Annotated in this window: 74 protein-coding genes and 7 pseudogenes (3 of these 81 only partly in view); 46 read left to right on the forward strand and 35 right to left on the reverse strand. The window is 37.8% G+C overall.

Annotated elements, in window-relative coordinates; translation table 11 throughout:
• Positions 1-10: the 3' end of a 1-deoxy-D-xylulose-5-phosphate synthase gene (gene dxs / locus ACWYN3_RS08910; protein ID WP_456220834.1), read on the forward strand. Its footprint begins 1,937 nt before the window's first position; the window shows 10 of its 1,947 coding nt (coding positions 1,938-1,947); its start codon lies off the left edge, out of view; the stop codon is at positions 8-10.
• Positions 1-296: the 3' portion of a hypothetical protein gene (locus ACWYN3_RS08915; RefSeq protein WP_456220835.1), read on the forward strand. It extends 4 nt beyond the left edge of the window; 296 of the gene's 300 nt are visible here — the last part of the coding sequence; its start codon lies off the left edge, out of view; it ends in the stop codon at positions 294-296. Before dxs ends, ACWYN3_RS08915 begins: the two co-directional genes overlap by 14 nt.
• Complete coding sequence (locus tag ACWYN3_RS08920) at positions 293-808, forward strand: hypothetical protein (protein ID WP_456220836.1); 516 nt, start codon at positions 293-295, stop codon at positions 806-808. Before ACWYN3_RS08915 ends, ACWYN3_RS08920 begins: the two co-directional genes overlap by 4 nt.
• A gap of 31 nt (positions 809-839) precedes the next feature.
• Entirely contained in the window at positions 840-1,235 is a 396-nt protein-coding gene (locus ACWYN3_RS08925; RefSeq protein ID WP_456220837.1) for a hypothetical protein, read from the forward strand.
• Between the two features lie 29 nt (positions 1,236-1,264).
• Complete coding sequence (locus ACWYN3_RS08930; protein WP_456220838.1) at positions 1,265-1,759, forward strand: hypothetical protein; 495 nt, start codon at positions 1,265-1,267, stop codon at positions 1,757-1,759.
• Between the two features lie 4 nt (positions 1,760-1,763).
• A pseudogene (locus ACWYN3_RS08935) lies at positions 1,764-2,446 on the forward strand (hypothetical protein).
• Positions 2,447-2,463: 17 nt separating this feature from the next.
• A complete protein-coding gene (locus tag ACWYN3_RS08940) occupies positions 2,464-3,456 on the forward strand; it encodes a terpene synthase family protein (RefSeq protein WP_456220839.1) in 993 nt (330 codons plus the stop codon).
• Between the two features lie 18 nt (positions 3,457-3,474).
• A complete protein-coding gene (locus tag ACWYN3_RS08945) occupies positions 3,475-4,503 on the forward strand; it encodes a terpene synthase family protein (RefSeq protein WP_456220840.1) in 1,029 nt (342 codons plus the stop codon).
• A gap of 72 nt (positions 4,504-4,575) precedes the next feature.
• Positions 4,576-4,764 carry a hypothetical protein gene (locus ACWYN3_RS08950; protein WP_456220841.1) on the forward strand — a complete coding sequence of 63 codons (189 nt, stop codon included), beginning with the start codon at positions 4,576-4,578 and terminating at the stop codon, positions 4,762-4,764.
• The gene (gene bla / locus ACWYN3_RS08955; protein ID WP_456220842.1) at positions 4,748-5,494 is read left to right on the forward strand and encodes a class A beta-lactamase; all 747 of its coding nucleotides are present in this window, start codon (positions 4,748-4,750) and stop codon (positions 5,492-5,494) included. Before ACWYN3_RS08950 ends, bla begins: the two co-directional genes overlap by 17 nt.
• An 18-nt stretch (positions 5,495-5,512) precedes the next feature.
• Positions 5,513-6,520, forward strand: coding sequence for a hypothetical protein (locus ACWYN3_RS08960; protein ID WP_456220843.1), 1,008 nt, complete (start codon positions 5,513-5,515; stop codon positions 6,518-6,520).
• 53 nt (positions 6,521-6,573) lie between these two features.
• On the opposite strand, the gene ACWYN3_RS08965 is transcribed toward ACWYN3_RS08960, so the two are convergent.
• Together ACWYN3_RS08965 and ACWYN3_RS08970 are read right to left on the reverse strand one after the other, a co-directional pair.
• Positions 6,574-6,711, reverse strand: coding sequence for a hypothetical protein (locus ACWYN3_RS08965; protein ID WP_456220844.1), 138 nt, complete (start codon positions 6,709-6,711; stop codon positions 6,574-6,576).
• Positions 6,712-6,713: 2 nt separating this feature from the next.
• Entirely contained in the window at positions 6,714-7,145 is a 432-nt protein-coding gene (locus ACWYN3_RS08970) for a hypothetical protein (RefSeq protein WP_456220845.1), read from the reverse strand.
• Positions 7,146-7,490: 345 nt separating this feature from the next.
• On the opposite strand from ACWYN3_RS08970, the gene ACWYN3_RS08975 reads away from it, so the two are divergent.
• Both ACWYN3_RS08975 and ACWYN3_RS08980 read left to right on the forward strand, forming a co-directional pair.
• Positions 7,491-8,276: a DUF418 domain-containing protein gene (locus tag ACWYN3_RS08975; protein ID WP_456220846.1), complete on the forward strand. Its 786-nt coding sequence runs from the start codon at positions 7,491-7,493 to the stop codon at positions 8,274-8,276.
• 38 nt (positions 8,277-8,314) lie between these two features.
• Complete coding sequence (locus ACWYN3_RS08980; RefSeq protein ID WP_456222937.1) at positions 8,315-8,668, forward strand: DUF418 domain-containing protein; 354 nt, start codon at positions 8,315-8,317, stop codon at positions 8,666-8,668.
• Between the two features lie 119 nt (positions 8,669-8,787).
• On the opposite strand, the pseudogene ACWYN3_RS08985 reads toward ACWYN3_RS08980, so the two are convergent.
• Positions 8,788-9,198 (reverse strand): annotated as a pseudogene (locus ACWYN3_RS08985) (MBL fold metallo-hydrolase); the annotation flags it as partial.
• A 416-nt stretch (positions 9,199-9,614) separates the two neighbouring features.
• Between ACWYN3_RS08985 and ACWYN3_RS08990 the strand changes: the two are divergent.
• A pseudogene (locus ACWYN3_RS08990) lies at positions 9,615-9,954 on the forward strand (nuclear transport factor 2 family protein).
• A 99-nt stretch (positions 9,955-10,053) separates the two neighbouring features.
• Here the strand turns inward: ACWYN3_RS08990 and ACWYN3_RS08995 are convergent.
• From ACWYN3_RS08995 to ACWYN3_RS09035, 9 genes are all read right to left on the reverse strand, one after another.
• The gene (locus tag ACWYN3_RS08995; protein WP_456220847.1) at positions 10,054-10,710 is read right to left on the reverse strand and encodes an outer membrane beta-barrel family protein; all 657 of its coding nucleotides are present in this window, start codon (positions 10,708-10,710) and stop codon (positions 10,054-10,056) included.
• 35 nt (positions 10,711-10,745) lie between these two features.
• On the reverse strand, positions 10,746-12,224 hold the full coding sequence (locus ACWYN3_RS09000; RefSeq protein WP_456220848.1) for an outer membrane beta-barrel protein: 1,479 nt from the start codon (positions 12,222-12,224) through the stop codon (positions 10,746-10,748).
• Between the two features lie 41 nt (positions 12,225-12,265).
• Positions 12,266-12,427 carry a hypothetical protein gene (locus tag ACWYN3_RS09005; protein ID WP_456220849.1) on the reverse strand — a complete coding sequence of 54 codons (162 nt, stop codon included), beginning with the start codon at positions 12,425-12,427 and terminating at the stop codon, positions 12,266-12,268.
• A 119-nt stretch (positions 12,428-12,546) separates the two neighbouring features.
• The gene (locus ACWYN3_RS09010) at positions 12,547-13,275 is read right to left on the reverse strand and encodes a sensor histidine kinase (protein ID WP_456220850.1); all 729 of its coding nucleotides are present in this window, start codon (positions 13,273-13,275) and stop codon (positions 12,547-12,549) included.
• Positions 13,253-13,828 (reverse strand): hypothetical protein, encoded by a 576-nt coding sequence (locus ACWYN3_RS09015; RefSeq protein WP_456220851.1) that lies wholly within the window; start codon positions 13,826-13,828, stop codon positions 13,253-13,255. The genes ACWYN3_RS09010 and ACWYN3_RS09015 overlap by 23 nt, the downstream gene beginning before the upstream one ends.
• Positions 13,825-14,502, reverse strand: coding sequence for a response regulator transcription factor (locus ACWYN3_RS09020; RefSeq protein WP_456220852.1), 678 nt, complete (start codon positions 14,500-14,502; stop codon positions 13,825-13,827). Before ACWYN3_RS09020 ends, ACWYN3_RS09015 begins: the two co-directional genes overlap by 4 nt.
• Positions 14,503-14,915: 413 nt before the next feature.
• Positions 14,916-15,368, reverse strand: coding sequence for a hypothetical protein (locus tag ACWYN3_RS09025; RefSeq protein WP_456220853.1), 453 nt, complete (start codon positions 15,366-15,368; stop codon positions 14,916-14,918).
• A gap of 19 nt (positions 15,369-15,387) precedes the next feature.
• Positions 15,388-15,594 (reverse strand): CatA-like O-acetyltransferase, encoded by a 207-nt coding sequence (locus ACWYN3_RS09030; protein ID WP_456222938.1) that lies wholly within the window; start codon positions 15,592-15,594, stop codon positions 15,388-15,390.
• Between the two features lie 29 nt (positions 15,595-15,623).
• Complete coding sequence (locus ACWYN3_RS09035; RefSeq protein ID WP_456220854.1) at positions 15,624-16,541, reverse strand: cation diffusion facilitator family transporter; 918 nt, start codon at positions 16,539-16,541, stop codon at positions 15,624-15,626.
• Between the two features lie 75 nt (positions 16,542-16,616).
• Here ACWYN3_RS09035 and ACWYN3_RS09040 point away from each other — a divergent pair, with 75 nt between their 5' ends.
• Positions 16,617-16,835 carry a hypothetical protein gene (locus ACWYN3_RS09040; protein WP_456220855.1) on the forward strand — a complete coding sequence of 73 codons (219 nt, stop codon included), beginning with the start codon at positions 16,617-16,619 and terminating at the stop codon, positions 16,833-16,835.
• Positions 16,836-16,851: 16 nt separating this feature from the next.
• On the opposite strand, the gene ACWYN3_RS09045 is transcribed toward ACWYN3_RS09040, so the two are convergent.
• The 4 genes from ACWYN3_RS09045 to ACWYN3_RS09060 are packed head-to-tail and all read right to left on the reverse strand — an operon-like array spanning position 16,852 to position 19,265.
• A complete protein-coding gene (locus ACWYN3_RS09045; RefSeq protein ID WP_456220856.1) occupies positions 16,852-18,219 on the reverse strand; it encodes an MATE family efflux transporter in 1,368 nt (455 codons plus the stop codon).
• Positions 18,173-18,607 (reverse strand): hypothetical protein, encoded by a 435-nt coding sequence (locus ACWYN3_RS09050; RefSeq protein WP_456220857.1) that lies wholly within the window; start codon positions 18,605-18,607, stop codon positions 18,173-18,175. The genes ACWYN3_RS09045 and ACWYN3_RS09050 overlap by 47 nt, the downstream gene beginning before the upstream one ends.
• The gene (locus ACWYN3_RS09055) at positions 18,600-18,887 is read right to left on the reverse strand and encodes an AlbA family DNA-binding domain-containing protein (protein ID WP_456220858.1); all 288 of its coding nucleotides are present in this window, start codon (positions 18,885-18,887) and stop codon (positions 18,600-18,602) included. Before ACWYN3_RS09055 ends, ACWYN3_RS09050 begins: the two co-directional genes overlap by 8 nt.
• A 45-nt stretch (positions 18,888-18,932) precedes the next feature.
• Positions 18,933-19,265 carry a hypothetical protein gene (locus tag ACWYN3_RS09060; protein ID WP_456222939.1) on the reverse strand — a complete coding sequence of 111 codons (333 nt, stop codon included), beginning with the start codon at positions 19,263-19,265 and terminating at the stop codon, positions 18,933-18,935.
• A gap of 261 nt (positions 19,266-19,526) precedes the next feature.
• Between ACWYN3_RS09060 and ACWYN3_RS09065 the strand changes: the two genes are divergently transcribed.
• The 9 genes and pseudogenes from ACWYN3_RS09065 to ACWYN3_RS09105 all read left to right on the forward strand — a co-directional run bounded on the left by ACWYN3_RS09065 (position 19,527) and on the right by ACWYN3_RS09105 (position 27,341).
• Positions 19,527-20,141 carry a fasciclin domain-containing protein gene (locus ACWYN3_RS09065; protein WP_456220859.1) on the forward strand — a complete coding sequence of 205 codons (615 nt, stop codon included), beginning with the start codon at positions 19,527-19,529 and terminating at the stop codon, positions 20,139-20,141.
• A 161-nt stretch (positions 20,142-20,302) separates the two neighbouring features.
• Positions 20,303-21,199, forward strand: coding sequence for an oxygen-dependent coproporphyrinogen oxidase (gene hemF, locus ACWYN3_RS09070; RefSeq protein WP_456220860.1), 897 nt, complete (start codon positions 20,303-20,305; stop codon positions 21,197-21,199).
• A gap of 98 nt (positions 21,200-21,297) precedes the next feature.
• Positions 21,298-23,906 (forward strand): annotated as a pseudogene (gyrA, locus tag ACWYN3_RS09075) (DNA gyrase subunit A).
• Between the two features lie 90 nt (positions 23,907-23,996).
• Positions 23,997-24,848, forward strand: a complete 852-nt coding sequence (locus ACWYN3_RS09080) for a tetratricopeptide repeat protein (RefSeq protein WP_456220861.1) — start codon at positions 23,997-23,999, stop codon at positions 24,846-24,848.
• Entirely contained in the window at positions 24,818-25,105 is a 288-nt protein-coding gene (locus ACWYN3_RS09085) for a hypothetical protein (protein WP_456220862.1), read from the forward strand. The genes ACWYN3_RS09080 and ACWYN3_RS09085 overlap by 31 nt, the downstream gene beginning before the upstream one ends.
• Positions 25,106-25,561: 456 nt before the next feature.
• Positions 25,562-25,837 (forward strand): hypothetical protein, encoded by a 276-nt coding sequence (locus ACWYN3_RS09090; RefSeq protein ID WP_456220863.1) that lies wholly within the window; start codon positions 25,562-25,564, stop codon positions 25,835-25,837.
• Entirely contained in the window at positions 25,815-26,345 is a 531-nt protein-coding gene (locus ACWYN3_RS09095) for a hypothetical protein (RefSeq protein WP_456220864.1), read from the forward strand. Before ACWYN3_RS09090 ends, ACWYN3_RS09095 begins: the two co-directional genes overlap by 23 nt.
• A gap of 284 nt (positions 26,346-26,629) precedes the next feature.
• Positions 26,630-26,902 carry a hypothetical protein gene (locus ACWYN3_RS09100; protein WP_456220865.1) on the forward strand — a complete coding sequence of 91 codons (273 nt, stop codon included), beginning with the start codon at positions 26,630-26,632 and terminating at the stop codon, positions 26,900-26,902.
• Between the two features lie 82 nt (positions 26,903-26,984).
• Positions 26,985-27,341: a glycosyltransferase gene (locus ACWYN3_RS09105; protein WP_456222940.1), complete on the forward strand. Its 357-nt coding sequence runs from the start codon at positions 26,985-26,987 to the stop codon at positions 27,339-27,341.
• Positions 27,342-27,519: 178 nt separating this feature from the next.
• Here the strand turns inward: ACWYN3_RS09105 and ACWYN3_RS09110 are convergent, their stop codons facing one another.
• From ACWYN3_RS09110 to ACWYN3_RS09160, 11 genes are all read right to left on the reverse strand, one after another.
• The gene (locus ACWYN3_RS09110) at positions 27,520-27,792 is read right to left on the reverse strand and encodes a prolyl oligopeptidase family serine peptidase (protein WP_456220866.1); all 273 of its coding nucleotides are present in this window, start codon (positions 27,790-27,792) and stop codon (positions 27,520-27,522) included.
• Between the two features lie 91 nt (positions 27,793-27,883).
• Entirely contained in the window at positions 27,884-28,312 is a 429-nt protein-coding gene (locus ACWYN3_RS09115) for a DPP IV N-terminal domain-containing protein (RefSeq protein ID WP_456222941.1), read from the reverse strand.
• A complete protein-coding gene (locus tag ACWYN3_RS09120) occupies positions 28,305-28,439 on the reverse strand; it encodes a DPP IV N-terminal domain-containing protein (RefSeq protein WP_456220867.1) in 135 nt (44 codons plus the stop codon). The genes ACWYN3_RS09115 and ACWYN3_RS09120 overlap by 8 nt, the downstream gene beginning before the upstream one ends.
• A 134-nt stretch (positions 28,440-28,573) precedes the next feature.
• A complete protein-coding gene (locus ACWYN3_RS09125) occupies positions 28,574-29,128 on the reverse strand; it encodes a TonB-dependent receptor domain-containing protein (protein ID WP_456220868.1) in 555 nt (184 codons plus the stop codon).
• 71 nt (positions 29,129-29,199) lie between these two features.
• Positions 29,200-30,819, reverse strand: a complete 1,620-nt coding sequence (locus ACWYN3_RS09130) for a TonB-dependent receptor domain-containing protein (protein ID WP_456220869.1) — start codon at positions 30,817-30,819, stop codon at positions 29,200-29,202.
• Positions 30,765-31,472 carry a carboxypeptidase-like regulatory domain-containing protein gene (locus ACWYN3_RS09135; protein ID WP_456220870.1) on the reverse strand — a complete coding sequence of 236 codons (708 nt, stop codon included), beginning with the start codon at positions 31,470-31,472 and terminating at the stop codon, positions 30,765-30,767. Before ACWYN3_RS09135 ends, ACWYN3_RS09130 begins: the two co-directional genes overlap by 55 nt.
• 278 nt (positions 31,473-31,750) lie before the next feature.
• The gene (locus tag ACWYN3_RS09140) at positions 31,751-32,842 is read right to left on the reverse strand and encodes an MFS transporter (RefSeq protein WP_456220871.1); all 1,092 of its coding nucleotides are present in this window, start codon (positions 32,840-32,842) and stop codon (positions 31,751-31,753) included.
• A gap of 109 nt (positions 32,843-32,951) precedes the next feature.
• Positions 32,952-33,617, reverse strand: coding sequence for an HAD family hydrolase (locus ACWYN3_RS09145; RefSeq protein WP_456220872.1), 666 nt, complete (start codon positions 33,615-33,617; stop codon positions 32,952-32,954).
• 203 nt (positions 33,618-33,820) lie between these two features.
• Positions 33,821-34,243, reverse strand: coding sequence for a zinc-binding dehydrogenase (locus ACWYN3_RS09150; RefSeq protein ID WP_456220873.1), 423 nt, complete (start codon positions 34,241-34,243; stop codon positions 33,821-33,823).
• Positions 34,240-34,695: an alcohol dehydrogenase catalytic domain-containing protein gene (locus ACWYN3_RS09155; protein ID WP_456220874.1), complete on the reverse strand. Its 456-nt coding sequence runs from the start codon at positions 34,693-34,695 to the stop codon at positions 34,240-34,242. The genes ACWYN3_RS09150 and ACWYN3_RS09155 overlap by 4 nt, the downstream gene beginning before the upstream one ends.
• Position 34,696: 1 nt before the next feature.
• Positions 34,697-35,929 carry an aspartate aminotransferase family protein gene (locus tag ACWYN3_RS09160; RefSeq protein ID WP_456220875.1) on the reverse strand — a complete coding sequence of 411 codons (1,233 nt, stop codon included), beginning with the start codon at positions 35,927-35,929 and terminating at the stop codon, positions 34,697-34,699.
• A gap of 631 nt (positions 35,930-36,560) precedes the next feature.
• Between ACWYN3_RS09160 and ACWYN3_RS09165 the strand changes: the two genes are divergently transcribed.
• The 8 genes and pseudogenes from ACWYN3_RS09165 (at position 36,561) to ACWYN3_RS09200 (ending at position 42,368) form a co-directional block, all read left to right on the forward strand.
• Positions 36,561-37,361, forward strand: a complete 801-nt coding sequence (locus ACWYN3_RS09165) for an amino acid permease (RefSeq protein WP_456220876.1) — start codon at positions 36,561-36,563, stop codon at positions 37,359-37,361.
• 32 nt (positions 37,362-37,393) lie between these two features.
• A complete protein-coding gene (locus tag ACWYN3_RS09170; protein ID WP_456220877.1) occupies positions 37,394-37,876 on the forward strand; it encodes an amino acid permease in 483 nt (160 codons plus the stop codon).
• The gene (locus tag ACWYN3_RS09175) at positions 37,873-39,231 is read left to right on the forward strand and encodes a glutamine synthetase family protein (RefSeq protein WP_456220878.1); all 1,359 of its coding nucleotides are present in this window, start codon (positions 37,873-37,875) and stop codon (positions 39,229-39,231) included. The genes ACWYN3_RS09170 and ACWYN3_RS09175 overlap by 4 nt, the downstream gene beginning before the upstream one ends.
• Before the next feature lie 12 nt (positions 39,232-39,243).
• The gene (locus ACWYN3_RS09180) at positions 39,244-39,444 is read left to right on the forward strand and encodes an iron-containing alcohol dehydrogenase (protein WP_456220879.1); all 201 of its coding nucleotides are present in this window, start codon (positions 39,244-39,246) and stop codon (positions 39,442-39,444) included.
• Positions 39,445-39,458: 14 nt separating this feature from the next.
• Positions 39,459-39,740: pseudogene (locus ACWYN3_RS09185) on the forward strand (iron-containing alcohol dehydrogenase); the annotation flags it as partial.
• Positions 39,741-39,773: 33 nt separating this feature from the next.
• The gene (locus tag ACWYN3_RS09190) at positions 39,774-40,397 is read left to right on the forward strand and encodes a hypothetical protein (protein WP_456220880.1); all 624 of its coding nucleotides are present in this window, start codon (positions 39,774-39,776) and stop codon (positions 40,395-40,397) included.
• Positions 40,398-40,401: 4 nt separating this feature from the next.
• Positions 40,402-41,118, forward strand: coding sequence for a gamma-glutamyl-gamma-aminobutyrate hydrolase family protein (locus ACWYN3_RS09195; RefSeq protein ID WP_456220881.1), 717 nt, complete (start codon positions 40,402-40,404; stop codon positions 41,116-41,118).
• Positions 41,115-42,368, forward strand: a complete 1,254-nt coding sequence (locus tag ACWYN3_RS09200) for an aldehyde dehydrogenase family protein (RefSeq protein ID WP_456220882.1) — start codon at positions 41,115-41,117, stop codon at positions 42,366-42,368. Before ACWYN3_RS09195 ends, ACWYN3_RS09200 begins: the two co-directional genes overlap by 4 nt.
• A 189-nt stretch (positions 42,369-42,557) precedes the next feature.
• Here the strand turns inward: ACWYN3_RS09200 and ACWYN3_RS09205 are convergent.
• Positions 42,558-43,579, reverse strand: a pseudogene (locus ACWYN3_RS09205) (glycoside hydrolase family 18).
• A 282-nt stretch (positions 43,580-43,861) separates the two neighbouring features.
• Here ACWYN3_RS09205 and ACWYN3_RS09210 point away from each other — a divergent pair.
• The 11 genes from ACWYN3_RS09210 (at position 43,862) to ACWYN3_RS09260 (ending at position 50,298) form a co-directional block, all read left to right on the forward strand.
• Positions 43,862-44,545, forward strand: coding sequence for a ThuA domain-containing protein (locus ACWYN3_RS09210; RefSeq protein WP_456220883.1), 684 nt, complete (start codon positions 43,862-43,864; stop codon positions 44,543-44,545).
• Positions 44,546-44,580: 35 nt separating this feature from the next.
• Entirely contained in the window at positions 44,581-44,859 is a 279-nt protein-coding gene (locus ACWYN3_RS09215) for an MFS transporter (RefSeq protein ID WP_456220884.1), read from the forward strand.
• 47 nt (positions 44,860-44,906) lie between these two features.
• Complete coding sequence (locus tag ACWYN3_RS09220) at positions 44,907-45,374, forward strand: MFS transporter (RefSeq protein ID WP_456220885.1); 468 nt, start codon at positions 44,907-44,909, stop codon at positions 45,372-45,374.
• A 29-nt stretch (positions 45,375-45,403) separates the two neighbouring features.
• Positions 45,404-45,808, forward strand: a complete 405-nt coding sequence (locus tag ACWYN3_RS09225; RefSeq protein WP_456220886.1) for an MFS transporter — start codon at positions 45,404-45,406, stop codon at positions 45,806-45,808.
• Positions 45,809-45,901: 93 nt separating this feature from the next.
• Complete coding sequence (locus tag ACWYN3_RS09230; RefSeq protein ID WP_456220887.1) at positions 45,902-46,864, forward strand: FUSC family membrane protein; 963 nt, start codon at positions 45,902-45,904, stop codon at positions 46,862-46,864.
• The gene (locus ACWYN3_RS09235; protein ID WP_456220888.1) at positions 46,851-47,375 is read left to right on the forward strand and encodes an FUSC family protein; all 525 of its coding nucleotides are present in this window, start codon (positions 46,851-46,853) and stop codon (positions 47,373-47,375) included. The genes ACWYN3_RS09230 and ACWYN3_RS09235 overlap by 14 nt, the downstream gene beginning before the upstream one ends.
• Complete coding sequence (locus ACWYN3_RS09240; RefSeq protein WP_456220889.1) at positions 47,372-48,040, forward strand: FUSC family protein; 669 nt, start codon at positions 47,372-47,374, stop codon at positions 48,038-48,040. Before ACWYN3_RS09235 ends, ACWYN3_RS09240 begins: the two co-directional genes overlap by 4 nt.
• Positions 48,041-48,085: 45 nt before the next feature.
• Complete coding sequence (locus ACWYN3_RS09245; RefSeq protein WP_183883923.1) at positions 48,086-48,496, forward strand: organic hydroperoxide resistance protein; 411 nt, start codon at positions 48,086-48,088, stop codon at positions 48,494-48,496.
• A 118-nt stretch (positions 48,497-48,614) separates the two neighbouring features.
• The gene (locus ACWYN3_RS09250) at positions 48,615-48,902 is read left to right on the forward strand and encodes a hypothetical protein (protein ID WP_456220890.1); all 288 of its coding nucleotides are present in this window, start codon (positions 48,615-48,617) and stop codon (positions 48,900-48,902) included.
• The gene (locus tag ACWYN3_RS09255; protein WP_456220891.1) at positions 48,872-49,231 is read left to right on the forward strand and encodes a hypothetical protein; all 360 of its coding nucleotides are present in this window, start codon (positions 48,872-48,874) and stop codon (positions 49,229-49,231) included. The genes ACWYN3_RS09250 and ACWYN3_RS09255 overlap by 31 nt, the downstream gene beginning before the upstream one ends.
• Before the next feature lie 50 nt (positions 49,232-49,281).
• A complete protein-coding gene (locus ACWYN3_RS09260) occupies positions 49,282-50,298 on the forward strand; it encodes a hypothetical protein (RefSeq protein ID WP_456220892.1) in 1,017 nt (338 codons plus the stop codon).
• Here ACWYN3_RS09260 and mgtE read toward each other — a convergent pair.
• Genes mgtE through ACWYN3_RS09290 form a run of 6 tightly spaced genes read right to left on the reverse strand, consistent with a single transcriptional unit; the run spans position 50,225 to position 53,451 of the window.
• A complete protein-coding gene (gene mgtE / locus ACWYN3_RS09265) occupies positions 50,225-51,370 on the reverse strand; it encodes a magnesium transporter (RefSeq protein ID WP_456220893.1) in 1,146 nt (381 codons plus the stop codon). The genes ACWYN3_RS09260 and mgtE overlap by 74 nt on opposite strands.
• Positions 51,330-51,653 (reverse strand): magnesium transporter MgtE N-terminal domain-containing protein, encoded by a 324-nt coding sequence (locus ACWYN3_RS09270; RefSeq protein ID WP_456220894.1) that lies wholly within the window; start codon positions 51,651-51,653, stop codon positions 51,330-51,332. Before ACWYN3_RS09270 ends, mgtE begins: the two co-directional genes overlap by 41 nt.
• A gap of 45 nt (positions 51,654-51,698) precedes the next feature.
• On the reverse strand, positions 51,699-51,857 hold the full coding sequence (locus tag ACWYN3_RS09275) for a hypothetical protein (RefSeq protein ID WP_456220895.1): 159 nt from the start codon (positions 51,855-51,857) through the stop codon (positions 51,699-51,701).
• Entirely contained in the window at positions 51,854-52,345 is a 492-nt protein-coding gene (locus ACWYN3_RS09280) for a CorA family divalent cation transporter (protein ID WP_456222942.1), read from the reverse strand. Before ACWYN3_RS09280 ends, ACWYN3_RS09275 begins: the two co-directional genes overlap by 4 nt.
• Positions 52,345-52,836 (reverse strand): CorA family divalent cation transporter, encoded by a 492-nt coding sequence (locus ACWYN3_RS09285; protein WP_456220896.1) that lies wholly within the window; start codon positions 52,834-52,836, stop codon positions 52,345-52,347. The genes ACWYN3_RS09280 and ACWYN3_RS09285 overlap by 1 nt, the downstream gene beginning before the upstream one ends.
• Before the next feature lie 3 nt (positions 52,837-52,839).
• Positions 52,840-53,451 (reverse strand): WbqC family protein, encoded by a 612-nt coding sequence (locus ACWYN3_RS09290; RefSeq protein ID WP_456220897.1) that lies wholly within the window; start codon positions 53,449-53,451, stop codon positions 52,840-52,842.
• A gap of 106 nt (positions 53,452-53,557) precedes the next feature.
• Here ACWYN3_RS09290 and ACWYN3_RS09295 point away from each other — a divergent pair, with 106 nt between their 5' ends.
• Complete coding sequence (locus ACWYN3_RS09295) at positions 53,558-53,914, forward strand: glycosyltransferase family 2 protein (protein WP_456220898.1); 357 nt, start codon at positions 53,558-53,560, stop codon at positions 53,912-53,914.
• Positions 53,872-54,582, forward strand: coding sequence for a glycosyltransferase family 2 protein (locus ACWYN3_RS09300; RefSeq protein WP_456220899.1), 711 nt, complete (start codon positions 53,872-53,874; stop codon positions 54,580-54,582). Before ACWYN3_RS09295 ends, ACWYN3_RS09300 begins: the two co-directional genes overlap by 43 nt.
• Here the strand turns inward: ACWYN3_RS09300 and aroQ are convergent.
• Complete coding sequence (gene aroQ, locus ACWYN3_RS09305; RefSeq protein WP_456220900.1) at positions 54,557-54,979, reverse strand: type II 3-dehydroquinate dehydratase; 423 nt, start codon at positions 54,977-54,979, stop codon at positions 54,557-54,559. The genes ACWYN3_RS09300 and aroQ overlap by 26 nt on opposite strands.
• Before the next feature lie 42 nt (positions 54,980-55,021).
• On the opposite strand from aroQ, the pseudogene xerD reads away from it, so the two are divergent.
• Positions 55,022-55,212: pseudogene (xerD, locus tag ACWYN3_RS09310) on the forward strand (site-specific tyrosine recombinase XerD) (it continues 711 nt past the right edge of the window).

The raw sequence follows: 55,212 nt of genomic DNA on the forward strand, positions 1-55,212 counted from the left end.
AAGCTTTTAAGATACCAGGAATTTACAAAAGCGGGTTTATTACTTCGATCAAAAAAGAGCGGCAGGAAAAGGATCGTTTGAAAAGAGATTTTATGCCGTCGGTACTTGATTTTGGCAAAGTCAGGATTAACCTTGCGCGTCACTTTGGTTTCTGCTATGGGGTAGAAAATGCCATAGAAATCGCTTATACAGCTATTGAAGAAAATCCGGGTAAAAGGATCTTTTTATTGAGTGAAATCATTCACACAATTCGCATGTTAATGCCGCTTTACATGAAAATGGTGTCAGGTTTATGATGGATACTGCCGGTAACCAGCTTATTCCATGGGAAGAAATTACGGAAGAAGATGTGATTATTATTCCTGCTTTTGGAACCACCATTGAAATGGAGTCTATGCTAAAAAACAAGGGTATAAAACAGATCTATTATAAAAGTAAATGCCCTTTTGTTGAAAAAGTATGGACCAGGGTCTCTCAAATTGCAGCTAACGATTACACTGTAATTGTCCATGGAAAACCAGACCATGAAGAAACGCGGGCAACCTTTTCACACAGCAAAAATGTTGCACCATCGATGATCATTAAGGATATGGAGGAAGCTTTATTGCTTGCCGATTTTATCATGAACAGAAGGCATGCTGCCGATTTTAAAGAAGTATTCAAAGGCAGGCATTCTGAGGGGTTTGATGTAGAACAGGATTTAATCAGGATTGGAGTAGTTAATCAAACTACATTATTAGCTAGTGTGACACACACAGGAAATTGCGGATTTTTTATTACAGACGATACGAAAAAAATACAGTCTTAATGAGGGTAATGTAGCTGATCATTTCGCAAACATGAAAGATACACTCTGCTATGCCACTAATGATAATCAAGGGGCTGTGATTAGCATGCTAGCTGAAGAAGCAGATCTGGCGATTGTTGTGGGGGGCTATAACAGCTCTAATACCTCACATCTGGTTGAATTATGTGAGGTGAAGTTACCGACTTACTTTATATCATCAGCTCATAGTATGGTGTCTTATACTGAGATTAATCATTGGGATATTCATACCAGGGAGTTAAAGACTACTTTTTCCTACCTGCCAGCTAAAGATCCCGTGGTGATTCATTTAACCAGTGGTGCGTCGTGCCCGGATATTCTGATCGAAAATATAATTATGAAACTGCTTTCCTTCTATAATTTGTCAATCGACACTTTACAGACTGAGAGCGCTATTAATGACAATTAACAGGAGCTATTCACCCTAATTAATGCATTATGCCTGATTTAATAAGAGTTGCCATTTTTGGATCAACAGGATCCATTGGAGTCCAGACGCTGGATGTGATCAGACAGCATCCTGATCGGTTTAAGGTAACTATTCTCACTGCTTATGACAATGCGGATTTACTGATCCGGCAGGCAGAAGAGTTTAAACCAGACTTCGTTGTGATTGGCAGAGAAGAAAAATACAACGAGGTAAAAGAAGCTTTGTCTGCTACCAAAGTCGCGGTTGCTGCTGGTTTGCCTGCACTTGAAGAGGCTGCTGAAATGGATATCTACGACATTATGATTGCTGCCATTGTTGGGTATGCGGGTTTAAAACCAACCTTAAAAGCTGTTGAGCTAGGTAGAAAAATTGGATTGGCTAACAAAGAAACGTTAGTAGTTGCCGGAGAATTAATTACCAGAACCGTGCGTATCAGCGGTGCTGCGATATTACCTGTAGACTCTGAACATTCGGCAATTTTCCAATGTCAATGTCTGGGGTGAACAGTTGAATAAAGTTGAAAAGCTAATTCTTACCGCTTCGGGAGGGCCATTCAGGGGTAAGAAAATGAGTGATATGGAAAAGATCAGCGTAAGTGACGCATTACGACATCCAAACTGGTCAATGGGGGCAAAAGTAACCATTGATTCAGCTTCCTTAATGAACAAAGGGCTGGAAATGATAGAAGCAAAATGGCTTTTTGATGTGCTGCCTGATCAGATTGAAGCAGTTATACATCCACAAAGCATTATCCACAGCATGGTACAATTTGAAGATGGCTGTATCAAAGCACAAATGGGCATACCGGATATGCGGTTACCTATTCAATACGCGTTGTCCTATCCGCAAAGGATAACGGGACATTTTCCACGTTTCGATTTTGAAGATTATTCTCAACTAAGCTTTGAAAAGATTGACGGTGAAACATTCAGGAATTTCTCACTCGCTAAAGCGGCTTTGCTTAGCGGCGGAAATATCCCTTGCATTTTAAATGCACCAATGAAATAGCGGTAGCTGCATTTTTGAACCAGGAGATTGGGTTTCTTCAAATGAGTGACCTCATTGAAAGTACGATTTCAAAGCTGCCATTTATAGAAACATTATCTCTGGATGATTATATCGCATGTGACATGGAGGCCAGACAGGTAGCCTCATCATTGATAAAAAAAAGTCCTGCATTGAGTTTGTAAATTAAAAGAATTATATAATGAACACTAAAATTCTATCGCAATTTCATTATCCATTCCCGATGTTGAAGAATCCTTCGGCCGATGCCCTACAAGAGATTACGGATAATCAATGGATTGATGGGGAGTATCTCTGGCTGTATAGGGATGATCCTGATACCAGGCAGAAATACAAAAGAACAAAGACTGCTCATATTGCTTCTCAATGGTTTCCGACAGCTAGTGCTGAGCAGATGAAACCCATTTGCAGGTTCATGTTGTGGACGCTCTATAACGATGATAAGTACGAGGAGGGAACACCTGAGGAAGTTCGTATCATCCATGAACGTTCGATAGCTGTACTTAGAGGCGATCTGACTGCCGAAGAATCGAAAATTCCTTTAGGGGGTTTACTTGCTTCTTTGAGGACAGAACTGCTGGAGTTTATCTCCGTAGAATCTTTGCAGCGTTTTATTGGTGCTTTGGTCAAGTATTTTAATGGTTTAGAGCAGGAGTTAGTCTATAAAAGCAAAAAGATATTCCCAAGCATAGAAGACTGTATTGCTATACGTGAAGACTCCTTATGTCTGTTTCCATTTTTGGAGCTGGCAGATGTGGAGACTAAATTGTCTTTGCCGGATGAAATACATAATCACCCTGTGATGCAAAGGCTTAGAGCGCTGGCAAGCCGGATGATGGTGTATTACAATGAAGTTCAGTCTATTATTAAGGATGAAGCGACTGACAGTATTTATTACAACGTGGTAAAAGTAATCCAGTATAATCAGAATATTTCATTGGAAGATGCCTGTCTGGAAGATCTGCGTATTCATAATGAGGCGCTGGAAGAATTTCTACAACTGCAAAAGTCGTTGCCAGATTTTGGCAGCTGGCAGGATACAGTTGTCAACCGGGTGCATTATATCAGCATGACATTAAGCGGCTGGAAAAATGTATCTGCTAAAATGGAAAGGTATAACTCATTAAATGGATTTCCATCTGCGCAAAAAGTGAAATCAGTGATTAATAACTAAAATTTTAAAAACCGATATATGAAAGATGAATTAATAGTTCCAAAATGTTATTATCCGTGGCCTACTGTTCAGAGTCCAATCGCCACCGCATTTGATATAGAAGAAATTGACTGGTATGATAATGACTATCCTTTTATTTCTCAAGAGGGAATAAAAAGGTGTAAAAAGCAGAAACTCTCGCAGGTAGCAACCTTTATGAACCCTACTTGTGATAGCATTGAGCGTATGCGTCCCTGTGCACGGTTGATGATGTATATTACGCTTTTTGATGATTATTTTGGAGTCACACCTGTAAAAGAATTAAAGTCTATAGCAGACAGGGTTTATGAGGTGATGCTTGGCGATGATCCACGCCCGGATGAAATTGGGATACTCCGGCAGATGGCACAGGCCAGAAAAGAGTGGATAATAAACGGAATGCCTCAATTCTATATAGAACGTGTTTCTCTCAATTTTTTTTATGAGTTTATAGTATATGGAATGATGGAAGAAGCACCATTTAAACTGGCTAAAAAGAGAACTTATCCTTTACTTGCTCATTATTTCACTTTCAGACAGTATTCTATTGGAATGTGGCCATATGGAGATTTGATAGATGCGGCTACCAACTTCGCATTACCCGTACATATATATAACCATCCGGTTATTCAGCGTTGCAGAGAGCTTTTGTCATTTATTATTGTGATTCAAAATGATTTTGCTTCACTGAAAAAAGAACTTGAAATAGAAGCTGAATGTTTGAATATTGTGTTCATTCTACGTAACCAGTATAAGCTATCTTACCAGGAAGCCTGTAATGAAGGTATGAGAATTCATGATGAATATGCAAAAGAGCTGGATGATCTGCATGCCTCACTACCAGATTTTAGTCCTTATCAAAAGGAAACTTATGATCATGTATATCATATTAAATTACAAATAAGCGGCTGCGCAAACTGGTATTATAATTCAGGGACAAAACGTTATGAAACCAAAGGATTTATAGTACCGAAATACGGGAGAGAAGGAGATGGGATTATCATTCAACATAGCATTTTTACAGAGTAACCATAAAGTCCCTGTTAACAGTTTGCTGGCAGGGATTTTTACCTAACCAATAATTCTCCGTTAATTTGCAGCATGACAAAATCCAGAAATCTTAAGTTTATCTTTATAGCATTACTGCTTATACCACAAGTTATTTTCGCTCAGCAAAACAAATCCATCTTACAACTACAGGAAAGGATTAAACATATTATTGATACCGCCGGAGGGAAAATTGGCGTAGGTGTACAAGGAATAGATTTTAAAGGTGGTTTTTGTCATTAACGGAGACCACGGTTACCCAATGATGAGCGTTTTCAAATTCCCGCTTGCCTTTGCCGTATTGCACAAGGTGGATAAAGGAGACCTCAAACTTAGTCAAAAGTTCCATATGCCTAAAGAAACGCTGGACACAAATACCTGGAGCCCTATGGTGAAAGATTTCCCTAATCAGGATCTAGATATGACCTTAGCAGATCTGCTAACATATACCGTTTCAAAAAGTGATAATAATGCCTGTGATTTTCTATATACGAAGATAGCCGGCAGTCCGGCAGCAGTCAATAAATATCTTCATGATGCAGGTGTAAAAGATATTTCTATAGTCTATACAGAAGGAGAGATGGAAAAGGATTGGGCATTACAATATAAAAACTGGTGTAAACCTGCTGCCTCACTACAATTACTTCAACTTTTACATGATCAGAAATTGCTTTCTAAATCGAGCAATGATTTTCTGATTCAGATTATGAGAGAATTACCAGATTGGGGTAAAAGAATAACAGTTCTTTTACCACCTGAAACTGAGTTAATTCATAAAACTGGTTATTCAGGTGTAAACAAACAAGGTATGATAGGTGCTCTCAATGATATTGGTATCGTGACTTTGCCAAACGGTAAACATCTCGCGATTTCAGTCTTCGTTTCAGATTTTAAATCCCCGAATCAAAGAGGTATCAATGTAATTGCTGCAATTTCTAAAGAAATCTGGGATTATTACACCGCAAAGGGTTAACCGAACGTTAATAGTTAAATGATGAATCCAAAATTTAGAATTAAGAAGTTATTAGTGATATTTGCCCTGTTTTATGCTCATCATACCAATGCCCAACAAAGCAAACAAGAGAAATTCAAACATGATTTAGTAAGTATTCAACGTTATAAGGAAGTCTATAAACCGACACAGGAGACCGCAAAACATGCCATGTATTTAGCATTTGATATGCTTCTTGAAAATGTATCTGACCGGACTTTGGCTTCCAGCAATTTTCACTTAAATCCAACCAGAGAAAGATACTTTCCGCTAATGGCTTTTAACCTCAAAGGCGTAAAAAGTATAAAAACAGTAGAGCCAAATGGTTTGTTCAGCAGCTTAAATCTGGAATTTGACAAGGAAGGCCATTTAATAAAGTTCATTACGAAGGCATTCAAACAGGCCTTATCTGACAGGTATTCATATAACATATCTTATAAAGATAACGCCCCATTTAAAATCACCTCCAATGAAAAGGGTAGTAGTGGCATTGAATTTCATTATACAAGAGACACAGTTATTGTAATTACAAATTCAACATTAGCCATACATAAATTGTATGATGATTTTTTGCTAAACACCAAAACATATTCATTATCTGAAGGATCAATGGAGAGTGAAAATTTAGTTTTTGATAATACAAGCCTGGTTAAACAAAACAATGGAGGTATACAGCTATTTGCTAATATGGAAGGAGAACCCTATTATACTGCAAGTTCAACAAAATGGCATTTGCCATTTACCAGAAGAACCTACCAAATGAAGGACTATTCAAAAGTATTTAAATTTAAAGATGTATATACGAATGATGCAGAGGGGAATTTGGTTTTAGAAAACATCCGTAATATTTATGACAAAGAAACAAAGGCTGACGTTGTTTATAAAATGAAAGACGGACGGCCTGTATCAATTTCATATGTTAGAAAATTCAAATCCAGCAAAGGGTACGTGGAAGCAACTGATTTTGGTTCCGGATCTGTTAAGGTCATTTATGAATATTTTGACTAGTTTAATATAAAAAGCCCAGATAGATTGTCCTGGGCTTTTTATCCATATATAATCTATAAAGACTTAAAGGAGTATATAATTTTTTCCGCAGCTTTAGCTCCATTAACAGCATTTACCGGATAAGCAACAATAATTCTTTGTATTCGTTTATCCTTACCTTCAAGATAAGCTGCCAGAATCTGCATATCCACGGCTAATGCCTTTGTGCTGAATTTATAAACTTTTGCAGGATACGAATGATAATTGTATCAATTACAACGGTCGTTTCTTTGGCATCTTTTTTCTGCTGACTATAAAAATCAAAGTTATAATCAGTGCACCCTTTTAGACCATATGGAAATTTATCTAGTGTACCTTCATTTTTTCTTCGTTTTTCGTAGGCTTCTTTTTTAATGGTTTCCCCTTTTATTATGAATGATTTGGTTTCATCCTTACCTTCGTAAGAATACCAGGCTTCTTCTGGTGCCATTTCTGTAATACCTGTGGGCACTTTAATTTCATATTCATTTTTCACAGTCACTGTCTCAAAAGGACTATCCATGTCTATTGATGTACTCACCATATTATTACAGGAAACAAAAAACAGAGTAGCTAACATTGTAATCCCAGGGACTAATTTCTTCATTTTATATAATTTAATTAAAAGACGAAAGATAAGATTAAACTGTGACTAAAAATTCTTATTGTGATAATGTTTGGAATAAGGTTCTTAATTCATTTATTTTATCAGAAAAATATTAAATGTGGAAATCATTAGAATAGCTGGGATTAAAGATTTGCAACAGGTTTTGAATCTGGATCATATGGGTAGCATCAATAGCAGATCAGAACTGGTTAAAGAACATATCCAAAATGAAAATTGCCTGGTTCATGAGTTTAAAAATCAACTTCAGGGGTACCTATGCTTTGGCAACTCCTTTTTTGAACAAAATTTTATTGAGTTAATTATTGTATATATTTAAATGAAAATATGGAACCCATAGCTTTACAACCTATTCCTGCAACTAACCGTACTGTCATCATAGACATTTTACGTGGCTGGGCCATTATTGGCGTTGTCAGTGGAAATTATGATTATTTTGCCAAGGCTGGAAATAAAATTCAGCATGCACCAAATATTATTTCTACTATCCTCCAATATTTTATTACTTATGTAGTGACGGCCAAGTCATGGACCATGCTTAGTGTGCTGTTTGGTTATGGTTTTGCTTTAGTGATGAATAATGTTGCGGCTAAAGGCAAGAATCCAGAATCGTTCTTTTGCCGGCGAATGTTCTGGTTGCTGGTACTGGCTTTTATCAATTCTGCCTTCTGGTTTGGTGATATTCTAAAGGATTATGCCTTTTTAGGATTTATCTTACTGCTGTTCCATAAGCAATCTGCTAAAACAGCCCTGAGGGTCGCTTCTGCGCTCGTACTGCTAGTACCTTTTGTTGCGGCTTATATAGCACATTTGAAACTATATAACTACGATGAAGCAAAAACTCATTTTATGCACTTATACTATAGCCATAACTGGATAGATATTTTCGTGATGAACCTTAAAGGGACGTACTATAGTGAAATGATCAACCCTGGTTATGCAATTAACGTACATATGATTATGCTGGCTTGCATGCTCCTCGGCTTTGCTGCTCAGCGGATAGATCTTTTTAACCGTCTGACGGAATTTAAAAAGCAATTGAAAATCGTATTTTATTCCACACTCATATTTTCCATCGTGTCCAATGTAGCAGATTTTTCATCAAAAAAGTAAATCCGGATTTCTATGACTGGTTTAAGCCTTCTTCCTGGATTGTCCTAAGTACCATGATCTGTATTTTATGTGGTATTTGCTGGCTGTATGTGAACGGAAAAATGCAGCGCTTTTTTACTGGTTTGCAGGCCATGGGCAAAATGACGCTTACTAATTACATGATGCAAAGTATACTGGCCACTTTTATTTTTTTAAATGTAGGTTTAGGTATATTCAATACAATGCCATACTGGTTTTATATATTTATAGCCCTGCTGATTTTCAGCATCCAGATAGGCTTTAGTAAATGGTGGTTAATCCATTATAATTATGGGCCAGTGGAATGGATATGGCGGCAGCTCAGCTATGGAAAGAGGCTTCCCATCCGTAAAAAAGATGAGGCTATATCATAATCCAGCCATCACTAAGAGTTTAATCCTTATTCCAAATAATTGAAACTATGACCCAGCTTTCGCTGCTGCCGCTCCACCCCAAAGCGAACCTGGATTGGCACGATCTCCATGGAGTTCCATCATTCTATCGAAGTATCTCCGGCAACGACAAGCCCTATGGACGGAACATGCAGGCTCGTAGATAGAGCTGTGTCAGTATCAACCAGTACCAACTTGTGGCCTTCTAATTCAATAAAATTTTCTTCCATTGGTTCTGGTATCGGGATATTTTCAGGAAGCTGACCTGGAAAGCGCGAGGCCCAGAAACTCTTAAAAAAAGCAGGATCAAGTTCACGACGCATGTGCTCAACGATGTCCGGCCTTGCTACTGCCCGCGCTTGAGGAAATCGTTGTTGGAGCAACCCAACGCCAAAGAAATGATCACCATGGCCATGGGTCACATATATCGTAGTTAGGTTCTTACTGCTGGCCACGACCCAGTCCACCAGCGCCTGCGAGGCTTCGGCGGTAAGAAAAGTGTCGACCAGTACTGCGTCACGATCGCCCTAGATAAGTGTTGATGAATTAGGGACCCAGGCCAGGGACTCATAGCCTGCCTGATGGCAATTCCCGGTTGAGACCAGGGCGCTTGGTGACAAACACCGAATACTGCAACATCCCATTTTCTGTGGACTTAAAATCCGCTTCTTGCATGTTATTTTTCATAGCTTTTCTAATTTTAATATCTATCGAACTTCCAGGCGGCAGGTTTGTTTCTATTTCTTATTAAATCTATACATTTTTCAACAATAAGCGTCCTGTGAATATCCCCATTATCAATGTTAACTCATTGCAATAATACTTCTTATGACAATGGAAAACCTTGCAGATCAATATTATATTCTACCTTACCATTATTAACTAACCCCTTAAAAACAAAACTATGGTAGCAGAAGAAATCCAATTAATGCTTAAAGATTACTTTGATGTAATTTACACACAAGAGCTTACGAAATTTGACCAGGTATTTCATCCTGGATCAGTACTATATACATCGCAGGATAACAATGTGGTTGTACATCCAATAGCAGAATACAGGGAAATTGTAAAGGAGAAAGTCTCCGCAAGAACTAGGTTCTCCACGCAAGGATGAGGTATTAATGATAGATGTGCTATCGGATGAAATCGCATTCGCTAAAGTACGTTTACGCTTAAATGAGAATATAATGGTGGATTACCTTAATCTTCTAAAGGTTGATGGTAAATGGACAATTGCTGCAAAGTTTTATCATCGTGCAGAAAAATAAAATAATATCATAAAAAAGGCGTCCAGATCATCTCCGAAAATCAGATATGATCTGGATGCCTTTTTCAATTAACCAAATGATATGTTTAGCAAAGCACACTTAAAATTTATAGCTATAACCAACTCTGAATACCTGGGTTTCATAATAGTCTGTACTTCTCATTCGAAAGCCATTGCCTGTAATATCTTTTTGGATATTTAGTGTATTGAATACATCAGTAGCATTTAAGAACAATTCACCAGCCCCTTTTTGTATCGTTTTTTTAATCCCCAGATCTACTGAATATCTTGAACTGATTTTGCCCTGTGGGATAATATCCGGAGCTAAATACGTACCTGTAAGCTGTGCTTCAATCTTGTTTGGAAGATGAAACAGGCCATTAATCTTCAGGTTTCCTGAAATTAGCTTTTGCAGCTCAGCATTGTAAATCACGGGCACAGGATATTTATTCTCTACCTGAAATGCATTGATGATATTTTGATACACGTTCGCATTCGCATTCACGGAAAGCCATTGTGCTAAATCCTGTTTCACAATTACTTCAATACCTGAATTATAGCTTCTTCCTGCGTTCTGAAATACATTATAAATCAGTGTACTACCCGGTACTTGTGTGGCTATCCGGGTGATCGTTCCATCGGTAATCCGGTGATACAGTGCACTATAAAAATAACCTTTGTCCCAATTGTTTTTATAACCCAATTCCAGGCTGCTTGTAAACTGCGGACGTAAAGCCGGATTTCCAACTTTAATCACCTCTGGTTCATCGTATTTAGGAAAAATCCGAATATCTACTTCGTTCGCGGGTCTACCCGGCGGTTGTAAAACATAGAAATCTTATTCTTATCATCTAGTTTATAGGCTACTCTTAAGTTAGGGAATGGCCTTGCATAATCATATCCTTCACTTTTATAAGTATTATGGTTCGGGTTAACCTTATAATCTACTTTCACGTATTCGACTCTTAAACCAGCTTCGAGTTCGAACTTATTACTTTCATAAACGTAGTTGCCATATAGTGCAGGAATAGTCTCACTATAATCTGCCCATCCACCTGCATTCACGTCAATAGGGGAGTTCAGTCCCGGAAAGAACTGCATATTTACAGGAATAGTTCTTCTGCGGAACTTTAATCCACCTTCAATTCTCCCATGTTTTAATGGACGTAAATAATCGATGTTTAGATCTGCAACTTGCTCATCAGACAACAATTTAAAAGAATCTTCTCCTGTATAGGCCGGCATAATATTGGTGAAGAAATACTTTTCATCTTCCCGGTGGAAAGTGTAATTAAAACTAGCGTTTAAGGTATGGCCATGGCCAGGTTGCTTAAAGTTATGCTGATAAATGGCTGAAGCGGATGCAGTATACTTCACCTCGTCTTCTAAAAACTGCCATAATCTGCTGCGTACAGTAAGATCTTGATTGAAGTAAGGAATATCGCCGTGATCGGTAATCTTTTCTCTGTTGAAAAGTCCGGAAACGGTTAATGTATTATGGTCATCTATGTTCCAGTCTAAACCCGTTTTTGCTGTAGCAAAAGTAGTGGTCCGGTTTCTTTTAACTTGTTGTCTGATAGTTTCACCGGTATCATAAGTCCTTTCGGCAAATTCGTTTCTGTTTAATGTCTGGGTATATAACCAGTCACCCTGAAAAAAGGTATTGATTTTATTTTTACGGTAATTTAAGGATAGAGAAGGATTGATCTTAGGTGTGTTCTGATATTGCCGCCGGATACCCGGCAGATTTTCTTTCTTTTGCCCTAACGCACCTAATCCGGTAGTAAACCCAACTTTCCCGTTAAACCCTTCCTGTTTGTTCTTTTTGTAGATGATATTGATAATCCCTGCATTACCATTAGCATCAAATTTTGAGGATGGATTATTGATGATTTCGATTCTTTCAATGGCTGATGCCGGGATATTGTCTAACCCGGTCTGACCTCCAAACCCGGTAATTGCAGTTTGTTTCCCGTCAATGAGAATGGAAACTTTATCACTGCCTCTTAATTCCAGTTTCCCGTCTTGTGTAGTTGATACGCCCGGCAGGTTTTTCATCACTTGTAAGACTGAACCGCCTCCCTGGCTCATATTATCGGCAACGGAAAAGGTCTTTTTATCCATTTTATTGCTGATTCCGGTAGTTTGCTGACCAGAAATCTTCACTTCATTCAATGTATTTGCATCTTCATCGAGTTCAACATGACCAAGGTCAAGAAAAGCACTCAGACTCCCTGCAAGGATTGGCAGGTTCTTAGTTTTATAGCCCATATAAGAAACGGTCAGTATATAGTTCCCACTGTTCAGATCAGCTAAGCTAATTTAAACCGTCCATCTGAGTCACTTACTGTTCCGCTAACAAAAGTGCTGTCTTTTGTTGTTTTAAGCTGAAGATTTCCGAAAGGAATAGTGGTCTTGGTTCTGGAATCTCTGATCGTACCGGAAAGGGTAACTTTGGTAATTTCTTGTGCCAATCCCCAAAAGGGTAAAAATAGAAATAGTATTAAAATGTGTTTGGTCTGCATCATCATATTTTACTTTGTGTGTTGTTGATTACAAAGGTTCTATATGAATTAGGAGAAAAATGGGATTTTTAAAAGTTGATGGTAAAAACGTGCTGATTATGCGTAAAGCTGTAACTAATCTGCCATTGGTAAAGATCACAAACCTGTTTGATAATAGCGAGTCCTAATCCACTGCCGGGTGTATCTGCAGATGTTGTACTAAATCTTCTGAATAACTTATCTGCATCTAAAGTATGAATGCCGGTATTCATGATCTTGAGCTGATGCCCGCTTAATTCTACACTGATCTTTTGATGATGGCTATTATGCCTGATTGCATTAATTAAAAGATTATTGATTAGCACTTCAACCAGTACAGGATTAGCTTCAATTTTAACTGCGGGCTGTATGGTTTTTTCAAGAGTTAATTCTTTCTGTTCAAGGTGTTCTTTGAATATATCGATCATGTCTGTCAAGAGCACTGACAGCACTATAGGCTCATGATCTGTAAACTGATGATTTTCGATCCTGGCCAGGAGTAACAAATTCTTATTGATCCGGGAAACTCTTGTGAGGGCCGTATTTGCACTTTCTACAATGGCATACTGCTCATCAGTTAGTGCAGCATGCTGGAATAACAGGTCTAGTTTGGATTGGACTATAGCTAATGGGGTCTGTAATTCGTGTGATACATTTTCCGTAAATTCTTTCTGTTGTTTGTAGATGTTCACATTCCTTGTCAGCAGTCTGCTCAGACTATCATTTAATTCATTAAACTCTTGTGTGTCGCTGGGTTTAAAGGAAAACCTCCTGATCATTATTCAGTTTGAAATTTTTCAGTATATCCAACGTGACATAGAAGGGTTTCCAGATTCTTACAGATATCCTTTTGATCAGGAATATAAATCCGCCTATGAGCAGCAGAAAGAAGAAAATAGCGGCCAGTGAAATAGCCATCACTGTTTCATCTGCTTCTTCCATATTGGTTTCTATGAGCAGACGGTAATGTTTATTGTTAATCTTAACGCTGGTAGAAAGACTGCGAAACTGTTCTCTGTCCTGCAAAAAGTCATCAAAACGAATAGAAGTATACGCGCTGTCTTTGATCACGGCATCTGTAGGATGTGGTGTGAGCACAAATCCTGGTTCTATTTCATTCCAGATTTTTATAGTTTGTTCAATAGTGCTGTCTGCCAGGTTCAGCTTTGCAAGTCTTGACTCTATCTTATCACGAAGCACATATTGATGTTTATCAAGTTCGTTTACCCAGATACGGTCTACGATAAAGTAATATGCCGGAATACTCAATAAAAGTACAACCAGGGCATAGATACCTAGCGGTTTCAGGCTTTTATTTAATAACCTATTCATATTTCCCATTTATATCCGGTTCCATAAACTGATTTCAAGTAGTTACCGCAGCCGTTATCGCTGAGTTTCTTTTTTAAGTTTTTAATGTGCGAATAGACGAAATCGTGATTATCCAGCATATCTGCAATATCCCCTGAAAGATGTTCTGCCAGTGCATTTTTAGAGATGACACGGTTTTGGTTTCCGATGAAGTAGAGGAGCAGGGCATATTCTTTTTTAGTCAGGGTAACCGGGGAATCATTTACCTGAACTGTTTTTGCTAAAATATTGATTTGCAATTCGTTTTGCTGAACGATATTAGAGTTGGTAAATTGTTTCCTTCGGATCACTGAAAACACTCTCGCGGAAAGTTCAGATAGGTGGAAGGGTTTGGCAAGATAATCGTCTGCACCAATTTGAAGACCTTTTATTCTATCATTCAACGAGTTTTTCGCTGAGATGATAATAATGACTCCGTCTTGCTTATTTTGTCTTTTTATTTCTTCTAAAATTTGCATTCCATCGCCACCTGGCAACATCAGATCAAGCAGAATACAATCGTATTCGTAGAGGTTGATTTTGTCTATAGCCTGGCTGAAGTTTTCGGCACACTCACAAATGTAATTTTCTCCGGAAAGATAGGCAGATACGCTTACTGCAAGTTCTGCCTCATCTTCTATGATCAATATCTTCATTGTACGAATATACTACAGCAATTCTGGATTCTTTTTGGAGAACATGATCAATTATTTTTTCACCATTTCAAAAGGTTCGGGATCTATTGAAGTCATTTATGAATATTTTGACTAGTTCAATTAGAATTCAGCTCTATCGTTTATTTTATAAAACATTGCTCCTGCAGCTATTGGAAATGCATACTCTCCTAATAAACGTAATGAAAACGTATTTGTTATTTTTCCGAAAATTAGCGTTGAAGCATATTGGAAACAAAAATATATAGACGCGGTTGCTACAAAAATGACTAATAATTTAATTATAACATTTGTAAAAGGTGTTTTTATTAGTCTGCTATAAAATGCCCAGATAACTAATAAAGCGGGAACTATTAGTAGCCCCAGAAGAAAAAATAGAAATATAGAAGAATAAATCAGATAATAAGGTCTATAAGTTTCATTTTTTCTTTAAGCAACTCTTCTTCGAGCTCTTCGTCACCAGCCTCATATGCCTGCTCTACTTTTTCATATAAGACAGCAAGTTCTTCGTCAACATGCCATCTTTCTGTATAAGGAAATGGTTTGGAAAGGTCAAAGTAGCTATGTGCCGCTTTTTCAGAATTATCGAAATACATCATCTGGCTGTCGACCAATTTATTGACACCGTAAAAAGGGCCTGCTCCACCATTTCCCAACATAGTCAGGAAAGCGACATATTCTTCGGGCAAGCTTACCTGATATACTGATTCAAACTGTTTGACTTCATCAGCTTTAAGTACTGGATTTAATAAATACTCATGATTTTCCGCTCCAAATTGCTCTAATTCAGTATCTGCTTCTTTTAACTGTTTTAACTTGTTTTTTATTCTTTGAATCTGTTCGTGCATATGACTCTTTTAAATCCGTTCATATCCAATCTTTAACTGTACTGGCAAAATCCTGGATATCATTTACCAGCTTGCAGGTATGGTATCCATCAGCAATAGCATGATTTACAAAAACCGAGATTGGAATTAGTGTTTTATTATTTTCAGTGAAATACTCACCAAACCTGATAATTGGAAACAGGAGCGAGGATTCACTATTAGTATTTACTTCTTCCGCGCAAAATATTCTTTATTTTTCAATATTAACCAATAACACTAGAACTTAAACTGTTTAGTATATTGTTCAGGCTGCACGATAATAAAGCGGATCAGCTTAAATTCCTTCCTGATTTCTGACTGAATCTTATCAATTGATTCATTGATCTGATTGGTATCCAGATCTTCTTTAAAGGTTACAATCAGCATCAGCAAAACTTCATCTGGTGACTGATAAGTAGATACTACGGTCAACACTTTTACAACTCCTGGGACCTGTTCCGTTATAGCAATAAGCTTTTCTTTTGAACCAGAAGATATGCCTTCGCCCATTAACAAGCTTCTGCTTTCTCTGGCTAATATCAGCGATACTCCAACTAATAACAGACCAACCAATAATGATGCTATGCCGTCTAATTCCGGCAGGTTGAGCCAGTGATTAAAAAACATACAGATCATTACCGTAAATAGCCCTAAAACGGCTGCACCGTCTTCAAAAAGCACCAGGAAACTAGATGGATCTTTACTCTTTACAATCGCATTCCACCAACTGTCCTGACCTCTTACTTTATTGAATGCTTTGGCTGCAATAACTAATGAAGTACCTTCAAAAACTACACATAATGCAAGTACTACATAATTCCAAGTCGGATCACCAAGAGGTTCTGGGTTTGCAATATGGATAATTCCCTGGTAGATAGAGATTCCTCCACCTAAACCAAAAATCAGAATAGATACAATAAATGAATAGAAATAGAGCTCTTTACCATATCCGAAAGGGCGCAAAGCATCAGCAGGCTTTTTACTTCTTTTTAATCCAAAAAGCAATAAAAGCTGGTTTACTGTATCAACAAGAGAGTGTATCCCTTCTGAAATCATAGAAGCACTATTGCTGAATGCGCCTGCAATAAATTTTGTAATTGCAATCAGCAGGTTTGCTGCCAGTGCACTGTAAATTGAGGCTTTTTGATTAGTCATGTGTTTAACATTCGGTCAAACCACATACCACAAATGTTAATTGATAAATATATTTGATTTACCTTTATGTTGCTTATGAAAATATTATTTATAACCATAATAGTCACAGCAGTTTTTTCTAGCTGTGACAGCAACCCTAAAAAGGGTTACAAAGAAAGCCGTGAAATAATCCCTAACCCTGAAGGGTATCAAAAAGACACATTTAATCAAGTTCCTAAAGATTCAACGTTAACCCTTCAAGACTCTAATCAGGTTTTAGGAACTGATTCAATTCCAAAGCACGAAATTAAATAATCTGACATAACTGAACTTAGCTCTCAATAATAGGAATCAGCATTCTTGTCTTTTTCTGAAATCTGAAAAACAATAACACAGAAGCAGTAAGCAAGCCGAATGTCAAGCCATACCAAATTCCGTTTACCCCCATTTCAAGCTTGATACCCAGCAGATAACCCAATGGAATACCGATAATCCAGTATGCAATAAAAGTAATCACAGTCGGAACATTTACATCGCCCAAACCACGTAAAACACCTAATCCAACTACCTGTGTACCATCAAATAACTGGAAGAAACCAGCAATAATCAACAGCTGAGCAGCAATACTGATTACAGCCATATCCTCGGTATAGATATAAGGTAAAATATGGTTAGCGCAAACAAAAGCAACAGCAGTGATACTCATAAAAACTGCAACGGTATGATAACTCGCTATTGCTGATCTTCTCAAATCAAGGAAGTTCTTTTTACCCAGATTATTACCTGTTTTAATAGTCGCGGCCGATGCGATTCCACTAGCTAGCATGTAGGTTACTGATGCAAGGTTGATAGCCACCTGGTGGGCTGCTTGTTCAACAGCTCCGATTGTACCAATCAGAATCGCTGCACCGCTAAATGCACTAATCTCAAATGAATATTGTAACGCAACAGGGGCACCTATTTTTAAGATCTTGATACTTCTAACCTTATCAATAAGGTTAAACCTGAAGTTCTGTAAATAGATCTTAAAGTTCTTAGAATTAAATACATAAATGCACATGACAGTTGCCATCAATATCCTGTCGACCAATGTACTGATACCAACACCTTTAACACCCATCGGCGCAATTCCAAACATACCTTTCACTAAAATTATCCCAAGGATAACATTGATAACATTTCCCCAGATGGAAATAAACATAGCTTGTTTAGTGAAACCCAGTCCTTCGGCAAACTGTTTGAAAGTCTGAAATATCATCAGAGGAATAATAGAGAAACTCAGGTATCCCAGGTATGGTTTTGCATAGGCAACAACCTCTGGAGACTGCCCCATATGATCAATAGCGAGTAAAGTACCAAAATGCACGAGCAAATACAGAAATATGCCCATAATGATATTAATGAGCAGGCTGTTTGATAATAAACGGCCACATTCCTTATAATTTTTACGTCCGTTTTCTTGTGCTATCAGTGGTGTCAGTCCATAAGATATGCCCATTCCTAAAACCAGGATTAGCATGAAAAGACTATTTACTAAAGAAACTGCTGCTAATTGAATAGTACCAGCAAAATGACCTACAATCACACTATCGGCAAGGTGCACAACGGTATGGCCCAGCTGAGATACCACAATAGGCATCGCCAGTCTAAGATTATCTGAATAGTAAGGCTTGTATTTTGCGTAAAAGGAACTGAACATAACAAATCGGATTGACCTTCAAAGGTACGCCTATTTGGGCGTTGTCATGGTAAAAATATTCTTCTTTTTCGGAAGTATGGGGCTGGATCAGGTCTGCAAGGATAAAACTAACCAGTATTTTTTGTGCTTTCTGATTTGAACTTTTTGTGAGTTTACTAAATTGTTTTAAGGTAATCTGGCCTTCTTCGTCTAAATATTTTAAGAGCTTTTGCTCCTGATCGGTATAGTTAATCAATTGCCCGCTATGTGTATTTTCCTTTTTCAGCACGTCGACAATAATTTTACTGGCCAGTATACTCTTGTCATTTACACGGAAGTATACCCACCATTTTTTATTCTCATCCAATGCATAATGTGGTTTGGTATCACTCTGAGGAATTTTAGCCACCAGAACCACACTTTTTATTATCTATATATATTTCTTCAAATTCCGGTTCAATCGCAGGCTTGCAAAACTGGTGTGCGGATTTGGTAATCATATATCTTTCCTCTTCTTCCGATTTAACGCCTTTGATGCTTCCATCATCGGCCACGCCTATCAATAATTGTCCTCCTTTGTTATTGGCAAATGCAACCAGGCTTTTTGCAATCTTTTCATAGTTATTAATCGTCTTTTTAAAATCCAGTGTTGTTCCTTCTCCTTGTAAAATAAGTTTCCTGATATTCATTTTTAGAGGTTTTAGCAGACATTCTGTTTATAAGATACGGGTAAATTAATATGCTACAGGGCCATTTTCTCCACTGTGCAGGTTTCTGACATAAACTTCGTTCATCACTGTGGCGCAAATCTCGCCATCACTATTTTTAATCTCCATTGGGTAAGCTTTGACGAACTTACCAGTTGTATTCAAGGCTTCTACGGCTTCATTTAACATTTCATCTGTAATCAATATAGTAAAGAACAGGGCAGAGCGTCCTGGTTTCAGATACTGAATGCTTGCGCTTTTCAACCATACTCTTACTTTAAATCCTTCGCGCTGCAAAAGTTGATCGAATAGTAAGGCATAAAAAGGATCTGTGGCGGCATATATTGTTCCGCCGAAAATTGAACCATTATAATTTTATTGAAAAGGCTTTTGTAGATTTTAATGTCGGCTCCCCGGAATCCTTTATGGAATTTTCTGACCCAAATGCGCTGAAATAGAAGTGGGGGGGGTAAAAACACAAACCCCATTTAAGTGTTTTTTCTGATACGATCATGTCGCTTAAATATCAGAAAGATTATTGGAATCTTCATATTAAAAAATCCAATCTCCGCTAAACTCCGTTTATCTATTTACTAAACAGAAAAATAAAATAACAAATTTATGAAAAAGCAAATATTCACAGTTGCAATGGCGCTTGCATTTCTTTCTTTAGCATCAGCTTGCAGTTCATCAAAAACTGGATCTGCTACGGATACGGTATCTAAAATGTCAGATACAAGCAGTAAAATGTCCAGTATGACTGATACTTCAAAAATGCATACTCAAGAAGGCGTGATGGTTGGCGGGGCATTAATGGTACCAACAAAAAATATTGTTGAAAATGCTGTAGAGTCTAAAGAGCATACTACACTGATAGCCGCTGTTAAAGCCGCTGTTTTAGCAGAAACTTTAAGTGGAAAAGGCCCTTTTACTGTTTTCGCACCTACAAATGAGGCATTTGACAAATTACCTGCCGGAACAGTTGAGAAATTGCTTAAACCGGAAATGAAAAAAGATCTGGCAGGCGTTTTAACATACCATGTGATTGCGGGTAATTATAAAGCTGCTGATTTGAAAGATGGCCTGGAGCTGGCTACTGTTCAGGGACAGAAAGTTAAGTTCACTAAAAAAGACGGTCAATGGTATATTAATGATGCTAAAATCACAATCACTGATGCTGTTTCAAGCAATGGTGTAACTCATGTAATTGACGGTGTTTTAATGCCGAAAAAATAAGGATAATCCTAGGTAGTTAATTTTTCTTTGGGGCTTTGCTGATTGATCGGCAAAGCCTTTTTCATAAAGGAAATACATGAAAAACATATACATAATGTACAACTATAGTTGTACATTATGTATATTAAAATCTAACTTTGGTGCCATATATTCACGGAACAATGTTAAAAGATAAAGTTGTAGAAGCGTATAAGAAGATCCAGGATCAAATCAGTCAGACCCTGGCTATCGCCGATGGCAAAGGGGACTTCGAAGAAGAAATCTGGACCAGAGAGGGTGGAGGTGGTGGCCGTACGCGTGTTTTTCAAAATGGAAATGTAATAGAAAAAGGAGGGGTTAACTTCTCTGCTGTATATGGTAAATTACCGGAAGCGGTAAAAAAGGCTTTCAAAGTTGATAATGACGAGTTTTTCGCTACTGGTGTATCTATCGTGATTCATCCTTCGAATCCTTTTGTACCTATTATACATATGAATATCCGTTATTTCGAAATGGATGAGCAAACGAGATGGTTTGGCGGTGGTATAGATTTAACACCTCATTATGTAATTGATAATGATGTTAAATATTTCCATAACCTGCTTAAGCAAACCTGCGATGAGTTTGATTCATCCTTCTATCTGAAATTTAAAAAACAGGCGGATGATGATTATTTCTTTATTAAACACAGAGAAGAAACCCGTGGAGTAGGCGGGATCTTTTATGACAGGCTGAAACCTGAAAATACCGGTCTGGACTGGCTTCAATTGTTCAATTTTTCTCTGGCAGTGGGAAATTCTTTCCTTCCGGCATACACCGAACTGATTGAAAGGAACAGAAACACCCCATTTACAGCTGCTGAACAAGAGTGGCAATACGTAAGAAGAAGCCGTTATGCGGAGTTTAATTTAGTCTATGATTCGGGTACAAAGTTCGGTTTGGAGACAAATGGAAGGATCGAATCTATCTTAATGAGCTTACCACCAATGGCAAAGTGGATATATAACCACCAGCCAGCAGAAAACAGCCCAGAGGCTGCAACTCTGAGTAAGTTAATAAAAGGTATAGACTGGGCTTAATTTTTTTCCACAATGCGCTTAAACAGCAATATTTTCTTAAATTCGCAAGGTTATAACATTACCTTATTTAAATCGTTTTTAACGAACATCAATATTTTATGGCAGAAGATTTAGAAAATCAGGAAAACGACAAAATTATAAAAATTGATATTGACGAGCAGATGAAGTCTGCCTACATCGATTATTCGATGTCTGTTATTGTATCAAGGGCGTTACCTGATGTACGCGATGGATTAAAACCGGTACACCGTCGTGTACTTTACGGGATGCTTGATCTTGGTTTGGCTAACAATAAGCCTTACAAGAAGTCAGCCCGTATTGTAGGAGAAGTACTGGGTAAGTATCACCCGCATGGTGACTCATCAGTATATATGACTATGGTTCGTATGGCACAGCCATGGAGCTTACGTTATTTACTGGTAGAAGGTCAGGGTAACTATGGTTCGATTGATGGTGACTCTCCGGCAGCAATGCGTTATACGGAAGCCCGATTCCAGAAAATCGCTGAGGACATGCTTGCGGATATCAATAAAGATACTGTTGATTTCCAGTTGAACTTTGATGACTCTTTAAAAGAACCAACAGTTCTTCCGGCAAAAGTACCAAACCTTTTAATTAACGGTTCTTCGGGTATTGCGGTAGGTATGGCAACTAATATGCCTCCTCACAATATTACGGAAGTAATCAACGCGACTATCGCATACATTGAAAATACAGAAATTACTATCCCTGAATTAATGAAATTCGTAAAGGGCCCGGATTTTCCTACTGGTGCAATCATTTACGGATATAATGGCGTTTCGGATGCTTTCGAAACTGGTAGAGGACGTATTGTTATGCGCGCCAAAGCTGAGATCGAAACTGTAAAAGACCGTGAAACTATTATCGTTACTGAAATTCCTTACCAGGTGAACAAATCAATGATGATTGAGCGTACTGCTGAATTAGTCGGAGAGAAAAAACTTGAAGGTATCTCTAATATTAAGGATGAGTCAAACAAGGATGGTATCCGTATCGTTTATGAAATTAAGCGTGACGCGAATGCTTCAATTGTATTGAATAACCTTTTCAAACAAACTGCATTAAAACTTCATTCAGTGTAAATAACATCGCTTTAGTAAATGGCAGACCTCAGATGCTGAATCTGAAAGATCTGATCAGACACTTTGTTGATCACAGACATGATGTTGTTGTACGCCGTACTAAATTTGAATTGGATGAAGCACAGAAACGTGCACACATTCTTGAAGGTTTATTAATTGCTTTAGATCATTTAGATGAAGTAATTAAATTAATCAGAGCTTCAAATACTCCGGAAGAAGCCAGAACGGGCTTAATGGAGCAGTTTGGTTTAAGTGATATTCAGGCTAGAGCTATTCTGGATATGACTTTACGTCGTTTAACAGGTCTGGAAAGAGACAAGATTAAAGACGAATTTAATGAGTTAATGAAAACGATTGAATACTTGCAATCTATTTTGAATGACGAAGGTCTTAGAATGCAGATCATCAAGGATGAATTAGCTGAAATGCTTGAGAAATACGGTGATGAACGTAGAACTACTATTGTTCACTCTGCCGAAGATATATGAGCATGGAAGACTTTATCGAAGATGAAGAAGTTGTGATCACAATCTCTCATGAAGGTTATATCAAACGTACTCCTGCAACTGAATACCGTACACAAGCAAGAGGCGGTAAAGGTTCTAAAGGAAGTGATTCAAGAAATGAAGATTTCATTGAGCATTTACTGATTGCTTCTAACCATAATTACATGCTGTTCTTTACAGAAACTGGTCGTTGTTTCTGGTTAAGAGTTTATGAAATCCCGGAAGGTTCAAGACTAAGCAAAGGAAGAGCAATCCAGAACATTATCAATATTCCTAAAGAAGAGAAGATCAAGGCCTATATTAAAGTTAAGAATCTGAAAGATCAGGAATACCTGGAGAACAACTATATTATCATGTGTACCAAAAAAGGAACGATTAAGAAAACTTCTCTGGAAGCTTATTCAAGACCTAGGGTAAATGGTATCAATGCAATTAATATCAATGAAGGTGACCAGTTACTGGAAGCAAGTTTAACCAGCGGATCAAGTGAAATCATCATGGCATTACGTTCTGGACGTGCTATCAGGTTCAATGAAGCCACTGTTAGACCAATGGGGAGAACTGCTACTGGTGTAAGAGGTGTTACTTTAGGTCATGCTGAAGATGAAGTTGTTGGCATGATTGCTGTTGATGATCCATCAGCAACAGTAATGGTAGTTTCTGAAAAAGGTTACGGTAAACGTACTAATGTTGAAGATTACCGCGTTACTAACCGTGGTGGTAAAGGTGTTAAGACTATTACTATCACAGAGAAAACTGGTGATCTGATCGCTATTAAAGCAGTAACTGACGCTGATGATTTAATGATTATCAATAAATCAGGAATCGTTATCAGAATTGTACTTAGTCAGCTTAGGGTTATTGGAAGAGCAACTCAGGGTGTTCGTCTGATTAACCTAAAAGGTAATGACTCTATTGCATCTGTTGCGAAGATTGAACATGAGGATGATCCTGAAGAAGAAGTTTCTGAAGAGTTTCTGAAGATCTTTAATTATAGATCCTACTGATGTTCTTCCGGAAGAGGCAGGTGCTGAAGAAGAGGAAGAAGCAGATGAGGAAACTGAGGAGGATGATACTGACGAAACAGAAGAAAACTAATTATAAATTAAAAAACAGACCCAATAAGCCCTGCAGTTTAAACATACGTTCATTCTGTAGGGTTTATGTTCATTAAAACCAATTTACAATATGAAAAAAGTAGTTTTAAGTATGATTTTAATAGGTGCTGCCACCTATGCGAATGCTCAAAAAAGTGAAGTTTCAAAAGCTAAAAACACTTGGGCATTAGCGAGTTTATCTAACAATAAACCTCTGGATGTAACATTAAAATCTCTTGAAGAAGGATTAAAATCTACCGATAATGCAATTGCAAACGAAAAATCTAAAGATATGCCTGATGCATGGTCTTACAGAGCATTATTTGCATCAAAAATTTCATTTATAGATTCTTTGAACGTAGCTAATGCAATTGCTAAAGATAAAATTGCTGAAGAAGCAATTGCAATTGCTAAAGCAAAAGAACTAGATACCAAAGGTGCAGAAAAAGAAAACATTAAGGAAGCTGAGCAAACTTTATCAAATGCTTTGAGAAACAGAGCAATTTTTGCTTACAATAAAAAAGATTACAAATCTGCTCTTCAGTTTTTCAATGACGTAACGGCTAAAAATCCTCAGGATACTTCAACTTTTGTAAATGCAGGTGTTACTGCTAAACAAATTCCTGATTATCCTGAAATGGTTAAAAACTTCAAAAAAGCCATTGATTTAGGTTCTAAAGATTCTGAATCTTTATACAGCGAAATCATTTCTACGACTTTCTCTACCGTGAAAGATACTGTTGCTGGTTCAGCACTATTAGAAGCTGCTATTGCAAAATATCCTGAAAACCCTTATTTCTCTGGTATGCAAACTGACCTGTACATTAAACAAGGTAATATCGCAAAATCTCAGGAGTCTTTGAATAAACTAATTGCTAAAGACGGTAAAAATGCTTCATACCAATATATGCTATGGGCGATACTTACTACAAACAAGCATTAGATTTACAAGGAAAAAGAAATAAGATTGATGCTAAAAAGAAAAAGGAATTTGATGAAATCACTGCTAAAATGAAAGGTTTCATTGACCAGGCATTACCTTACTACAAAAAAGCATACGAACTTGATCCTAAAATGATCTCTGCTTTAGAGAACTTAAAAGTTATTTATGCTTTTAAAGATGATAAAGTAAATTATGAGGCTACTAAGAAATTATTGGATGCACAAAATGGAGCACCTGCTGCAGCACCAAAAAAATAATTCTTAATCAATTGATATTAAAAGAGGGATAAATTTTATCCCTCTTTTTTTTTGTATAAATTTGCAGCTAAGCCCAATGAAGCATATGATGAAGAAACGATATATATTTGCAGTTACTATTTTGATGGTTAGTTCAACTTCAGCGTTCTCCCAAAAAACACAACTATACATTGCCAGAAATAGTGTCGGAAAACTTCAGGCGGCAAATCAAAAATAAGCAAGCAAGACCAGAAAACGCAGCTCGCTATACTAGGAGAGGGGATCAAAGCAGCTGAGGCCGCCGAAAAGGATAGAGAGACCAGAAAATGGCCGGAAACCTGGGCAATTAAATCTTATCTGAGTTCATATATAGCGATTATTGATCCTAGTCAGGATAATTCTGATAAATATTATGATCTGGCAATCAATGCAATTGATTCTGCTAAAAGATTTGACAAATTTGAAGATAATACGGGTTTGATAACTGCCTCAAACTATAATGTAAATATTAAAAAACAGCAAAAAGGAAAATCTGCTTATCAAGCTAAAGATTTTGGAGCAGCATTTAAATACTTAAAAGAAGTTAGTGATTTTTTTCCTAAGGATACAGTTCTTGCTGTAAATGCAGCATTAAGTGCTGAAGGTATCAAAAATGAAGATGAAGCATTAAACTATTTTAAACGTGCTAAAGATAATGGTATTGCGAATCCAGTTGTGTTTCAACGTATGTATGTCAGAAATTTACAAACGTAAACTGGATAATGAGCTTGCACTGAAAATCATTCAGGAAGGTCTGATTAAAAACCCATACAACGACTTGCTAAATAATGATTATATAAACTTGTTATTGGATACGGAGAAATACACCGAAGCCAGACAGGTTATTGAAAATACTTTAAAAGTAGAAACAAGAAGCAAATTGTTGTATTTTCTGTATGGTTACCTACATCAGAAAAACACGAATATGGGTACAGCAGAACTAGCTTATAATAAAGCTTTAGATATTGACCGTAATTATTTTGATGCGTTGTATCAGTTAGGCCTTGTTTATATTAACCTGAGCAATGACGCGTTAAATCCTTCTAAGAAAGATATTCCAGCATTTACTTCTAATCTGAATCGAGCAGAAGTGATTTTAGCACAAGCGCATAAGGTTAATCGCAAAGACAAACCAACGATCAATTTATTAATTGAAATTTATACGCGTAAAAATAGATTTGACAGAGCTCAGGAATTGAAAGCTCAGTTAGAGGAGTTTTAGTAATCAACCATATCATAAAAAAGGCCTCAGTATTTACAGAATCATGTAAATACTGAGGCCTTTTTTATGATATGGTTTTTCGGCTATGATCTGGGTAGCGTACAAACTTATAAAATCATAAAAACTAATAATGAAGCATTTGGGAGGTGATAAAGAGAGATATTGCATAACTATACTTAACATAATGTTAATTATATTACATAATATAAAAAGAGAATGATATACGAAATCTTGTTTATATATGAGGTTTCTTTTTGATTATTTATTTATTACCTTTGACGACAATGTTAAAAACACTAAAGAAGATTGCGAGAAGGATTATTAACAAGCCTGACAAAGATTATGAAGTAATGCCTATTACAGGAGGAAATGCTTTTAACTGGAAACATCTTGAAGATCAGCGTTTATACACGGACAATAATTATGCTATTGAGTTTCTTGAAGATAATGAGAATTTCGACCGCCAAATACCCTGTTGTAGAAAAAAACTATTTATCACTGTTACTGGTATGGAAATATTGGACGTAAACAGGCGTTTTCAATTAAATCGTTTTTAAGTACTCAAAACTTAGCTAAATGCAGAGTAATTCTGTGGCTGGATGCTGATAATGGATATTTAAACCATGAAAACAACCCTAGATAAAGAATACCCCCTGGGAAAATAAAAAGAAACTTGTAAACGAACCTGAAAATCTGGCTAAGCGATCAGACGCTTTTAGATTTTTAGTGCTTTATAAATATGGAGGCTTATATTTCGATTTAGATGTCATGTTTCTTAAAGATTTTGGTGGTTTACTAGATTCTGAATTCTGCTATGCATGGGAAACTCAACCTTATGCTAATAGTGCAATACTCAATCTAAAAAGAAAAAGTGATCTCTGTAACTATATATTAAATAAAGGTATTAAAAAGCGTACCGTGCTGCCCTGGATTATTCTGAATTATTCAGATCTTCTTTTACAAGAACTTAAACGTTCTTCCCTGTGCATTTTTTGATCCGGTTTGGCAAGGTATAAAACCTGAAAAATATCCAATAAATGATTTTCCGGAATTCTTTAAGCAATTTGATAGTGAGTTTACAAATCATCTAAACATACAATCGTATAAGGACTTTTTCCCTGGTTGTTATGCTTATCACTGGCATAATCAATGGAAAGCGACTGAACATGAAGATTCACTTTTCGGGATTTTCGAGGATGAATTTAATAAGCAATTGAACATTTGTTCTATTTCTTTTTCCATTTCCACTATATCTACCCAACATCGCTGCTGTAGACATAAAACCACCTCCCGAATGCCCGGTAATCCCTACCCTGCTGATATCAATAAATTTATTTCTGTCTGCCAATTGCACTATAGCAGCCTTTTTATCGGCTAACCCATAATCACGCAGATTTCCATAGCCATAAGTGTGGTACCATTTAGATCTTGCAGGATTTACCACCACGATTACCAACAGTAATGACCATGTAACCAAACTGTGCCAGACGATCTACTCTATCCATACTTTTCGTAAATGTTTTATTTACAGCTTCTGTTTACGGACTTGGGTAAACATATTCAATGATTGGATATGTTTTGGTCTGATCAAAATCAAAAGGCTTGTACATTACACCATAAATATCAGTTATGCCATCATCTGCTTTAACAGTAAATGGTTCAGGGAATTTATATCCTGTAGCCATCAATAAGGTAAGATTAGTAGTCTCCAGATCCATGATCACCTGGCCATTGTTATCTTTCACTATTGCTTTGGGTGCAGTATTTACTCTTGAAGAATTATCTACAAAGAATTTAGCTTCGTCATTCATACTGATTGCATGATCAAAATTTCCGGCATTCAGCAGCTTAATTCCTGAACCATCAAAATTAATACGGTACAAATGCAAATAATAAGGGTTTTCATTATTTTCTCTACCATTGGCGGTAAAATAAAGTACCCGATTTTTTTGATCTGCATTAACGATATCTCACACAATGGAAAGCACCTTTTGTGATTTGATTTTTTAGCTTTCCAGCAGCATCAAACAGATAAAAATGTCCCCATCCATCACGTTCAGACCAGTATATAATTTCTTTTCCATCATTGATCAATCCTGGACGATTAGTTTCCAGATAGGGTATTAAAACGTTCCTCAATCAAAGTCGTAACTGTTTCATTATAAATATCTATTGCACATAGATCCACTCTTTTCAAATCCCTGCTTTTGCGCGAAAAATAAATCTAACTATGGATTAAATGCGTAAGCCACGTAATAAATTGCACCGACTGCCGGATTTCCATAAGAAGTGAAATTATACTTGTTCAGAACATTTGAACCTCCGATTTTGATTATAGAATTTACAGAAGGGATTTTAAAGTTAACCTGAGCATCCAAAGAACCAAATGCAGGTACATCTCCGGAAGCAAAAGAAGAATTCCAGTAAAATTTACCCTGCCAGCGATAGTTAACATTGAAACCAACATTCTTAATCAGCTCTTTTTTGCCTATACCCAGGTTATAACGAACCTTCGGAGTATTAAAATCATTAACGTAATTATCCGGAATATCTCCAATGTTATTATAAGAGATATTGCCGCTCAAAGTATAATTTGCAAGTAAATAATCGATACCCAAAGCTGCTCCATAAGAAGTCACTTTTCCTTTCGCATTAACAGGAACCCCGAATTTTGTAAAAGTCGATCCTTTAGGATCTTTCTGATAAACATCTACTGCTGTGATGAAATCTTTGTATATATTATAATAAGCATAGGCATCAATCAGGAATTTTGGTCCTAACAACCCTCTATACCCAATTTCATAGGCTTGTACACTTTCAGGACGAACTCCCTTCGGATCAAAATTGTAAGCTTTTAATAAACTGGGGTCGGGGGTCCCCCTCCTGCTGCAGAATTAAGAAAAGCCCGGTAGCTTATATCAGTATATGCCGGGTTTGCATATAAGCTGTATTTGTCAAGAATTTGTGGTATCCCACCAATTAATCTTTGTGAACCACCACCTACCGATAAATCTATGTATTGATTCTGAGTAGTTGGGTTCCGGTATCCCGTTTGATAGGAAACACGAATGTTATTATTTTTAGCGACAGTATAGACACCTGTTATTCTAGGCGTAAAACGACCGTCGAAATTAGTACTCTTATCATAACGTCCAGAAACTGTCAGTTTGAATTTATCATCAAAAAACTTTTTACCCAGCTGTGCAAAGCTGCCGTATTCTTTGATATCAATTTTATCAACCAAATCATTAAAGATAGTTCCGTTTGATCTCAACTGATATAAACGATAAGATGTACCCAATTGAAATTCAACGACGTTATTAAACAAATTACTGAAATTATACATTCCCTCGTAGTGATATAAGTTTGTTTTGTCGTCGAATTTCGCTCCATAAATACTCTTGCTGAAATCACTTCCCGAAATCGTTGTATTCAATATCTGGTTTTTAGCAGTTTCGAATTGTGGAGAGCCCTGAACAAATCTGCCTTGATCGGCCGCTGCCCTTGCTGCTGCATAAGCAGCGGCATCTGTCGCACCCAGAGATTTTGCCCCTATATAATTTCCTACATACTGAGGAAACCAATCCGTAGATTTTTTAGAAGTCTCATTGATATAACTTCCCAGAATAGAAGCAATATAAGAATCTCCGGAACGCTCTTGTGTGGTATAACCTCTGAGAAAGAAGTCCTGTCCTTTCAATTCCAGTTTATACTGACCAATGCTGAAATTTCGCAGAGAGTAACGATCAGATCCTGTATACACCGAAGTGCCGGTACCCCAATATACTTGTGCAATAGCCTCAATAGTTTTTGTAAAGCGGTAATTTGCCGAACCGGATACCTTGAGCGACTGTGTCTTATAATCTACCAGTGAACTTTCTTCATAACCTGTTCGCGACACATTCTGATTGGGAAGCAAACCCGGTGTATTGAGTCCGGCATAAAAAGGTCTCATGGTTGTATTCGTTCTTAGAAATCCATTTAGTGCATTTAACCTATTAGGATCCGACTTAAACCCATCAATCTGCGCAGCAGTAGGTGGAGCTGCCAAACCAAGTGCACCTTGAATAAAACCAGAAGTTCCCGCATTAAGTACAGATTGAGCTACATTACGCATGTTCTGACTCACTTCATCACCATATACATTGATCCCATCATAATTTGGATCTGAGCTTCTGTCTCCGGATTTCCCTTTTCTTGAAGCACGGTCAAAATTGGAGAAATTATCTGCCTGCCAGTCTTGTGCCTGAAGAAATGAAAAAGTTCCCTTGATCGCAAATTTATTATTCCAGGCTTTCGCAAGGCGGACATCCAGTTGATTATAAGGCTGTACACCCGTGTTATTATCATTGACATGATTAATCCCGGTCTTAAACTGGAAACTTGGCCCCTGATAATCAAATGGACTTTTAGAAGTCATCAGCATCGTACCATTAATCCCGCCGGCACCATAAAGTGCAGATGATGCATGCACCCGGCAATAATTAATTCGACATTGTCTAAATCCAGGTCATTGATCCCAACGATATTACCTACGGCAAAATTCAGTCCTGGTGCCTGGTTATCCATTCCGTCAACAAATTGATTAAACCTGGTATTACCATTTGAGTTAAACCCTCTGGTGTTGACCGATTTAAAAGTCAAACTCTGCGTACTGACCTCAACACCTTTCATATTATTCAATGCATCATAAAATGAGGGTGCAGCTATTTCTTTTATGGTATTCTGACCCATTCTTTCTATGGAAACCGGAGATTCCAATATCCTTTCCGGAGTTCTTGAAGCCGAAATAACAACTTCCTGACCTAGAATACCAGCCTGTTCCAGTTCTACATCCAGGCTGGCAGTATTACCTGTGATCAGTTTCTCAACTGAAGTATAACCAAGGAAGGAAATAACAAGGGTAAATGGAGCCTTTTCTGAAGTGCTGAACGCGTACTTTCCATTTTGATTTGTGGTTGTCCCGACGGTTTTTCCTTTAACGGTAATCCCTGCTCCGGGGATCGGTTCCCGGCTTAGCTTGTCTATAACAGAACCGCTAATAACGATACTTTGAGCTTGCCCATACCCAACTGTAAAACAGAGCATTACAAGCAAAAACATTTGTTTTGTAAATCTTTTCATCATACGTTAATTTATTATTTGGTTTACACTAACTTAAATTTAACATAATTAAATGAAACATTATAATGCATAAAGTCTCAATTATTTGAGATGAAAAAATATTAATTATTATCCGCTAACGTATAATTTATTAAGGAAATGAACAATTAAACAGATACAGACTGCGGATTGAAATAAGGACGGTGGCGCCCCTCCTCTATTTTCAGTATGTATTCATTCAGGATTTCAATAAAAATCTTAAAACCAGTCAGTTAGCCAACAACAAACTAGTGTTAATTTAACTAACCAACTGGTTTAAAGCTCATTGACCCCGATATTTTTGGCGTTTTAAACCATCTTTTTAATCTGGGAAGCAAGAAATGTCGTTCCCAGCCAAGCACTGCAATTAATAAAAATGACCAGCGGAGATTAGTCGCCTGTGCAATAAAACCAATCATTGGCGGTCCAATCAGGAAACCGAGAAAACCAACCGTGGAGACAGCTGCTATGGCTATTCCCGGTGGTAATGTTTTAGATTTCCCCGCAAGTGCAAGTACCAGTGGGACTACGGACGAGACACCAATCCCTACCAGTAGAAAACCTATTGTAGCCGTGTAGATATTTGGAAACATCACCGCCAGCAAAAGCCCGCCTGTACTAACGATACCGCTGCATTGTAATATCCGGCTAATTCCAAACCGGGTCACAAACCGGTCGGCAGCAAAACGCCCGCCCGCCATTGTAGCCATAAAAGCAATAGAGCCCATCGTTGTTAAAGCTTCTGGTACAGTCACTACTGTTTTAAAATAAACGCCACTCCAATCAAACATAGTTCCCTCAGTAATCAAACTCGCAAAGGCGATAAAGCCCAATTTGAGAATATTACTGTCTGGTTTGGCAAATAAAGGCTGTGATTCTGATACTCCGTCCTCCCGCAACAAATACCGCCACGAATAAATAACCAATATCCAGCAGAGTATCCCCACAAGAGTAAAATGTACCCAGAAAGACCATTTTAAAGCTATGGCTAAAGTGCCAATTGCCACACCAGTAAAACCTGCCAGACTCCATAATCCATGAAAAGAGGCCATAATTGATCGTTTATACAACTCCTCTATCCCCACCGCCTGTGTATTCATCGCGATCTCAAAAACATTGTTTAAGAACCCAAATAGAAACAGGACAATCACGAGCTGCCAGATATGAGCAGTCAATCCAATCATACAAAGCATGAATGGAAATAGCAGACCAGCTGCAATCAGAACTTTACGGCTCGTAAACCTGGTTACCATCCATCCGGATATAGGCAAACTGATCATCAAACCTATTGGTAAGGCGAACAATACACTTCCAAGTTCCGCGTCATTTAACGTATAGAAAAGATTTAATATCATGAATACGGCATGCCCAGCTGGAATAAGTCAGGCCAGCAATAAAAAAGAAGATACTGGTAGCAATACGATGTGATCGTTTTTTATCAATAGATAACATACAATGTTTGTTTTATGCCAGGTGCAAGTGCAATTCGTCGTAATCTGCAATCTTGACGATGTCTGCCAGATCTTCTAATTTCTTGTTTTCAATTCCAATAAATTGTATACCTAGTTGTTGTGTAGCCTGATAATCCCATTTACCATCTCCAACATAAATAATTTCGGATAAAGGCATATCAATCTGATGCAATTTATTCATCTTCAGTATGGTGTTCCCTATAATGTCACGTCTGGCCCTTGCATCCTGCGCAAACGATGCGGCTGCACATGCAGCAGTTGTTATACCAGCACAACTCAGTTTAAATAGGGCTGATTCTCTCCAGCCACCAGTGGCCAGACCGACACTGATTCCTTCCTGTCCGCATAAGGCATTCAATATTTTACCCGCTTTGGGTATTTCTTTCATGCAGTCGTTTCGCTCTCTATAAGCTTCTTTTAACAATGTACAGAAATTATAAATAAAACGTTCTCTTTCTTCTTCCGTATAGGTACGCTGTTCGCGCTCCATAAATAACTGATGAATAATACCAGAATCTGTTGTGTTTTCATAATGTCCATAATCTGTCTCAAAACCACTGAAGTTAAAAGTGTTTTCTAATGCTTTTGTAAAACAGTGATCATCTACTTCAGTTGTATCTGTCAATGTTCCGTCTATATCAAAAATGATGTATCTCATGGGTGTATTTTAATTGGGTCAGGTATTAATAAACAAAATTACTCTTAACATCTTCCTAGATTCTGATGACCGATTTAAGGCTCGAAATGTTATTACTTCGCTCACGTTTAATAACATCACAGCCCAGATCCCTAATTGCGGCTTCAAAATCATTCAGATTGTATTCGTTAGTGATGATTTTTTCCAGCCCTAAATCACCTTTATTAATCAGGGTCTACAGCATGTCTGAACGTATCCATTGAATCAATAGATCCGATAATAGAAATACTGCGGTCGGCAATTTCTCTTGGATTGATAGTCTGCTGATTATTACGCAGGCCCATCATACAGATCTTGCCTCCGTCGGCTATAGCTTGCATTGATTTTTCCAATAAGGTCCCGGTAGTATCAATGATCAGGTCGTACTGGTTTTTCTGTGGAATAAAAGCAGGCTCTACCTTCCATTTTTTTGACAGCACGTTATTTTCTTCAATGAGTTTAATCCGGTCACGGGAGGCTTCGTATACTACGCCTTCCTGTATACCATGCTGGGTTAGCGCTATATAAAACAATAAACCAATTGGCCCTCCGCCTAATATCGCAGTACGCATAAATGGAGTTACAGCTAGTTTTTTTACCGCAGTCAACACACAACTAAGCGGTTCAGACATTGCACCGTGCTCAAAAGGGATATGATCATGCAAAGGATAAATAAACTGTTTAGTGGTCTTAAGTATTTGGTAAAAGTGCCGTCTATCGATACACCTGCTTCTGTACTTGATTTCAACAAACAGTGATTACGAAGGCCTTTACGGCAATTTTCACAGTAACCACAATAATAAGTCGGATCAATAATTACACGCTGGCCTACAGTACAGTTTTCTACGCCATCGCCTTTGGCAACGATAATCCCTGCTGATTCATGGCCAATAATTACACGCGGGCTCGCCTGATATTCACCAGAAATAATGCTCAGGTCTGTTCCACAAATCCCTGTGGCTTTAATTTCGACAATGACTTCGTCGGCTGCTGTAATTGATGGCTCTGCTTTATCTTTGATCTGGATATCCCAGGCTCCGTTATATACAATTGCTTTCATTTTATAGTTGGCTGAATATTTTGTTTAAGCGAAAATAGATTTCTTCAATATCATCTTGTGTTGCGGTAAGCGCAGGGCGTACTTTCACGACGTTACCAAACCCATAGCGTGATCCTCTAAGTATCATTTTGTGCTCAGATAAGGCCACATCAACAATTTTATTAGCAAGATCAACATCAGGCACACCGTCTTTGTCAACGATTTCCAGGCCCCACATATAACCTATGCCGCGCACATCTCCAATAACATGGCCATAGTTTTCTTTGAGCTTATACAGGAAATCGCCCAGGATCTTTCCGGAAACACGTACGTTTTCCAGAAAACCATCTCTGGAAACGACCTCCATTGTTTTTTGCGAAGCGGTCAGTGAAAGTAAATTACCTCCCGAGGTATAAGAGTGCTCAAATTTCTCCAGTACAGCGTATTCTTTTTTATAGAGAATTGCAGCGGCAGGGATACCAATACCACCTAAACCTTTTGCAAGAGTAATAATATCAGGTTTAATATCGTAGTATTCACTAGCGAACATATGACCAGTTCTACCGATTCCTGTTTGCACTTCATCTGCTATCAATGTGATATCCAGTTCATCGCATATCTCTCTTACTTTTTTGAAATAGCCATCCGGAGGTATGATATTGCCACCATTACCCAGGATCGGCTCTATAATCATACAGGATACCCCACCAGAACTACCATATTGTGCATAATCATGTATTGCTTCTGCGCACAGATAACCACAATCCGGGCCTTTAGCCGAAAAAGGACAGCGGTAACAATACGGAGCTGGAATAACAGCATTGTTGGTTGAGATTGTATTAGAAAAAGATTTTCTCCTGAAGGAATTTCCTGAGATATTAGTGGTAAAAAGCGTCTGTCCGTGATGAGAAAGCGAAACACTCAAAACTTCACTTTTACCGTTAAATTTATTGGCAATTTTCACAGCTCCTTCATTTGCTGTAGATCCAATGATATCGCGCATCCATCCATCAGTAATATGTTCTGGTGCTTCATCAAGAATAGAGTCTAGTACTTCCTGGGCCAGCTCACCGGTAAAGGAAGAAGATACATGAATCAAGTCTTCTACCTGCTTTTTTAGTGCATCTACAAGTTCTGGATGACTATATCCCAGAGAAATATTGAAAGTTCCGGAAACAGCATCAATATACTCTTCGTTTTCGGGGGTGTAAAGGCGAATACCTTCACCTTTAATGAATTTAATGTTATCGGCCATCGTTTATATTTAGTTTTTATTTTGCAAGTTTTCAATCTTTGTTTCCTGTATATTTATTATATACATTTAATATTTTGACAACTTTAATCATTAAAAGAAAAATCAAATCATACATCCATCAATAGCATGAAAACAATCATATATATTTATCCTTTTGATTTAAATTGATTCAAAATATTTAAATAATAAGTGTATAAACTTTCATAATTATAATTTAAGATCATAATTTATTTGACGAAACATACCTATTTACGTGGTGAACAGAAATATTGCTAATACGATAAAACAGCCTTTAAAATGACAATTATGTGCCTTTTTGAATATAAAAAAGCAGTTTTCAAAGGAAAGAGTTGTGTATTTTTGACACTTTATATTTTTCAGAATAAAACTGCGAAGAAAATGGACTGTCCCCTCTTTCCTTTATTTGAAATTATTACTATTTTATTTATTTTTTTGAGGGTGAAATGTATTCCATAGCATGTTTCGCAAAGAATAACCGCTATTGATTTTTCTTTTATAGAAACACAAGTAACATCTATACTCAAGACACACTACCCTTTGTTTTTTTTTCTGCCAATACGTTTTTAAATTAGTTTATCTTATATTTAGTACCGTAGTAATTGAGGCATAAATGACAGAAAATAAGGGTTTAAGGAAAACACTAACTCCGTTTATGCTTTGGGGACTCGGAGTGGGTTATGTAATTTCAGGCATGTATTTCGGCTGGAATCTTGGTCTTGAAAAAGGTGGTACAGGCGGTATGGCTATAGCTACTATCGCTATTGCAATAATGTATGTCACTTTTACTTTTAGCTATACGGAACTGGCCTGTGCAATTCCTAAAGCAGGCGGCGTATTTGACTATGCCAATAGAGCAATGGGTAAAAACATTGGCTTTATAGCTGGTATAGCCCAGATTGTAGAGTTTATACTGGCACCACCTGCAATTGCTTTTGCCATTGGGGCTTATTTTAACGCATTTTTTCCGCAAGTCCCTATATTGACAAGCGCAATAGTAATCTACTTTGTATTTACAGGACTAAACATCTACGGTATTAAAGCAGCAGCTTCGTTTGAAGTCATCGTCACTGTATTAGCGGTTGGTGAGTTATTACTGTTTTCAGGCCTGGCTTTACCCAAATTAGAGGTAGCAAACCTGACACATAATTCCTTCCCTAATGGCTGGAACGGTGTATTTGCAGCTATTCCTTTTGCCATCTGGTTTTTCCTGGGAATTGAGGGCCTAGCAAACGTAGCCGAAGAAACCAAGAACCCACAACGGGATATTAGTAAAGGATTTGGATGGGCTATATTTACACTGGTCGTCTTATGTGTATTGATATTTATCGCGGCCACAGGTATTGCTGGCTGGGAAGCAATTGTATATAAAAACGGCATAGTGGTGAAACATCAGATTCTCCCCTTCCTTTAGCCCTGGCAAAAATAACCGGCAGCAATCACCTGATGTATCACTTATTGATTACGGTGGGTTTATTTGGTCTTGTAGCCTCTTTTCATGGATTAATCCTTGCTGCCGGACGCTCAACTTATGAAATGGGCCGGGCCCGGAATATCCCTTCTATTCTGGGAAAGATATCTCCGCGTTTTCAAACTCCGGCAAATGCTTTATTCGGGAATATGATTATCGGAATTTTCGCCCTGTTATCTGGCAAAACCTCAGAGATCATAGTAATTTCTGTTTTTGGAGCCTTAACGCTATATATTATTTCTATGGCGTCTATCCTTCTTTTAAGAAAACAGGAACCTGAACTGCACCGCCCTTTTCGTGTACCCTTTTATCCCTTATTTCCGATAATCTCCCTGCTGATAGCTACCATATCGATCATAGCGATGTTAATCTTTAATTTAAAATTAGGGCTGATCTATTTTTCCATATTGGCCGTAACTTTTTTGTTGTACCGAACTTTTAAACCATCTGCCCAATGACAGTTCAAGAAATATTAGCGTATGTAAAACAACATCCTTCGGGAAAAGTAAAAGTAGCCGTTGCCGACATAGACGGTGTTTTAAGGGGTAAATACATAGCTGCTGAAAAATTTACTTCCATAGTTGAAGGCCGGCTGGGCTTCTGTGATGTCACATTTGGATGGGATATGGGTGATGTGGCTTATGATAACGTGAAATTTACCGGATGGCACACTGGCTATCCTGATGCTTTGGTTAAACTCGACTTCAGTACCTTCCGTAAAATTCCATGGGAAAATGATGTACCATTTTTTCTTGGTGATTTTGTCAATGAAAACGAGGTACCAGCTTATACTTGTCCGCGGCAATTGCTTCGTAAAGTTTTAGCTGAAACAGAACAGAGCGGGTTTTTACCTTATTTTTCACAGGAATTTGAATGGTTCAACTTTGCAGAAACACCTCAGAGTGCACATGAAAAAGGCTTTCATCAGCTTACACCTTTAACCCCGGGAATGTTTGGCTATTCGATTCTGCGCAGTTCTCTGAGAAATGATTACATGAGTGAACTGTTTGATTTACTGTGCAGGTTTGATATACCTATCGAAGGTTTACATACGGAAACAGGCCCTGGCGTTTATGAAGCTGCAATTAAATATGCCCCGGTTTTGCAAGCGGCAGACCAGGCAGTCTTATTTAAAACAGCGGTCAAGGAAATCGCTTATAAACATGGGATCATGGCAACTTTTATGGCCAAATTCAGTGAGAACCTACCGGGATGCAGCGGACATGTGCATCAGAGTTTGTGGGATAAAGAAGCCGGGAAGAACCTGTTTTATGAGGAAAATGATCCCGATCAGATGAGTGACCTGATGAAAAGCTATATAGCCGGACAGCTTTATTGTCTGCCGCATATTTTACCAATGATCGCACCTACCGTTAACAGTTATAAAAGACTTGTGGAGGGCGCATGGGCTCCGACTACATTAACCTGGGGAATTGACAACAGAACGGTTGCGCTAAGAGCTTTACCAGGAAGTAAAAAAGCGACAAGGTTAGAAACAAGGGTTGTTGGATCGGATACAAACCCTTACCTCGCTTTATCTGCCTGTCTTGCTGCTGGCTTATATGGAATAAAACACCAGATGAAACTTACACAGCCAGCAACCAAAGGCAATGGTTATCAGGATATCTCTAACGGGGTATTACCTCATAACTTACACGAAGCCACTCAGCTGATGAGAAAATCGGCCATTGCTAAAGAATTATTCGGAGAACAGTTTGTAGAGCATTTTACCTTAACAAGAGAATGGGAATGGAAACAATACGCTAAAGCAGTAACGGACTGGGAACTTAAAAGATATTTTGAAATTATTTAAACGATTATAGCTATGACATTTGATAAAGTTTATCAGTATAACTTTCCTACAATCATTCGGTTTGGTGCAGGTGCGATCAAAGAATTACCTGCTTACCTTCAAAAAAACAGTTTAAAAAAACGCCCTATGATCGTGACTGATCCGACCATAGCTAGCTTGCCATTTTTCAAGTCAATTGTGGCCGATTTAAAAACACACAACATATCTCTGTAGAGGTATTCAGTGATATTCATAAGAACCCGGTAAAAAGTGATGTCTATAAGGGAACCGAATTATGGGACAATACATCAAGGGATAGTATCATTGGAATTGGTGGCGGAGCGGCTTTAGATGTAGCACGTGCTATCGTTCTGCGTGTAAATCACAGGGAAGATTTATTTAAATATGATGATTTAATTGGTGGAGATGTCTATGTAACAAATGACGTCCCTCATTTTATTGCTGTTCCGACTACCGCAGGAACAGGCAGTGAGGTTGGCCGGAGTGCTATTATTGCTGATGATGAAACACATCAGAAGAAAATCCTGTTCTCTCCCAAACTAATGGCGAAAGTTGTGTTTGCTGATCCGGTACTCACAATGGATTTACCTCCTTTTATTACTGCTGCTACCGGAATGGATGCACTGACGCATAACCTGGAAGCATTTTTAGCTAAAAATCCACATCCTTTATGTGACGGAATAGCTCTTGAAGGTATTTACCTGATTAAAGACGCCATTGAAAGAGCTACTAATCACCCTGATCTGGAAAGCAGAAGTAAAATGCTGATGGCCTCTATGATGGGTGCTATTGCTTTCCAAAAGGGCTTAGGTGTGGTACATTCCCTGGCTCATCCGCTTTCTTCTTTGCTTGATACCCATCACGGGTTAGCCAACGCGGTTAATCTGCCTTACGGTATGGAGTTTAATATTGCTGGTTTTGAAGACCGGTTCAGGCGTATTGCCCGGACTTTGGAATTGAAGAACGAAACAGGCGAAGCGGTAGTCAGGTATTTATCTGATTTGAACTCAAAAGTGAATATCCCACATTCGTTAAGTGAGATTGGTGTGAAACCAGAACACATTGAGACGCTTTCTGATTTGGCTCTGGCTGATTTTGCACATCCCAATAATCCAAAACCGGTAACCAGAGAGGATTTTAAACAGCTGTATTTAAAAGCATTTTAAGCTAATGAAGAAAAAGATCGGAATAAGTTATACAGAGACTAACTTCCAGAACTACTGGAACTGGTTTACGGCAGCTGACCTGGGTGATGATATGGAGCTTATCGAATTATCCTTCGAAAAAAACAATGTGGAAGACATCCAGAGTTGTGATGGTTTTCTTCTGACCGGAGGAATTGATGTAGCACCTTCTTATTATGAAGGGCCTGAAAACTACCCACACAAACCAGATGCATTTTTACCTGAAAGAGATGAATTTGAAAAGCTGATTTATGAATATTCACAAGCGAACAAAATACCAGTTTTAGGAATTTGCAGAGGTATGCAATACATCAATATACTAGAAGGCGGAAAAGTTCTGGAAGACATTGGAGAAGCAAATCAAATACATAAAAAAGAGGCTCAGGATAAGGTTCATCAGGTCAATATAGGTCATCATAACTCTATGTTATACGCTATAATCGGAGCTAAAAAAGGAACAGTCAATAGTGCACATCATCAAGGAGTTACAGAAAACAACTTAAGCATTAATTTAATATCTAATTCTTACTCTGATACCGCCGACCAACTCATTGAAGGTCTGGAATTTAAAGACAAAACAGATAAATCTTTTATGCTCGCAGTGCAATGGCACCCTGAAAGAATGAAAGAAAAGGAAGTAAATCCACTGTCTCAAAAAATAAAGAAGAGGTTTATTGAGGAAGTGAAAAAACATGAAAAATGAATATAGTAAATCCAGCTACAGAAGAAATAATTGCAATATTACAGGAAGACAACAAGGCTTCACTGGATCAAAAAATGGAGATCCTTAAAAACGCGCAAAAAGACTGGGCTAGACAAGATCTTGCAGCGCGCATAGGGGTTATCCAAAAATTCTATAATTTGCTGGAAACTGAAAAAGAGACTCTTGCCAGGGTACTTACTTCTGAGGTTGGAAAACTTTTACAGCAATCCCGTAACGAGATCAATGGCGCCAGGATAAGAATTCAATGGATGTGCAACAATTCAGAAAAATATCTTTCTGATGAACAAATAGTTAACACAGAAGAACTAAAGGAATTAATTTCATATGACCCACTTGGGATTATCTGTAATATTTCTGCATGGAACTACCCCTATCTGGTTGGTGTGAATGTTTTTATACCCGCATTACTCGCTGGCAATGCGGTAATGTATAAGCCTTCTGAATACGCTTCACTTACTGGATTAGAGATTGAAAGACTGCTTAAACAGGCCGGCGTACCTGACGGGGTTTTTCAAATTGCTTTAGGCGCAAGAGAAACTGGCGAGTTGTTAATGGACCTGAATTTTGACGGATACTTTTTCACAGGCTCCTATCGTACAGGTCAGCACATCTATCAAAGAGTTGCTGCAAAAATGGTTCCGTGTCAGCTTGAGTTAGGCGGAAAAGATCCTTTATATGTCGCTGATGATGTTAAAGACATCACTACTGTTGCTGCCGGAACTGCCGACGGGGCTTTCTATAACAATGGACAGAGCTGCTGTGCGGTAGAACGTATCTATGTTCATGAAAATGTTTATGACGACTACGTTTCTTATTTCACTAAAGAGGTGAAATCATGGAAGATAGGAATTCCAACTGAAGAAGGAGTTTATATTGGTGCCTTAACAAGAAAGGAACAACTCAATGTCCTGGAAGAACAAGTTAAGGATGCTTTAAGTAATGGCGCTGTGTTATTGAATGGCGGAAAACGCATAGCTGGTAAAGGGTATAATTTTGAACCTACTGTTCTGGTGAATGTGTCTAATGGAATGAAAGTTATGCAGGAAGAGAGTTTTGGGCCCATTATAGGCATTATGAAGGTGAAAGATGACGCAGAGGCCATCAGACTGATGCAAGAGACCGAGTATGGCTTAACAGCAGCCGTTTATACAGACAACTTTGATCGCGCAAAGTTAATTCTTTCACAGATTGACTCAGGTACTGGATACTGGATATTGGAATTGTTGTGACCGGGTAAGCGCCGGAGTTCCCTGGAGCGGAAGAAAACATTCTGGAATTGGAGCAACCTTGTCTCATCAGGGCTTGCGTGCCTTTACCAAACCGAAAGCCTGGCACTTAAAGACTAGTTAATAATTACTTTATATCAAAAATGCTGTATCTTATGATACAGCATTTTATGAGTATTAAAAATACCTGTATTATGGATTCATAATCTTAATCAGGTCTTTAGTTACTTTGAAATCAGGTTTCACAATATTGTTATCATGTAATGAGGTCAATGGCGCATCTCTGTCAATTGCATAAGAAAGCACCCCACCTTTTTTACCGGTAGTTGGCTCCCATTTAGCATAGTCATAAGCACGGCCTTTGCCATTACGAGGGTAAGTCACATCATCCCAGTAGTTGCTCGGATAACCATTTTCCTCGTAAAAAGAGAAGCCGATTACAAATTGTTTTGATTGAATATATGGAGAAAATGAATCCATGTACTTTGCATCCCGCTTGTTCCACGACCATAAGCTTGCAGGAATAAATAATCAATATAAGTATTCACTTGTCTGAAAAGATTATTTGTACCGCTCTGATTGGTATCAAAAATCAATAATTTACCAGTACCGGATTTAGGACCGAAGTATTTGCTCAACGCTTTAACCATCCCAGCCTGGGTGGTTAATTTAGCACCTGTCGGGTTATATTCAACATCAAAGTCAATACCATCATATCCCATTGCAGCATATTGATTGGATGTCGCTAACGCCCATGCCTCGTAACCAGCAGTATTATCTGTGTAATGATTCGTATAAGACGTATCTGCTACATTTGGGAAACCTTGTGTATTAACGATCTTAGTCCCCTTTAAATGCAAAGCAGGGATATAAGTGTTTTTCAAAGTAGTCCAGTAAGAAGAACCGGCAGATGTAAAATTAGAGAAATTGCAGATAATGTCTATGCTGTCAGGTACCTCAGTCATGATAGGATCATTAGCATTTCCCGAAACTGTCCTGTCACGCCAGGTTCTGTAATAACCAACTGCTATCTCATGTGCTGTAGCTTTATAAGCGACCAAACTAGCGTTTGTAGCATTCGTTTCGGTTTTGCCGGATGCACTGTCAGCAGTATTACCACGTGAAACTTCCTTTTTACAGGATACCTGGAGCATTAAACAAAGCCCCGCACCTGCAAGTACTGCAAATGACTTTAAATTGAATTGTTCTTTCATGTTCTTAATAGATTTATATTAGGTTTTAATAGACTAATATTAATTAAATATTTTTAAATAAACAGTATTTAAAGGTTATTAAAACGTTAAAGCAAAATTAAATCCACAAGAGCACCGAACACAGTCTAACCCTCTGTTTAATATTGAAACAGAAGCATTATAAAATATCCGGAATGTTTCTTTTACATAAAAGGTGATTATTAACTCTGAAATATATAGCGTATATTCCCCCTATGAAGAATCTTACCTTATTTCTTAGTTAATTTTTTGCTGCCGCTTGTTATGATGGCTGATAATGGACAACGTGTTAAGCCACGGATCCTGGTATTTTCTAAAACACAGGGTTTCAGACACAGTGCTATTCCCAATGGAAGAGCTGCTATAATAAAATTGGGAAAAGAAAATGGCTTTGATACGGACACGACAGAAAACGCAGCTGTTTTCAATGACGATTCACTGAAAAAATATGCAGCAGTAGTTTTTTTACAGACTACTGGCAATATACTTGATGACAAACAGAAAGCCAGTTTCGAGAAATACATCAGATCTGGTGGTGGTTTTGCAGGTGTACATGCGGCTTCTGATACAGAGTATTCATGGGCGTGGTACGGGAAACTGGTAGGTGCTTATTTTGTAAGTCATCCTGCTCAGCAAATGGCTACTTTAAATGTAATAGACCGGTCACATCGTTCAACGAAACATCTGCCTGCCATATGGGAGCGTAAAGATGAATGGTATAATTTCAAAGACATCAGTAGTGATCTTAAGGTGTTGTTGATTACAATCGATGAAAAATCATATAAAGGAGGCATCAATGGAGACGTGCACCCGATGGCCTGGTACCATGAATATGATGGTGGCCGTGCCTGGTATACTGAATTAGGCCATACTGAAGAATCCTATACCGACAAAAACTATCTGAATCATTTATTAGGCGGTATTCAATATGCAATTAGTGGCAATTAAAGAAATTAAACTAATTTTACAGTTCAATTTATCATATGGCCTCTCAGAAGAAATCCGCAATCGGATTTATTTTCATCACACTACTCATTGACTTTACCGGATTCGGAATTATCATTCCTGTTTTACCAAAATTAATAGAAGAACTTACTGGCGGAGGCTTGAGTCTTGCTGCTGTTTACGGCGGCTGGCTGACTATCTCCTATTCTGTAATGCAATTCATCAGTGCCCCTATTTTAGGCGGCTTAAGTGATCGTTTTGGTCGCAGACCTGTACTTTTAGCCTCATTTTTTTGCCTCATTATTTGGTTTAGGTAATCGATTATATATTTCTGGCTTTCGCACCCACCATTTCCTGGTTGTTTGTGGGAAGGATATTTGCGGGAATTACGGGGGCAAGTTTTACAACCGCTATGGCCTATATAGCCGATGTAAGCACACCTGAAAAAAGAGCACAGAACTTTGGTTTGATTGGCGCTGCATTTGGTATAGGTTTTATTGTAGGACCCGTGATCGGTGGTGTTTTTAGTCAGTTTGGCCTTAGAGTTCCTTTCATCATATCAGCAGTACTCGCATTGATTAACTGGCTTTATGGTTACTTTATCTTGCCAGAATCACTTTCAAAAGAGAACAGACGTCGTTTCGACTGGAAAAGAGCAAATCCGGTTGGATCTCTGCTGCATATCAAAAAATACCCAAAACTAATTGGTCTTTTAGCTGCTTTATTCCTTCTGTATATTGCAGCTCATGCAGTGCAGTCCACATGGAATTACTATACAATGGAAAAGTTTCAATGGAATGAAGCCTGGGTGGGTTTTCTCTGGGTTTTGTAGGTATTGTAGTTGGAATAGTACAAGGAGGATTGATCAGGATAATCATTCCTAAAATCGGACAGGAAAAAGCTGTTTTTTATGGATTGATTTTATACTTCATCGGATTCGTACTGTTTGCCTTTGCTACAAAAGGCTGGATGATGTTTGCATTTATGCTTCCTTACGGTCTGGCGGGTATATTTGGCCCTGCCATGCAAGGTATCATTTCCAATAATGTAGAAGCAAATGCACAAGGTGAGATACAGGGAGTTACAGCTGGACTGATGAGTGCCGCTGCGATCATTGGCCCGTTAATGATGACCAATCTTTTTGCCTATTTCACCAGTCCAAAACATGCTGTTTATTTTCCAGGAGCACCATTTATTCTCGCAGCTTTTCTAACTCTTATCGGGCTGTTTATTTGTTCTGCAGCACTAAAAAAACATCATTCCTGATCCTGATTCGAAATTTCAGTTGTTTCGGTCAGATTATTGCTAAATTAAAATATTAACCTCTGTAAATGTTTAATCGTCCCATCAGAAGCATCCATGATTTTTTTACTGAGCACCTATTTTGCAGATGGGCTGCGTATTACTTTTGGTGTACTGCTCCCCTCCTTAATTCTAGCTCAGTTTGGTCTGCTGAAGTACGGAATGACTTTATCATTAGGTGCGTTATGTGTAAGTGTTGTTGATACTCCGGGGCCAATTGTCCACCGCAGAAATGCAATGCTTGTAACTACCATATTAATTACGGTGTTGTCTGTGATTGTAGGCCTGACGAACAAGAACCAATATTTTATAGCAATACTGCTGGTTGTTTGCAGTTTTCTGTTCTCTATGTTTTTTCTGTATGGTACAAGAGCTGCTTTAGTTGGTACAGCAACCTTACTCATTATGGTACTTAGTATCGATGATGTACGACCATGGAAAGATGTTTTAATCTATTCAGCACTGGTTTTCTCAGGCAGTTTATGGTATGCGATCCTGAGTTATTTCTTTTATCGCCTCAGACCTTACCGGCTGGTTCAGCAAACACTTAGTGATTCTATCCACGAAGTGAGTGAATTTTTAAGATCAAAGGCTAAGTTTTATCACGAAAGCACTAATTACGATGATAATTATGCAGAACTTCTCCAGCTTCAGGTAGCTGTTCATGAAAAACAGGATGCAGTAAGAGAAGTTCTTTTTAAAACACGTGAAATCGTCAGGGAATCTACTCCTGAAGGCCGGTTTTTATTATTGGTTTTTGTCGACATGGTTGACCTGTATGAACAGGTGATGTCGACATATTATAACTACAAACAACTCCATGACCAATTTGATAAAGCTGGTATTTTATCACGTTACGAGCAAATTATCAAAAGAATTGCATGGGAACTGGATGAAATCGCATTTGCACTCAAAACTGGCGGGACTCCCCGCCCACCCGCAATACTTACAGATGATGTTAAGCGGCTGAAGGAAGAGATCACTGTACTTGAAAAAGACAATACCGATGGTAAAATATAATACTCTTGGGTTAATTGCACTCAAAAATATAGAAGTCAATATTGAAAATATAGCAGCTAGGGTTAAAACTATTAACGGGTATTTCAATAAAAAGGAGAAAAAGAATTTAAAGAATACTGGCGCAGTAGATACAGAGCGTTTTATTACAAGACAGAAATTTGATACAAAACTATTTATTGATAACCTGACTTTTAGTTCTTCTACTTTCAGGCATGCCATGCGTGTATCTATTGCGATGCTAATTGGATATCTGGTAGCTAAGATGCTGGATTCATCACATAGTTACTGGATTCTGCTTACCGTACTGGTGATTTCCAAGCCAGCTTTCAGCCTGACTAAACAGCGCAATTATGAACGTTTGATAGGAACTGTTGTTGGTGCACTGATCGGAATGGGCATCCTTGTTTATATCCATGATAAGCATACACTATTTTTCATTCTGTTGTTCTGTATGATTGGGACATACAGCTTTCAAAGAAAAAATTATATAGTGAGTGTGTGTTGTTTATGACGCCATATATCCTGGTTTTATTTGATTTCCTTGGGATGGGTAGTTTATCTGTGGCCAGAGAAAGGATATTTGACACATTAATAGGCTCTGCAATTGCATTATTAGGCAGTTACACCCTGTTTCCGAACTGGGAAAACAAAAACCTGAAGGAAGCAATGATCAGTACATTAAAAGCCAATATGGCTTATTTTGATCAGGTCACGCTGTTGTATACAACCACAGAACACAATCTGACCAATTACAGGCTGGCCAGGAAAGAGATCTATGTAACCTCGGCCAATTTATCATCTATCTTTCAAAAGATGTTCTCAGAGCCTAAAAGCAAGCAGCGGCTGATGACTGAAATGCATCAGTTTACAGCACTTAATCATTTGCTGTCTTCTTATACCGCTACGCTTTCCCTTTATTTTAAAGAGCATTCTTTTTCATTGAGTAATCCGGATGAATTAAAACCGATCGTCAACAACACACTTTATCTATTAAACCTTTCCGCTGAATATCTGGTTAAAAATGACGGGGAATTGAGTAACGTACCACTGATCAAGAGTATACAGGATGATAATAAAGTAATCAACCCGGATGAAATGATGATTATTGAGCAATATGATATGATTCAGAAGGTAGCATATGATATCTTTAAATTATCTGAAAGGATTAAAATATAAAACTTAAGGCTTTAACATTTGTTGTAATGCTATAAACAATTAAACATGGAAAAGTTATATACAGCTGCAGTACTAGCTAAAGGAGGCCGTGACGGCCATATAAAATCAAGTGATGGGACTATTGAATTTGAAGTCAGAACACCTAAAGAAATGGGTGGACAAGGAGGAGCAACAAATCCTGAACAATTATTTGCTGCTGCCTGGGGCCCATGTTATCTTGGAGCATTAAATGCTGTAGCTAAAAATGAAGGAATAGAGGTTTCAGAAGCCACAGTAAATGTGCAGGTTTCTTTTAACCAGGATGGTAATGCTTACGTATTGTCAGCAGAACTGGATGTTCATATACCGGGGCTTAGCCACGAGGAAACTCAGAAACTAGCTGATAAAGCACATAAAGCCTGTCCTTATTCAAAAGCAACAAGAGGTAATATAGAAACAAGAGTTACCGCAGTATAAGGAAAATATTTTTAAAGAAATGCCGGTTTTCTGCAAGGTAATTTGCAAAGAAACCGACATTCTCTTTTTATGATAGTAATCTGCTGTTTTTATTAAATTTACCAGAAATAATACAATCATGAAGTCACTACGTTTTTTCGCTCTTTTCATCATGTCCATTTGTTTCATTACAAGTGTTCACGGACAAACTGGTCAAACTTTCAGGGACTATCTGAACCTGAGTGGGCCACTCGTGTTTGACCATGCCTCTTATCATTTATCCTGGACTTCTCACCCGGCTGACAATTTCTATAAGCAAGAATATATCGCAAAAGGAGATCATGTTGAAAAATTTAAGACAATGATTTTAGTTGATGTTATTACCGAGAAACAAGAATGGAAGACATTGTTGGTAAAAAGGTTTTAGAATTAAAGAAATTAAAAGAAAATAATCCGATTGTAAATTACCAGCTGTTGGATAAAGATGGCGAAACAATGCTTGATTTTTTACTCACTGCAAATTCACCTGACGGCAAAACAATAACAATTATCGAACGGAATGTTTATCGCTATAAGAAGATAAAAGATAAATCAGGCCACAAGGGAGTACTTCTGTTTGGTGTAAGCACCAGAGCTTATGATCAGGATGTGAGTAATTTTCTTACAGATTTAAAGACAAAAAAAATAGATCTGATGAATAAAGTTGGGATGTACAGCATTCCGGAAATAACATTGCCTGTTCAAGGTGAAAAATAAAGAAAAACTTTACGCTATCGAAATCCTATTATAATTAATATCATAACATAATGGCAAAAACATTTTGGATTAGTGAACCGGATACATTAACTATTTACCCTGCAAGAATCGCCCGCAGATTAAGTATAATTTATTTTGTAGTATTTACAGCACTCATCGCCTTTCTTTATGCAAGTAAAACACTAGGCAATGTCAATACGGTCTTGATTTATGAAGGCCTCATTATAGTGATGAGTTTAATAGTCTTTTTTATTGGCGAGCGCAAAGTGATTTTCGATGCTGATCAGCGTCATCTTTCCTCTAAAATATTCGGAATAACAACTGGTACCACTCCTTTTGATCAGATTGCTGCTATTACGCCTTATGACACTATGGGAGCTATAAGTTACCGTGCATTCACAAAATCATACAGACATGGGAAAGGAATTGTTTTGTCTTGTGGTTACTCCAAACAGAGCAACCCAAATCTAATTGCCTACGAACAGGAAGTTTTACCAAGAATCAACGAATTGGTATTCTCCAACCGTCCGCTTCATGTTAAACAGGTAATCTATGACTTTAAATTTTTTAAAGAAGAAAATGGTATTTATAAGATCACACATAATAAATTAGCTGGCCTGATATTCGGTGTTCTACTAATTGCGCTAACCATATTTATACTATTCCATCCCGGCTTTATGGACGACAGAGCCAGCTACAAAAGAATAATGGTTACTTATTTTCCTGCTATTATAGGCTTAGTGCTTGTCAATGCTTTTTTCTCTTCTGTTAGCTTTGATAAAAACAATCGCCAGATTATTGATACCACCCTTGCAGGACTGATCAAAAAAGTTTACTCTTTTGAAGATTTCATCCAGTTTCAGATTGTTCGTAAATCTACTAACTTCATTTATACGGATACAGAAGTAAAAGCCTTAATAGATCTGCCCGGTCAAAGCAAAACAAAGTATCTGTTGTTGATCAATTTCAGAAGAACCAAACAAATAGAACGTTTCATAGATGAAGCGAACACCATTCTTGGTCTTTATGAACTAACTCCTTCACAAATAAATATGGACGAGGATTAGTAGCTTTTAAAGCAGAAGTTTGCTTGCCATTCCGAGTAATAGCAGAAACCCCAAATACATCTGTAAATGTCGTAATGATGATTGATGAGGCAATTGCAGGATCTATGCCTACCCTTTTCAAGATCAATGGTATACCCGCACCTGTTACACCTGCAATAACCAGGTTACCCGTCATCGCCAGAAAAATAACAAGCCCCAATAATGGATTTGCGTCAAATACAAGTGCAAAAACGAAAACAATTAAACCGGTTACTGCACCATTGATCAAACCTACTGTAAATTCTTTTAATACAGTACGATAGGCCTGATTGTCGGTCAGATCATAAAGAGAAATCCTCCTTACGGTCACAGCTAATGCCTGGGTGGCAGCATTTCCCCCCATCCCGGCGATAATCGTCATGTAAGCAGAAAGCACCGCTATTTTAGCAATGGTTGGTTCAAAATGTCTGACAACTGCCGAAGCAAGAAAAGCTGTCCCTAAGTTGATAATTAACCACGGTAATCTTGATTTCACAGCTTCGACCCAGTTACCGCTTAGTTCCTCGTCTTCCGAAACCCCTGATATTTTCAGAATATCCTCTGTATTCTCATCTTCCAAGACATCAATAACATCATCAAAAGTTACTCTTCCAAGTAATTTCATTTGATTATCCAGTACCGGAATACTTGTAATATTATATTGAGAAATTAATCTCGCTACTTCTTCCTGATCGGTATCCGGACTTACCCAGGCTACATCAGATTTAACTAATGAAGTAATCTCTACGTTTCCTTTGGCTTTGATAATATCTTTTAAGGATACAATTCCATGAAATACATTGTGCTCATCTACAACAAAGATCGTGTAGAACTCTTCAATTTCTTCACTTTGTCTGATGATCTCGTCAATAGCATCCTTCTTTTTCAAATGAAGCTGAATACGGATAAATTCCGTGTTCATCAGCCCACCGGCAGTGTCTTCATCATAGCGCATCAGGTTCCTGATATGAGAAGCATCGTCTTCACTCAGATCTTCCAGAATCTCTTTTTGCTCATGTTCTTCGAGCTGAGAGATAATATCTGTCATCATCATAGTCGAGTTCCTCTACAATCTCTGTACGTTTATCAGGATGGAGCTGGAATAGTAATTCTTCAGGGTGTGCTTCCTCGTGCATCTCTGCAAAAATCTCGGACGCAGTTTCCACGGGAAGCAGATTGATTATACGCTGCCTGTCCTCTTTAGTCAGGCTTTCAAATAAGATGGCTATTTCGGACGCATGATATTCATCCAAAATTACAGCTAATTGATTATCGCTGCCATTAAGGGCGGATTTTATTCTGGTAACATCTGATTTGTCTAGTTCATAAGATTGCATGCCACGCTAAGGTAATTATATTTTTCTCTTTAAACCCTCTGGTTCTTACTTAAACCAACCTTTTCGCCAAAAATAGATCACCTGGAGGATGGCAATAACAACCATAATGATCATTGTATACAAATATCCATGCGAAGCATAGAGTTCGGGCATGTTATAAGGCATAAATTTATGCGTCACCGGGTCTTCTTTCGCAAAATTCATCCCATATAGACTCCTGCAATAAAGGTAAGCGGGATAAATATGGAAGATATAATCGTTAAAACCTTCATGATTTCGTTCATGCGATTGCTGATTATTGACAGATACATATCAATATTACTTGCCGAGATCTCTTTCAGGGACTCTACAATATCAATGATTTGTATACAATGATCATAAGCATCGCGGATATAAAGTTTAGTCTGATCAGTAATCAAATGACTATCACTGCGTAACATATCATTTAATTTATCCCTTTCAGGCCATGCGACCCTGCGGATATTAATCAGATTTCTTTTAATCAACTGTACGTCAAACATGAAACTCTTATCTGGCTTATCAAACAAGCGGTCTTCTATCAGATCAAGCTCTTCACTCCAGAAACCCAGGATCTCGAAGTACTTATCTACAATAATATCCATGAGCGCATACATAATATAACTGCTGCCGGCAATCCTGATATTTCCTTTTCCAGCTTTCAGCCTCTGAATTACAGGACCGACCGAAACACAGAATAGTTTTCCTGTAAGGTGATTAAACCGTTATCTGTCAGGATAAAAGAAAGCTGTTCGTTTTCCAGATTCTTGTCATCATCCAGTAAAAGCATTCTGCTGACTGCGAAAACATAATCATCATACTCTTCAAGTTTTGGTCTTTGGTATGACCTGGTGATATCTTCCAGGATTAACCGGTTTACATGAAGTTCTCTATTTAGGGTCTCAAACAACTCCGGAGAACTAAACCCTTTTATTTCTATCCAAAATGTGAAGTTTTTATCCGCCAGTAACTGAGAGATCTGATTAATATCAGGCAGTTCTCTTGTTTCATAAGTCGTTTCATTAATCTTATGAAGTGTAATTACTGGCTTTAAAGAATTTTCATCTATATATACAACACCCGGACTGGAACCAGCCAGAGGTATTTTTAAGCGTTTTTTTTTCTTACGGGCTTTGTTCTTTTTATCCATACCTTTCTTATCCATGCACTAGAGATAGTTTTTGGTCTGAGGACCTTGGTTGAACAACAAATCAACGATGCTCATGTTTGGCATAAATCCCATTCTATCTTCAAATACTTGAAAATATGATTTTGCCGGAATGATCAATTCAGGCGCTTTGAAATGATTTTTTGTTCTGTAATCATTTTCGGGCGCTATTTCTTTAACATATTCTGTAGTGAAATTAAATTCAGCTGGCTTTTTTAACTGCTTGAAAATCCACTGCAGCATCTCCAGGTTGTAATCAAAAAGGAATTCGAACTTTTTGTTGTAAAAAACTGCCAGCTCATCTTCATAGTATTCAAAATAGGCAGAATTACGATAGCAGCTTTCTAAACTTAACCAGTGCAAGCGCTGCCACTTAAAATCATAACTTATTTTAACATCTTTGATCTTTGTATGGTATTTTGAGCCTTTAATTACAGGCAGAAACAAGTCTAAAGCTCCATTAGGCGAGTATATTTTTGTTCTGTTACGATAAGTCTGCTTTGGAAAATGTTCTTCCTTTTCCAGTAGAAATTCGTAATCATGAGCGTTTAAGGCAGAGAAATAACTTACAGGAGGAAGATAAAAAAGAGGAAATATAGCTAAATTGTGCATTGGTTAATTTATGTTTGCATTTTCAATCAGGCAAAATAATGATAAAAAAGGCTTTTTTCCTATTTGATCTCCATTTTTTTATGAACGTAAACGAGAAATTAAGCTAATGTCAGAGCCGAGTGTAGCTGTTGTGATCCTGAATTGGAACGGAAAACAATTATTGACTGATTTTTTACCAGGTGTAATTAAAACCAAATACAGCAATCTTCAATTAATTGTGGGTGATAATGCATCCACAGATGGATCTGTTGAATACGTAAAAAACAACTTCCCTGAAGTTAAGATAATTGAGAACGATCATAACTATGGTTTTGCAGAAGGCTATAACCGTATTCTTAATCAGGTAAGTGCTGATTATTATGTCCTGTTAAATTCTGATGTGGAAGTTCCTGAAAACTGGATTGAACCTGTTTTAGGGCTATGGAAGCCGATGCTCAAATCGCTGCCGCACAGCCTAAAATAAAATGGCAAAAAGATAAATCCCTGTTTGAATATGCCGGTGCTGCGGGAGGCTTTCTGGATATTAATGCCTTTCCATTTTGCAGGGGAAGGATTTTTGACCAGATTGAAGCCGATTCAGGACAATATAACGAAGCTAAAGAGATCTTTTGGGCGAGTGGGGCTGCTTTCTTTATCAAAAGAAAACGATGGGAAGAAACCGGAGGATTAGATCCTGATCTTTTCGCCCACATGGAAGAAATTGATCTTTGCTGGCGATTAAAGAATCTTGGATACAAAATCATCTATTGCCCTGACGCCGAGGTTTATCACGTTGGCGGTGGTACTTTAGATGCAAGCAATCCTTATAAGGTGTTTTTGAATTTCAGAAATAACCTGATGGTTATGCAAAAAAACCTCCCTGCTGCTGAAGCAGTACTCAGTATATTTATCAGGATGAGCATTGACTTCGTTGCATGGCTTCAGTTCCTGTTTAAAGGAGAAACCAAATTTGCATTCGCAATCAACAAGGCACATTACCAGTTTCTAGCCAATCTCAGAAAGACAGGCTCGAAAAGAGGTATAAGGCAATTAACTTACTCCAAACACACCGGTGTTTATCATTCCAGTGTGGTCTGGAGTTTCTTTATTAAAGGTATCAGACATTTTAGCCAGCTAAAAGACTTTCAATAGCGAGACGGTAGCCATCTAATCCAAAACCTGTTAATACACCTTTGCAGTTTTTTCCGGTTAGTGAAACGTGTCTGAATTCTTCTCTGGCGTAGATATTGGAAACATGTACCTCCACTACTGGTGTATTAATGCCCGAAATTGCATCGGCAATTGCTACAGAAGTATGTGTATATCCCCCACCGTTCAAAATAATCCCATCAAATGAAAAGCCAGCTTCATGTAATTTGTTAATCAGCTCTCCCTCTACGTTACTTTGGAAATATACTATTCTATCTATGTCCTTGTACTTTTCTTTTAATTCTTTAAAATATTCTTCAAAACTTCTGCTTCCGTATACTCCTGGTTCACGTGTGCCCAGCAGATTTAAATTCGGTCCGTTAATAATCTGTATCTTCATCCATTCAAACTTAATCTTAAAAACTAATAAATAAAAATTCGTGTGCTAAATTATCCTTATCATAATGCTTTCAAGGCTTACTTAAAGCTTGAACGCGGACTTTCTGGAAACTCAATTGATGCTTATTTGAATGATGTGAGTAAACTGTTTCAGTATTATGAAGTTATTGGTGAGGAATTTATTGTTAAAAACATAACAGACAGCAATTTACATAACTTCATAACCTGGCTAAG

The sequence above is a fragment of the Pedobacter sp. NJ-S-72 genome, from assembly GCF_053890575.1.

Coding starts and splice junctions, on each gene's coding strand:
- ACWYN3_RS09020 (WP_456220852.1), bottom strand. CDS start 14,502: ATGAAGATATTGATCATAGAAGATGAGGCAGAACTTGCAGTAAGCGTA.
- ACWYN3_RS09210 (WP_456220883.1), top strand. CDS start 43,862: ATGATGGCTGATAATGGACAACGTGTTAAGCCACGGATCCTGGTATTT.
- ACWYN3_RS09035 (WP_456220854.1), bottom strand. CDS start 16,541: ATGACTAATCAAAAAGCCTCAATTTACAGTGCACTGGCAGCAAACCTG.
- ACWYN3_RS09300 (WP_456220899.1), top strand. CDS start 53,872: ATGGAAGCCGATGCTCAAATCGCTGCCGCACAGCCTAAAATAAAATGG.
- ACWYN3_RS08930 (WP_456220838.1), top strand. CDS start 1,265: ATGCCTGATTTAATAAGAGTTGCCATTTTTGGATCAACAGGATCCATT.
- ACWYN3_RS08960 (WP_456220843.1), top strand. CDS start 5,513: ATGATGAATCCAAAATTTAGAATTAAGAAGTTATTAGTGATATTTGCC.
- ACWYN3_RS08945 (WP_456220840.1), top strand. CDS start 3,475: ATGAAAGATGAATTAATAGTTCCAAAATGTTATTATCCGTGGCCTACT.
- aroQ (WP_456220900.1), bottom strand. CDS start 54,979: ATGAAGATACAGATTATTAACGGACCGAATTTAAATCTGCTGGGCACA.
- ACWYN3_RS09010 (WP_456220850.1), bottom strand. CDS start 13,275: ATGATCAGGAGGTTTTCCTTTAAACCCAGCGACACACAAGAGTTTAAT.
- ACWYN3_RS09140 (WP_456220871.1), bottom strand. CDS start 32,842: ATGATATTAAATCTTTTCTATACGTTAAATGACGCGGAACTTGGAAGT.
- ACWYN3_RS09250 (WP_456220890.1), top strand. CDS start 48,615: ATGAAGTCACTACGTTTTTTCGCTCTTTTCATCATGTCCATTTGTTTC.
- ACWYN3_RS09285 (WP_456220896.1), bottom strand. CDS start 52,836: ATGGATAAGAAAGGTATGGATAAAAAGAACAAAGCCCGTAAGAAAAAA.
- ACWYN3_RS09275 (WP_456220895.1), bottom strand. CDS start 51,857: ATGAATTTTGCGAAAGAAGACCCGGTGACGCATAAATTTATGCCTTAT.
- ACWYN3_RS09095 (WP_456220864.1), top strand. CDS start 25,815: ATGTCAGAAATTTACAAACGTAAACTGGATAATGAGCTTGCACTGAAA.
- ACWYN3_RS09040 (WP_456220855.1), top strand. CDS start 16,617: ATGAAAATATTATTTATAACCATAATAGTCACAGCAGTTTTTTCTAGC.
- ACWYN3_RS08925 (WP_456220837.1), top strand. CDS start 840: ATGAAAGATACACTCTGCTATGCCACTAATGATAATCAAGGGGCTGTG.
- mgtE (WP_456220893.1), bottom strand. CDS start 51,370: ATGATGATGACAGATATTATCTCTCAGCTCGAAGAACATGAGCAAAAA.
- ACWYN3_RS09180 (WP_456220879.1), top strand. CDS start 39,244: ATGACATTTGATAAAGTTTATCAGTATAACTTTCCTACAATCATTCGG.
- ACWYN3_RS09290 (WP_456220897.1), bottom strand. CDS start 53,451: ATGCACAATTTAGCTATATTTCCTCTTTTTTATCTTCCTCCTGTAAGT.
- ACWYN3_RS09135 (WP_456220870.1), bottom strand. CDS start 31,472: ATGATGAAAAGATTTACAAAACAAATGTTTTTGCTTGTAATGCTCTGT.
- ACWYN3_RS09160 (WP_456220875.1), bottom strand. CDS start 35,929: ATGGCCGATAACATTAAATTCATTAAAGGTGAAGGTATTCGCCTTTAC.
- ACWYN3_RS09065 (WP_456220859.1), top strand. CDS start 19,527: ATGAAAAAGCAAATATTCACAGTTGCAATGGCGCTTGCATTTCTTTCT.
- ACWYN3_RS09015 (WP_456220851.1), bottom strand. CDS start 13,828: ATGAATAGGTTATTAAATAAAAGCCTGAAACCGCTAGGTATCTATGCC.
- ACWYN3_RS09255 (WP_456220891.1), top strand. CDS start 48,872: ATGGAAGACATTGTTGGTAAAAAGGTTTTAGAATTAAAGAAATTAAAA.
- ACWYN3_RS09260 (WP_456220892.1), top strand. CDS start 49,282: ATGGCAAAAACATTTTGGATTAGTGAACCGGATACATTAACTATTTAC.
- ACWYN3_RS09045 (WP_456220856.1), bottom strand. CDS start 18,219: ATGTTCAGTTCCTTTTACGCAAAATACAAGCCTTACTATTCAGATAAT.
- ACWYN3_RS09170 (WP_456220877.1), top strand. CDS start 37,394: ATGTATCACTTATTGATTACGGTGGGTTTATTTGGTCTTGTAGCCTCT.
- ACWYN3_RS09200 (WP_456220882.1), top strand. CDS start 41,115: ATGAATATAGTAAATCCAGCTACAGAAGAAATAATTGCAATATTACAG.
- ACWYN3_RS09165 (WP_456220876.1), top strand. CDS start 36,561: ATGACAGAAAATAAGGGTTTAAGGAAAACACTAACTCCGTTTATGCTT.
- ACWYN3_RS09025 (WP_456220853.1), bottom strand. CDS start 15,368: ATGCACGAACAGATTCAAAGAATAAAAAACAAGTTAAAACAGTTAAAA.
- ACWYN3_RS09145 (WP_456220872.1), bottom strand. CDS start 33,617: ATGAGATACATCATTTTTGATATAGACGGAACATTGACAGATACAACT.
- ACWYN3_RS09055 (WP_456220858.1), bottom strand. CDS start 18,887: ATGAATATCAGGAAACTTATTTTACAAGGAGAAGGAACAACACTGGAT.
- ACWYN3_RS09270 (WP_456220894.1), bottom strand. CDS start 51,653: ATGCAATCTTATGAACTAGACAAATCAGATGTTACCAGAATAAAATCC.
- ACWYN3_RS09175 (WP_456220878.1), top strand. CDS start 37,873: ATGACAGTTCAAGAAATATTAGCGTATGTAAAACAACATCCTTCGGGA.
- ACWYN3_RS09155 (WP_456220874.1), bottom strand. CDS start 34,695: ATGAAAGCAATTGTATATAACGGAGCCTGGGATATCCAGATCAAAGAT.
- ACWYN3_RS08920 (WP_456220836.1), top strand. CDS start 293: ATGATGGATACTGCCGGTAACCAGCTTATTCCATGGGAAGAAATTACG.
- ACWYN3_RS09190 (WP_456220880.1), top strand. CDS start 39,774: ATGGCGAAAGTTGTGTTTGCTGATCCGGTACTCACAATGGATTTACCT.
- ACWYN3_RS09000 (WP_456220848.1), bottom strand. CDS start 12,224: ATGGGCTATAAAACTAAGAACCTGCCAATCCTTGCAGGGAGTCTGAGT.
- ACWYN3_RS09195 (WP_456220881.1), top strand. CDS start 40,402: ATGAAGAAAAAGATCGGAATAAGTTATACAGAGACTAACTTCCAGAAC.
- ACWYN3_RS09295 (WP_456220898.1), top strand. CDS start 53,558: ATGTCAGAGCCGAGTGTAGCTGTTGTGATCCTGAATTGGAACGGAAAA.
- ACWYN3_RS09100 (WP_456220865.1), top strand. CDS start 26,630: ATGTTAAAAACACTAAAGAAGATTGCGAGAAGGATTATTAACAAGCCT.
- ACWYN3_RS09230 (WP_456220887.1), top strand. CDS start 45,902: ATGATTTTTTTACTGAGCACCTATTTTGCAGATGGGCTGCGTATTACT.
- ACWYN3_RS09215 (WP_456220884.1), top strand. CDS start 44,581: ATGGCCTCTCAGAAGAAATCCGCAATCGGATTTATTTTCATCACACTA.
- ACWYN3_RS09240 (WP_456220889.1), top strand. CDS start 47,372: ATGACGCCATATATCCTGGTTTTATTTGATTTCCTTGGGATGGGTAGT.
- ACWYN3_RS08970 (WP_456220845.1), bottom strand. CDS start 7,145: ATGAAGAAATTAGTCCCTGGGATTACAATGTTAGCTACTCTGTTTTTT.
- ACWYN3_RS09235 (WP_456220888.1), top strand. CDS start 46,851: ATGGTAAAATATAATACTCTTGGGTTAATTGCACTCAAAAATATAGAA.
- ACWYN3_RS09085 (WP_456220862.1), top strand. CDS start 24,818: ATGGGCGATACTTACTACAAACAAGCATTAGATTTACAAGGAAAAAGA.
- hemF (WP_456220860.1), top strand. CDS start 20,303: ATGTTAAAAGATAAAGTTGTAGAAGCGTATAAGAAGATCCAGGATCAA.
- ACWYN3_RS08975 (WP_456220846.1), top strand. CDS start 7,491: ATGGAACCCATAGCTTTACAACCTATTCCTGCAACTAACCGTACTGTC.
- ACWYN3_RS09245 (WP_183883923.1), top strand. CDS start 48,086: ATGGAAAAGTTATATACAGCTGCAGTACTAGCTAAAGGAGGCCGTGAC.
- ACWYN3_RS09080 (WP_456220861.1), top strand. CDS start 23,997: ATGAAAAAAGTAGTTTTAAGTATGATTTTAATAGGTGCTGCCACCTAT.
- ACWYN3_RS08940 (WP_456220839.1), top strand. CDS start 2,464: ATGAACACTAAAATTCTATCGCAATTTCATTATCCATTCCCGATGTTG.
- ACWYN3_RS08950 (WP_456220841.1), top strand. CDS start 4,576: ATGACAAAATCCAGAAATCTTAAGTTTATCTTTATAGCATTACTGCTT.